58 protein-coding genes and 1 other RNA gene (1 of these 59 cut by a window edge) are annotated in these 55,282 nt (G+C 72.0%); 25 read left to right on the forward strand and 34 right to left on the reverse strand.

Features of this window, described 5'->3' with window-relative positions:
* Nucleotides 1-393: 393 nt before the first annotated feature.
* From QCD68_RS00915 to QCD68_RS00940, 6 genes are all read right to left on the reverse strand, one after another.
* Nucleotides 394-1,812, reverse strand: coding sequence for a UDP-glucose dehydrogenase family protein (locus QCD68_RS00915; RefSeq protein ID WP_301221682.1), 1,419 nt, complete (start codon nt 1,810-1,812; stop codon nt 394-396).
* The gene (locus QCD68_RS00920) at nt 1,809-3,380 is read right to left on the reverse strand and encodes a glycoside hydrolase family 26 protein (RefSeq protein WP_301221683.1); all 1,572 of its coding nucleotides are present in this window, start codon (nt 3,378-3,380) and stop codon (nt 1,809-1,811) included. The genes QCD68_RS00915 and QCD68_RS00920 overlap by 4 nt, the downstream gene beginning before the upstream one ends.
* Nucleotides 3,373-4,956, reverse strand: coding sequence for a glycosyltransferase family 2 protein (locus tag QCD68_RS00925; RefSeq protein ID WP_301221684.1), 1,584 nt, complete (start codon nt 4,954-4,956; stop codon nt 3,373-3,375). The genes QCD68_RS00920 and QCD68_RS00925 overlap by 8 nt, the downstream gene beginning before the upstream one ends.
* 525 nt (nt 4,957-5,481) lie before the next feature.
* Nucleotides 5,482-8,457: a bifunctional [glutamine synthetase] adenylyltransferase/[glutamine synthetase]-adenylyl-L-tyrosine phosphorylase gene (locus QCD68_RS00930; protein WP_301221685.1), complete on the reverse strand. Its 2,976-nt coding sequence runs from the start codon at nt 8,455-8,457 to the stop codon at nt 5,482-5,484.
* 36 nt (nt 8,458-8,493) lie between these two features.
* Complete coding sequence (gene glnA / locus QCD68_RS00935) at nt 8,494-9,831, reverse strand: type I glutamate--ammonia ligase (protein ID WP_111073267.1); 1,338 nt, start codon at nt 9,829-9,831, stop codon at nt 8,494-8,496.
* 57 nt (nt 9,832-9,888) lie between these two features.
* Nucleotides 9,889-10,074, reverse strand: a complete 186-nt coding sequence (locus QCD68_RS00940) for an SPOR domain-containing protein (protein WP_111073266.1) — start codon at nt 10,072-10,074, stop codon at nt 9,889-9,891.
* Between the two features lie 132 nt (nt 10,075-10,206).
* Between QCD68_RS00940 and map the strand changes: the two genes are divergently transcribed.
* The 3 genes from map (at nt 10,207) to rnpB (ending at nt 12,472) form a co-directional block, all read left to right on the forward strand.
* Nucleotides 10,207-11,070: a type I methionyl aminopeptidase gene (gene map, locus QCD68_RS00945; protein WP_221850708.1), complete on the forward strand. Its 864-nt coding sequence runs from the start codon at nt 10,207-10,209 to the stop codon at nt 11,068-11,070.
* Between the two features lie 68 nt (nt 11,071-11,138).
* Entirely contained in the window at nt 11,139-11,891 is a 753-nt protein-coding gene (gene ppgK, locus QCD68_RS00950) for a polyphosphate--glucose phosphotransferase (protein ID WP_111073264.1), read from the forward strand.
* A 220-nt stretch (nt 11,892-12,111) separates the two neighbouring features.
* An RNA gene (gene rnpB, locus QCD68_RS00955) (RNase P RNA component class A) lies at nt 12,112-12,472 on the forward strand.
* Nucleotides 12,473-12,969: 497 nt separating this feature from the next.
* Here rnpB and QCD68_RS00960 read toward each other — a convergent pair.
* The 8 genes from QCD68_RS00960 to QCD68_RS00995 all read right to left on the reverse strand — a co-directional run bounded on the left by QCD68_RS00960 (nt 12,970) and on the right by QCD68_RS00995 (nt 21,215).
* Nucleotides 12,970-13,704: a zinc ribbon domain-containing protein gene (locus QCD68_RS00960; protein ID WP_111073263.1), complete on the reverse strand. Its 735-nt coding sequence runs from the start codon at nt 13,702-13,704 to the stop codon at nt 12,970-12,972.
* A gap of 2 nt (nt 13,705-13,706) precedes the next feature.
* Entirely contained in the window at nt 13,707-14,540 is an 834-nt protein-coding gene (locus QCD68_RS00965) for a Nif3-like dinuclear metal center hexameric protein (protein ID WP_301221686.1), read from the reverse strand.
* A gap of 38 nt (nt 14,541-14,578) precedes the next feature.
* Nucleotides 14,579-15,709, reverse strand: coding sequence for a hypothetical protein (locus QCD68_RS00970; protein ID WP_301221687.1), 1,131 nt, complete (start codon nt 15,707-15,709; stop codon nt 14,579-14,581).
* Between the two features lie 132 nt (nt 15,710-15,841).
* Entirely contained in the window at nt 15,842-16,801 is a 960-nt protein-coding gene (locus QCD68_RS00975) for a helix-turn-helix domain-containing protein (protein ID WP_301221688.1), read from the reverse strand.
* 66 nt (nt 16,802-16,867) lie between these two features.
* Nucleotides 16,868-17,296, reverse strand: coding sequence for an ATP-binding protein (locus QCD68_RS00980; RefSeq protein ID WP_111073259.1), 429 nt, complete (start codon nt 17,294-17,296; stop codon nt 16,868-16,870).
* Entirely contained in the window at nt 17,287-17,625 is a 339-nt protein-coding gene (locus QCD68_RS00985) for an STAS domain-containing protein (RefSeq protein ID WP_111073258.1), read from the reverse strand. Before QCD68_RS00985 ends, QCD68_RS00980 begins: the two co-directional genes overlap by 10 nt.
* A 108-nt stretch (nt 17,626-17,733) precedes the next feature.
* Nucleotides 17,734-20,391: a phosphoenolpyruvate carboxylase gene (locus tag QCD68_RS00990; RefSeq protein WP_301221689.1), complete on the reverse strand. Its 2,658-nt coding sequence runs from the start codon at nt 20,389-20,391 to the stop codon at nt 17,734-17,736.
* Nucleotides 20,392-20,546: 155 nt separating this feature from the next.
* On the reverse strand, nt 20,547-21,215 hold the full coding sequence (locus QCD68_RS00995) for a heme oxygenase (biliverdin-producing) (RefSeq protein WP_111073256.1): 669 nt from the start codon (nt 21,213-21,215) through the stop codon (nt 20,547-20,549).
* Between the two features lie 76 nt (nt 21,216-21,291).
* Between QCD68_RS00995 and QCD68_RS01000 the strand changes: the two genes are divergently transcribed.
* Nucleotides 21,292-22,137, forward strand: coding sequence for a siderophore-interacting protein (locus QCD68_RS01000; RefSeq protein WP_301221690.1), 846 nt, complete (start codon nt 21,292-21,294; stop codon nt 22,135-22,137).
* A 74-nt stretch (nt 22,138-22,211) separates the two neighbouring features.
* Nucleotides 22,212-22,787, forward strand: a complete 576-nt coding sequence (locus QCD68_RS01005) for a GIY-YIG nuclease family protein (RefSeq protein ID WP_301221691.1) — start codon at nt 22,212-22,214, stop codon at nt 22,785-22,787.
* A gap of 187 nt (nt 22,788-22,974) precedes the next feature.
* Here the strand turns inward: QCD68_RS01005 and QCD68_RS01010 are convergent, their stop codons facing one another.
* From QCD68_RS01010 to QCD68_RS01025, 4 genes are all read right to left on the reverse strand, one after another.
* On the reverse strand, nt 22,975-23,955 hold the full coding sequence (locus tag QCD68_RS01010; RefSeq protein WP_301221692.1) for a hypothetical protein: 981 nt from the start codon (nt 23,953-23,955) through the stop codon (nt 22,975-22,977).
* A 48-nt stretch (nt 23,956-24,003) separates the two neighbouring features.
* Nucleotides 24,004-24,684 carry an RES family NAD+ phosphorylase gene (locus QCD68_RS01015; RefSeq protein WP_301221693.1) on the reverse strand — a complete coding sequence of 227 codons (681 nt, stop codon included), beginning with the start codon at nt 24,682-24,684 and terminating at the stop codon, nt 24,004-24,006.
* Nucleotides 24,671-25,222: a hypothetical protein gene (locus QCD68_RS01020; RefSeq protein ID WP_221850736.1), complete on the reverse strand. Its 552-nt coding sequence runs from the start codon at nt 25,220-25,222 to the stop codon at nt 24,671-24,673. The genes QCD68_RS01015 and QCD68_RS01020 overlap by 14 nt, the downstream gene beginning before the upstream one ends.
* Before the next feature lie 172 nt (nt 25,223-25,394).
* Nucleotides 25,395-25,580, reverse strand: a complete 186-nt coding sequence (locus QCD68_RS01025; protein ID WP_301221694.1) for a zinc transporter permease — start codon at nt 25,578-25,580, stop codon at nt 25,395-25,397.
* A gap of 174 nt (nt 25,581-25,754) precedes the next feature.
* Between QCD68_RS01025 and QCD68_RS01030 the strand changes: the two genes are divergently transcribed.
* The gene (locus tag QCD68_RS01030; RefSeq protein ID WP_301221695.1) at nt 25,755-26,723 is read left to right on the forward strand and encodes an acetylxylan esterase; all 969 of its coding nucleotides are present in this window, start codon (nt 25,755-25,757) and stop codon (nt 26,721-26,723) included.
* A gap of 12 nt (nt 26,724-26,735) precedes the next feature.
* Here the strand turns inward: QCD68_RS01030 and QCD68_RS01035 are convergent, their stop codons facing one another.
* Nucleotides 26,736-28,220: a reverse transcriptase family protein gene (locus tag QCD68_RS01035; protein ID WP_301221696.1), complete on the reverse strand. Its 1,485-nt coding sequence runs from the start codon at nt 28,218-28,220 to the stop codon at nt 26,736-26,738.
* Nucleotides 28,221-28,284: 64 nt separating this feature from the next.
* Here QCD68_RS01035 and QCD68_RS01040 point away from each other — a divergent pair, with 64 nt between their 5' ends.
* The 4 genes from QCD68_RS01040 to QCD68_RS01055 all read left to right on the forward strand — a co-directional run bounded on the left by QCD68_RS01040 (nt 28,285) and on the right by QCD68_RS01055 (nt 30,408).
* Nucleotides 28,285-28,797, forward strand: coding sequence for a heme-degrading domain-containing protein (locus QCD68_RS01040; protein ID WP_301221697.1), 513 nt, complete (start codon nt 28,285-28,287; stop codon nt 28,795-28,797).
* Entirely contained in the window at nt 28,794-29,231 is a 438-nt protein-coding gene (locus tag QCD68_RS01045; RefSeq protein WP_111073247.1) for an HIT family protein, read from the forward strand. The genes QCD68_RS01040 and QCD68_RS01045 overlap by 4 nt, the downstream gene beginning before the upstream one ends.
* Nucleotides 29,228-29,653: a RidA family protein gene (locus QCD68_RS01050; protein ID WP_301221698.1), complete on the forward strand. Its 426-nt coding sequence runs from the start codon at nt 29,228-29,230 to the stop codon at nt 29,651-29,653. The genes QCD68_RS01045 and QCD68_RS01050 overlap by 4 nt, the downstream gene beginning before the upstream one ends.
* A 98-nt stretch (nt 29,654-29,751) precedes the next feature.
* The gene (locus tag QCD68_RS01055) at nt 29,752-30,408 is read left to right on the forward strand and encodes a hypothetical protein (protein ID WP_301221699.1); all 657 of its coding nucleotides are present in this window, start codon (nt 29,752-29,754) and stop codon (nt 30,406-30,408) included.
* A gap of 4 nt (nt 30,409-30,412) precedes the next feature.
* Here the strand turns inward: QCD68_RS01055 and QCD68_RS01060 are convergent, their stop codons facing one another.
* A complete protein-coding gene (locus QCD68_RS01060; protein WP_301221700.1) occupies nt 30,413-31,060 on the reverse strand; it encodes a copper resistance CopC family protein in 648 nt (215 codons plus the stop codon).
* 56 nt (nt 31,061-31,116) lie between these two features.
* Here QCD68_RS01060 and QCD68_RS01065 point away from each other — a divergent pair, with 56 nt between their 5' ends.
* A complete protein-coding gene (locus QCD68_RS01065) occupies nt 31,117-31,836 on the forward strand; it encodes a hypothetical protein (RefSeq protein ID WP_301221701.1) in 720 nt (239 codons plus the stop codon).
* Here QCD68_RS01065 and QCD68_RS01070 read toward each other — a convergent pair.
* The 3 genes from QCD68_RS01070 to QCD68_RS01080 form a co-directional block, all read right to left on the reverse strand.
* Nucleotides 31,833-32,834: a DUF1963 domain-containing protein gene (locus QCD68_RS01070; RefSeq protein WP_301221702.1), complete on the reverse strand. Its 1,002-nt coding sequence runs from the start codon at nt 32,832-32,834 to the stop codon at nt 31,833-31,835. The genes QCD68_RS01065 and QCD68_RS01070 overlap by 4 nt on opposite strands.
* Before the next feature lie 56 nt (nt 32,835-32,890).
* Nucleotides 32,891-33,850 (reverse strand): SDR family NAD(P)-dependent oxidoreductase, encoded by a 960-nt coding sequence (locus QCD68_RS01075; protein WP_301221703.1) that lies wholly within the window; start codon nt 33,848-33,850, stop codon nt 32,891-32,893.
* A 61-nt stretch (nt 33,851-33,911) separates the two neighbouring features.
* Nucleotides 33,912-35,969, reverse strand: a complete 2,058-nt coding sequence (locus QCD68_RS01080; RefSeq protein WP_301221704.1) for an acyltransferase family protein — start codon at nt 35,967-35,969, stop codon at nt 33,912-33,914.
* Between the two features lie 272 nt (nt 35,970-36,241).
* On the opposite strand from QCD68_RS01080, the gene QCD68_RS01085 reads away from it, so the two are divergent.
* From QCD68_RS01085 to QCD68_RS01095, 3 genes are all read left to right on the forward strand, one after another.
* Nucleotides 36,242-37,270: an AI-2E family transporter gene (locus QCD68_RS01085; protein WP_301221705.1), complete on the forward strand. Its 1,029-nt coding sequence runs from the start codon at nt 36,242-36,244 to the stop codon at nt 37,268-37,270.
* 135 nt (nt 37,271-37,405) lie between these two features.
* Nucleotides 37,406-37,867 carry a BLUF domain-containing protein gene (locus QCD68_RS01090; RefSeq protein WP_301221706.1) on the forward strand — a complete coding sequence of 154 codons (462 nt, stop codon included), beginning with the start codon at nt 37,406-37,408 and terminating at the stop codon, nt 37,865-37,867.
* Nucleotides 37,868-37,958: 91 nt separating this feature from the next.
* Nucleotides 37,959-39,176, forward strand: coding sequence for an APC family permease (locus QCD68_RS01095; protein WP_111073678.1), 1,218 nt, complete (start codon nt 37,959-37,961; stop codon nt 39,174-39,176).
* Nucleotides 39,177-39,204: 28 nt separating this feature from the next.
* Here the strand turns inward: QCD68_RS01095 and QCD68_RS01100 are convergent, their stop codons facing one another.
* Together QCD68_RS01100 and QCD68_RS01105 are read right to left on the reverse strand one after the other, a co-directional pair.
* A complete protein-coding gene (locus QCD68_RS01100) occupies nt 39,205-40,374 on the reverse strand; it encodes a low temperature requirement protein A (protein WP_301221707.1) in 1,170 nt (389 codons plus the stop codon).
* A complete protein-coding gene (locus QCD68_RS01105) occupies nt 40,371-41,132 on the reverse strand; it encodes an SDR family NAD(P)-dependent oxidoreductase (protein WP_301221708.1) in 762 nt (253 codons plus the stop codon). The genes QCD68_RS01100 and QCD68_RS01105 overlap by 4 nt, the downstream gene beginning before the upstream one ends.
* A gap of 115 nt (nt 41,133-41,247) precedes the next feature.
* Between QCD68_RS01105 and QCD68_RS01110 the strand changes: the two genes are divergently transcribed.
* Nucleotides 41,248-42,351, forward strand: a complete 1,104-nt coding sequence (locus QCD68_RS01110; RefSeq protein ID WP_301221709.1) for a hypothetical protein — start codon at nt 41,248-41,250, stop codon at nt 42,349-42,351.
* 30 nt (nt 42,352-42,381) lie between these two features.
* On the opposite strand, the gene QCD68_RS01115 is transcribed toward QCD68_RS01110, so the two are convergent.
* From QCD68_RS01115 to QCD68_RS01125, 3 genes are read right to left on the reverse strand one after another with little or no spacing between them, the layout of a single operon-like run.
* A complete protein-coding gene (locus QCD68_RS01115) occupies nt 42,382-42,537 on the reverse strand; it encodes a hypothetical protein (RefSeq protein WP_290156675.1) in 156 nt (51 codons plus the stop codon).
* Between the two features lie 34 nt (nt 42,538-42,571).
* Complete coding sequence (locus tag QCD68_RS01120; protein ID WP_301221710.1) at nt 42,572-43,054, reverse strand: GNAT family N-acetyltransferase; 483 nt, start codon at nt 43,052-43,054, stop codon at nt 42,572-42,574.
* Nucleotides 43,055-43,098: 44 nt separating this feature from the next.
* Nucleotides 43,099-44,205, reverse strand: a complete 1,107-nt coding sequence (locus QCD68_RS01125) for a fatty acid desaturase family protein (RefSeq protein WP_301221711.1) — start codon at nt 44,203-44,205, stop codon at nt 43,099-43,101.
* 163 nt (nt 44,206-44,368) lie between these two features.
* On the opposite strand from QCD68_RS01125, the gene QCD68_RS01130 reads away from it, so the two are divergent.
* The 5 genes from QCD68_RS01130 to QCD68_RS01150 all read left to right on the forward strand — a co-directional run bounded on the left by QCD68_RS01130 (nt 44,369) and on the right by QCD68_RS01150 (nt 48,073).
* Nucleotides 44,369-45,085 carry an alpha/beta hydrolase gene (locus QCD68_RS01130; RefSeq protein WP_301221712.1) on the forward strand — a complete coding sequence of 239 codons (717 nt, stop codon included), beginning with the start codon at nt 44,369-44,371 and terminating at the stop codon, nt 45,083-45,085.
* A gap of 49 nt (nt 45,086-45,134) precedes the next feature.
* A complete protein-coding gene (locus QCD68_RS01135; protein WP_301221713.1) occupies nt 45,135-46,160 on the forward strand; it encodes an LLM class flavin-dependent oxidoreductase in 1,026 nt (341 codons plus the stop codon).
* 41 nt (nt 46,161-46,201) lie between these two features.
* Nucleotides 46,202-46,753, forward strand: coding sequence for a GNAT family N-acetyltransferase (locus QCD68_RS01140; RefSeq protein ID WP_301221714.1), 552 nt, complete (start codon nt 46,202-46,204; stop codon nt 46,751-46,753).
* Between the two features lie 49 nt (nt 46,754-46,802).
* A complete protein-coding gene (locus QCD68_RS01145) occupies nt 46,803-47,084 on the forward strand; it encodes a hypothetical protein (protein ID WP_290156668.1) in 282 nt (93 codons plus the stop codon).
* Between the two features lie 113 nt (nt 47,085-47,197).
* A complete protein-coding gene (locus tag QCD68_RS01150) occupies nt 47,198-48,073 on the forward strand; it encodes a hypothetical protein (protein ID WP_301221715.1) in 876 nt (291 codons plus the stop codon).
* Nucleotides 48,074-48,101: 28 nt separating this feature from the next.
* Here QCD68_RS01150 and QCD68_RS01155 read toward each other — a convergent pair whose 3' ends face one another.
* The 3 genes from QCD68_RS01155 to QCD68_RS01165 are packed head-to-tail and all read right to left on the reverse strand — an operon-like array spanning nt 48,102 to nt 49,555.
* Entirely contained in the window at nt 48,102-48,770 is a 669-nt protein-coding gene (locus QCD68_RS01155) for an NUDIX domain-containing protein (RefSeq protein ID WP_221850797.1), read from the reverse strand.
* Nucleotides 48,771-48,815: 45 nt separating this feature from the next.
* Nucleotides 48,816-49,151 carry an ASCH domain-containing protein gene (locus tag QCD68_RS01160; RefSeq protein ID WP_301221716.1) on the reverse strand — a complete coding sequence of 112 codons (336 nt, stop codon included), beginning with the start codon at nt 49,149-49,151 and terminating at the stop codon, nt 48,816-48,818.
* 29 nt (nt 49,152-49,180) lie between these two features.
* The gene (locus tag QCD68_RS01165; RefSeq protein ID WP_301221717.1) at nt 49,181-49,555 is read right to left on the reverse strand and encodes a Fur family transcriptional regulator; all 375 of its coding nucleotides are present in this window, start codon (nt 49,553-49,555) and stop codon (nt 49,181-49,183) included.
* Between the two features lie 132 nt (nt 49,556-49,687).
* On the opposite strand from QCD68_RS01165, the gene QCD68_RS01170 reads away from it, so the two are divergent.
* The 5 genes from QCD68_RS01170 to QCD68_RS01190 all read left to right on the forward strand — a co-directional run bounded on the left by QCD68_RS01170 (nt 49,688) and on the right by QCD68_RS01190 (nt 53,905).
* Nucleotides 49,688-50,611, forward strand: a complete 924-nt coding sequence (locus tag QCD68_RS01170; protein WP_301221718.1) for a metal ABC transporter solute-binding protein, Zn/Mn family — start codon at nt 49,688-49,690, stop codon at nt 50,609-50,611.
* Nucleotides 50,608-51,423, forward strand: coding sequence for a metal ABC transporter ATP-binding protein (locus tag QCD68_RS01175; protein WP_301221719.1), 816 nt, complete (start codon nt 50,608-50,610; stop codon nt 51,421-51,423). Before QCD68_RS01170 ends, QCD68_RS01175 begins: the two co-directional genes overlap by 4 nt.
* Nucleotides 51,420-52,349: a metal ABC transporter permease gene (locus QCD68_RS01180; protein ID WP_301221720.1), complete on the forward strand. Its 930-nt coding sequence runs from the start codon at nt 51,420-51,422 to the stop codon at nt 52,347-52,349. The genes QCD68_RS01175 and QCD68_RS01180 overlap by 4 nt, the downstream gene beginning before the upstream one ends.
* Nucleotides 52,349-53,167 (forward strand): metal ABC transporter permease, encoded by an 819-nt coding sequence (locus QCD68_RS01185; RefSeq protein WP_301221721.1) that lies wholly within the window; start codon nt 52,349-52,351, stop codon nt 53,165-53,167. The genes QCD68_RS01180 and QCD68_RS01185 overlap by 1 nt, the downstream gene beginning before the upstream one ends.
* A 249-nt stretch (nt 53,168-53,416) precedes the next feature.
* Nucleotides 53,417-53,905, forward strand: a complete 489-nt coding sequence (locus QCD68_RS01190) for a hypothetical protein (RefSeq protein ID WP_301221722.1) — start codon at nt 53,417-53,419, stop codon at nt 53,903-53,905.
* Between the two features lie 44 nt (nt 53,906-53,949).
* Here QCD68_RS01190 and QCD68_RS01195 read toward each other — a convergent pair whose 3' ends face one another.
* The 3 genes from QCD68_RS01195 to QCD68_RS01205 all read right to left on the reverse strand — a co-directional run.
* A complete protein-coding gene (locus QCD68_RS01195; RefSeq protein WP_111073220.1) occupies nt 53,950-54,306 on the reverse strand; it encodes a hypothetical protein in 357 nt (118 codons plus the stop codon).
* Between the two features lie 249 nt (nt 54,307-54,555).
* Complete coding sequence (locus QCD68_RS01200) at nt 54,556-54,813, reverse strand: hypothetical protein (RefSeq protein WP_301221723.1); 258 nt, start codon at nt 54,811-54,813, stop codon at nt 54,556-54,558.
* A gap of 218 nt (nt 54,814-55,031) precedes the next feature.
* Nucleotides 55,032-55,282, reverse strand: partial view of a DUF3885 domain-containing protein gene (locus tag QCD68_RS01205; protein ID WP_301221724.1) — the 3' portion only. The gene runs 223 nt beyond the window's last position; the window shows 251 of its 474 coding nt (coding positions 224-474); its start codon lies off the right edge, out of view; the stop codon is at nt 55,032-55,034.

Raw genomic sequence — 55,282 nt, forward strand, 5'->3', positions numbered from 1 at the left:
ACCCCCCCCCCCCCCATCACACAACACATTCGGGCGGCCGCCCCGGCCCATTTTTAAAAACCCCCCCCCCCCCCCCCGGGGGGGGGGGGGGCCCTTCCGCGTACCCGCGCGCCCGCGCTCGCCGGACGGGCGCGGTCCGGCTACGGCGGACCGGCGACGGCCTGGAGGCCCGGTGCCAGCCCGTCGGACCGGCACCGGGCCTCCAGGCCGTCACCTCCACCGCAGCGCCGAGCCTCGGCTGGGCGGACAGATCGCGGCACGCGGACGGCGCAGAGTGTCCGCCAGGCCGAGCCTCGGCCACGCGCGCGGCCGGCGGCCCGCACACGACGCCGGCGCGCACGAGAACGGGGCCCGCGCCGCCCCCGGCACGGGCCCCGCTCCACCTCGGGACGGTCAGCGGCTGGTGGCCAGCGCGTCGATCGTGCCCGCGGCGACGCTCACGGGAGCACCCGCGACCGGGGTGGGCCGGCCCAGGGAACGGACGGTCCACCCCGCCCCGACCCAGCGTCCGGTCGGGAGGCAGTTGCGCGCGTCGATCACGACACGCTGGCCGACGACGGCCGCGAGGGCGACCGGATCGGCCTCGACGACCTCGTCCCACTCGGTGAGCACGAGGACGAGGTCGGCGCCCTCGATCGCCTCCGTTATCGACCCGGCGTAGGTGAGGGTCGGGAACGAGCGGCGCGCGGTCTCCATCGCCTCCGGGTCCCACAGCGTCACCTGCGCTCCTCGGAGGTGCAGCGCGGCGGCGACGTTGAGCGCCGGGGAGTCGCGGACGTCGTCGGTGAGGGGCTTGAACGCGGCCCCGACGACGGCGATGCGCCGGTTCAGCACCGATCCCCCGGCGGACTCGATCGCCATGTCGATGACCCGCTGGCGCTGGCCCATGTTGATCTCGTCCACCTGCTGCATGAGCCCGACGACCCGGCCCGCGCCGATCTCGTTGGCGCGGTGCATGAGGGCTCGGATGTCCTTCGGCAGGCAGCCACCGCCGAACCCGAGGCCGGCGTTGAGGAACTTCCGACCGATGCGGGCGTCGTGGCCCAGGGCGTCGGCGAGCGTCGTGACGTCGGCCCCGGCGATCGCGCACATCTCGGAGATCGCGTTGATGAACGAGATCTTCGTGGCGAGGAACGCGTTCGCGCTGACCTTGACGAGCTCGGCGGTGGCGAGGTCGGTCGTGATGACCGGCGTGCCCTCGCTGATCGGGGCGGCGTAGACCTCGCGGATCACGGCGTCGGCGGCCTCGGAGGCACCGCCCCAGACCAGGCGGTCCGGGTGCAGCGTGTCCTCGACGGCCTTGCCCTCGCGGAGGAACTCGGGGTTCCAGACGAGCTCGGCGTCGATGCCGGCGGGCGTGAACTCGCTGACGATGCCGCGCAGTCGGGCGGCGGTGCCGACGGGCACGGTCGACTTGCCGACGATGAGGCCCGGGTGGGTGAGGTTCTCCGCCACACCGCGCGTGGCGCTCTCGACGTAGGCGAGGTTCGCGGCGTGCGACCCGGCCTTCTGCGGGGTGCCGACGCAGACGAAGTGGACGTCCGCCGCGGCCACGGCCGACGCGATGTCGGCGGTGAAGCGGAGCAGGCCGCTGGCGACGTGCTTCGTGATGAGCTCGGGCAGTCCGGGCTCGTAGAACGGCACCTGGCCGGCGGAGAGCGCGGCGAGCTTGGCCGGGTCGACGTCCACGCCGATGGTCTCGAAGCCCATCTCGGCCATGGCGGCGGCGTGCGTGGCGCCGAGGTACCCGGTGCCGATGACGCTGATCACGGGTGCGGGGCGGGTGTCGGCGGACTTCTTCGATGCGGTCACTTCTTGACCTCCTGCAGGTCGTAGTCGGTGTCGGTGCGGGCGATGCCGGCGACGAACGTCGCCAGGCTGTCGGCACGGGAGTTCAGCCGCCAGTCGTTGGTGGTGCGGACGCCGTCGACGATGGTCGTCGCGGTCTCGCTGAAGTACGCGAAGCCGATGACGTCCGCGTTGGCGGGGTCGGCGAGGGCGTCGAAGAGCGAGTCGATCCACTGCGACTTCTGCCCGTTCGACACCGCGGAACCCGTCTCGGTCGCACCGATCTCGCTGAGCAGGATCCGCTTGTCCGGCGCGATCTGCCGGATCTGCTCGAGCGTGCGGCCGAAGGTGGTGGCGAAGGTCGGCGCTTCCTCGGCCTTGCGGTAGTAGCCGCTCATGCCGACCCAGTCGACGTAGTCGGCACCCGGGTAGTACGCCTGCATGTAGTCGAGGGTCTGGTAGGCCGGGTTGCCCAGGGCGTCGATGCGGGTCGGGGACCAGTTCCAGATGACGTAGTCGTTCGCGCCCTCGCGCTGGAACACGTCGTGCACGTGCTTCCACATGGCGACGAACGAGCCCGGGGCGTTCTGCTGCGCGGTGCCGTCCGACCAGTTGTACCAACTGCCGTTCATCTCGTGGTCGAGACGGATGACGACGGGCTGCCCGTTCGCCTTGAGCGCGTCGGCGTACTTCGTCAGGTAGGAGTCGAAGGCGCCGCCGGTGATGTCGGCGTTCGTGTACCCGGCGACGTACTTCTGGTCGTTGCCGGTCGACGCGGGCCGGGTCTCCCAGGTCATCATCGGCACGCGGCCGTTGCTCCACGACCGCTGGACCGCCTTGGTGTTGAAGTCCTGGTCGAAGCCCTGGAAGAAGCCCACCATGTTGGTCGCCTTGCCGACCTGCTGCGAGACGTCGTCGTACTCGGCCCAGTTGAAGGGCGACTGCGCCGTGTAGAGGCCGTACCAGCGTGCTTGCTGGGCGAGGACCTCGGCCTTCGTCGGGACGACCACCGGGGTGGCCGGGTCCGGGTCGGTCGAGGGGCCGCCGGTGCCGGGGACGACGGTCGGGCCGCCGCCGTGACCGCCTGCGCCGCCGGAGTGCGACCCACCGGACGCAGATCCACCGGACGTGGCGCCGCCGGAGCCGGCCCCCTTGCCCGCCATGATGGTCGTGCCGGAGGAGGACGAGCCTCCCGAACCGTGGCCCGCCCCGTGGCCGGAGGCCGCAGAACGGGCGTGCCCGAGCTGCGACCGCAGGTCCGCGATCTGCGCCTTGAGCTGGGTGACCTGGTCACTGCGGGAGCCGGACTGAGCGGAGGTGCTCTGCAGCTTCCCCTCGAGCTTCCAGATCTGCTGCTGCGCGGCGGCGAGCTTGGCCTGCATCGCCTTGACGTCGGTCGACGGCTCCTGCTTGGTCGGGACGCCGAGCGCTCGGCTGACCGCGGTGGAGACCGGGCCGGAGGGCGAGATCCAGACGGACCAGGTGATGAGGGCGAGGACGGCGACGATCGCCGCCATGCCGAGCGCGGTGCGCTTGGCGTGCTTGGTGGACGGTGCCCACCAGGTGCCGGTGGTGCGGTCGAGATCAGACAATGAGGAACGCCTCCAGAGCGAAGACCGCGATCCCGATGACGTACGGGATCGATGCGTAGGGGTTGAGTCGGCGACGGGCGGGCTTGGCCGCACGCTGCGGCGCACGGTCGGTCGCGGTGGCGACGTCGCGTCGGGTGGCGAGCACGGTCGAGGTGGAGGCCGTGGTCGCGTCCGGTCCGAACAGCTCGTCGAACGCGCGGTCGACGTCGGCCTGGTCGGCCGGTCGGTCGGCCGGTCGGTCGGAACCGGCCGTGAGCCCGCGGTCCACCGGGCTCATCGGCACGGTGCTGCCGTCGAGCTGCGGCTGCGCCGGGTCCTCCTCCATCGGTCCGCCGGCGTAGGCCCCGGCTCGGGTCCCCCAACCGCTGGCGTGGGCCAGGCGGAAGAACCCGATCAGACGGATCGGCATGAGGAAGAACGTCGAGACGATGATGAACATCGGCAGGCGGAAGAAGTCCGAGGGCTTCTCGGCCAGGTGTCGCATCTGGCGGATCGCCATGCTCAGCACGCTCGAGACCACCATGAGTCCGGCCACGTAGACGAAGCCGGTGGAGAAGCCGTACTGGTGCAGGATCCCCTGGTAGAGGTTCTGCCCCTGCCCGGTGAGCGCCCGGTAGATCCAGCCCGCGATCACGCCGAAGAGCATGAACGGCAGGATGATGTCGGTCAGGAAGAACACGGCCAGGATCGGCGCGTGGCCGAGCATCCAGGGCAGCATCCGCAGCGTGTTGTACTGCGAGCCGCGGGCCCAGCGGAGCTGCTGCTTGAACAGCTTCTTCACCTGCAGCGGAGCGTCCGTGTACACGAGCGAGGTGTACTGGTAGACGGTCCGGTAGCCCTCCTTGAGCGTCAGGTTCGTGAGCGTCCGGTCGTCGGACACCTCGAGGAAGACCCCCATGAACTCCTCGTGCATGAACCGGTCCATGACGCGCACCAGGATGTTCCGGCGGAACGCGATCGTGCGGCCGGGCAGGCAGCCGATCTGCCCGAGGACACTCTGCGCGGGCATCGAGTACAGCGCGCGGGAGTTCTCGAGCCAGTCGGCCCAGCGGGTGATCCAGGAGCGCGTCGGCTCGAGGATGCGCTGGCGGGTCGTGACGCCGCCGACGGACTCGTCGGCGAACGGCTTGAGCAGTTCCACGAGCGTGCCGGGCGTCCACACCGTGTCCGAGTCGACGAGCACGGTGATGTCACCGTTCGACATCTCGGTGCCGACCTTGACGGCGTTGCGCTTGCCGGGGATCGGCGTGTGGGTCCAGCGGACGAGAGGGGCGAACTCGTCGCAGACGGCTTCGAGCGCCTCGTTCCGGGCGCCGTTGATGACGACGATGATCTCGCCGGGACGCTGTTCGACCATGCGGCCGATCACGTCACGGAACAGGTCGAGCGGCTCGTCCACCACGGGGACGACGACGCTCGTCGTGCCGGTGTACGTGCCGGTGAAGGGGCGGTACCGGGCGGAGAGGACGACTTTGAGCAGCCAGAGCAACCAGATCACCAGTGAGTACACGGTGAACAGGTAGAACTCGGGGTGGCCGTCGACCATCTGCCGGATCTGGAGGATGAAGGTGAACATCGATCCCTGCTTCAACGTTCGGGGGGAGATTCCACGCCATCGGGAAATCGGGGTCGGTTCGGGTGTCCTCATTCAGACAGACCGCAGACGACCCCTGCAACGTGTCCCTCGGGCGGGGGTGAGCGCGGTGTCGATTGGGGGACAGAGTGGTCCGCTGCACGTCGGACAGACCCGTGTCCCCACTGGTGCTGACAGCAGTTGGGTGGACCGGTCCCATCGTGATCGGCCGCCGATCGGGTGCCGGACACGACCGGGAGGCGCGTCATCGGTCCGGCAGGAACCCCCGGTCACGGGCTGGTTGCGTCACACCGTTCCGAACACGGACGAGCTCGGAGCGCCCGTGTTCCGAAAACCTGGTCGCGGGCTGGCAGCGGTTCCGACCCGGTACCGACCGGGGTACGGGGTCCGAGGCGACGGGGTACGGATCACGACCGGCAGAAATTGTCTTTGACAACTCGTCACCTTGGCCTGGTTCGCAGCGGTCCGGGCGTGTCGCTACCCCGGGGAACTCGCTCGACCCGACGCTCAGGCGCCGTAGAACTCGCGCTCGAAGACCTGACGGGCACGACGCGTGACGGCGAGGTAGTCCTCTTCGAGCTGCGACGCCGACCCCGGCGGGTACTCGAGCAGCCGCGCGATGCCCTCGAGCTGCGTCCGCTCGACGGGCAGCACGTCCGTCGTCTTGCCCGACCACAGCACCAGCGCGCTGCGGGTCCGGGAGGCGAACCGCCACGCGGCCGCCAGCCGTTCGGCGTCCTCCGGGGCGACCCAGCCGGCCTCCGTGGCTGCCTGGAGGGCCTCGAGCGTCGAGGTGGTCCGGAGCGCGGGCTGCTCGCGCCCGTGCTGGAGCTGCAGGAGCTGGACGAACCACTCGACGTCGCTCAACGACCCCCGGCCGAGCTTGAGGTGACGAGCGGGATCGGCGCCGCGGGGCAGCCTTTCGGACTCGACGCGGGCCTTGATGCGCCGGACCTCACGGACCTCGCGGTCCTCGATCGCCACCGGGTACCGGGTCCGGTCCGCCAGGTGCTCGAAGTCGCGGAGGAGCTGCTCGTCCCCTACGGCACCGCGGGCACGGAGGAGCGCCTGGGCCTCCCACGTCAGCGACCAGCGGGCGTAGTAGGCCGCGTACGAGTCGAACGAGCGCACCACGGGGCCGTTCTTCCCCTCGGGCCGCAGGTCGATGTCCAGGTCGAAGGGGTGCAGTGCGTCCTCGGTCAGCCGGTTCAGCTCGCGCACCACGACCTGTGACGCCCGCGAGGCCACGTCGTTCGGCACCGTCGACGACCGGTAGACGAACAGGACGTCGGCGTCCGACCCGAAGCCGAGTTCGCGTCCGCCGTAGCGTCCCATCGCGATCACGCCGAACTCCAGGCCGTCCGGAGCGTCCCGACGGGCCAGGTCGAGGGCGCCGCTCAGCGTGGCCTCGGTGACGTCACTGAGTGCCGGGCCGAGGCCGTCGACGTCCAGGTGCCCGAGCACCGCGGCCATACCGAGTCGGAGCGTCTCCCGCCGCCGGACCCCGCGCAGCAGCGAGGCCGCGGTGTCCACGGCGTCCCCGTGCCGGGCCGTCGTCGCCCCGGTCTCGGCGAGCAACGCCGGCAGCGGGCGGGGCTTGAGCAGGGTGTCCGGTTCGTCCAACCACGCCACGGCCTCCGGGAAACGCTCGAGCAGACCCGAGAGGAACGCGGACTCGGACAGCACGGTCGTCAGGCTGTGCGCGGCGCCGGACGAGTCGCGGAGCATCCGGAGGAACCAGCTCGACTCCCCCAGGACGTCGCTGAGCCGCCGGAAGGCCAGCAGTGCCCGGTCCGGTGCCGGTCCCTCCGCCATCCACCGCAGGAGCACCGGCAGGAGGTTCCGCTGGATCGCCGCCCGCCGGGTCGTCCCCTGCGTCAGGGCGCGGATGTGGGTGACGGCGCCGTCCGGGTCGAGGAACCCGATCGCGGTGAGCCGGTCACGGACCTGGCTGCTCGTCAGGACGATCTCGCCCTCGGTCGAGGCCACCGCGGCGAGCATCGGCCGGTAGAACAGCCGCTCGTGGAGGCCCCGGACCTCGAGCTTCACCGACCGCCAGCGGTCCTGCAGTGCCGACGCCGAGGACGCCAGCCGGGTCGAGCGTGCGAGGACCCGGAGTTCGTCCTCGTCGGAGGGCATCAGGTGCGTGCGCTGCAGCCGCCGGAGCTGGATGTGGTGCTCGAGCACCCGGAGCAGGGCGTAGTCCGGCCCGAACCGTGCGGCCTCTGGTCGTCCGACGTACCCGGCGGTCGCCAGCGCGTCCATCGCCTCGAGGGTGGAGCGCACCCGCACGGACTCGTCGTCCCGCCCGTGCACGAGCTGCAGCAGCTGCACCGTGAACTCCACGTCGCGCAAGCCACCGGGGCCGAGCTTCAGCTGCCGGTCGACCTGGGCGTCCGGGATGTGCGCCGTGACCCGCTCCCGCATCCGCTGCACCGACTCCACGAACCCCGGGCGTTTCGACGACTCCCACACGAACGGGGCCACCGCGGCGACGTAGCGTTCGCCGAGGTCCGTCGAGCCGGCGATCGCCCGTGCCTTGAGCAGCGCCTGGAACTCCCACCCCTTCGCCCAGCGCTCGTAGTACGCCACGTGCGACTCGAGCGTCCGGACGAGTGCCCCGTCCTTGCCTTCGGGCCGGAGGTTCGCGTCGACCTCCCACAGTGCGGGTTCGGCGGCGAGGTCCGTGATGACGTGGGTCGCGGCGATCGCCAGGCGCGTCGCGATGAGCACGGCGCGGTCGGTGCTGATCGCGGGTGCGTCGTCCCCGTCGGCCGGCTCGGTGGGTTCCGTCACGAAGATGACGTCGACGTCGCTGACGTAGTTGAGTTCCCGCGCTCCGGCCTTGCCCATCGCGATCACGGCCAGCGGCGTGGCGGCCACGTCCGCGGCGGGGAACGGGACCTCGCGACGCGCGACCGTCACGGCGGCGTCGAGCGCGGCACCGGCCAGGTCGGCGAGGCCCGCAGCGACGTCCGGGAACGCCTCGGTCGGCGACGGGTGCAGGACGTCGAACAGGGCGATCTGTGCCAGGTGTCGGCGGTAGCGGACGCGCAGTCGACGGCGGGCGGTCTCCCCCGAGCTACCGTCGACGGCCTCGTCGAGCGACGCCGTGTACCGCTCCTGCGACCACGGCGGGGCCACGGGTTCGAGCAGCAGGGCGAGTTCGTCCGGCCGGCGCTGCAGGAACTCGGCCAGCCCGATCGAGGCACCGAGCAACCGGACCAGGCGCTCGGTCGCCCCGGCGTCGGCCAGGACCGGTCGCAGCTGCTCCGGTGCGGACTCGATGAGGCGCTCGAGCGCCAGCAGCGCGCCGTCCGGGTCCGCCGTGGCGGCCCAGACCGACTCGGCGTCCGCGATCGGGACCCGCAGGTCGGACGCGGGACGGGCCTCCAGGGCGGCGATCCGTTCGAGCGTGCCGGACAGGTCGGCGAACCCGAGCCGCGCCAACTGCGACCGCGAGGTCGCCGTCCTGCTGGTCATCGCGTGCGCTCCCGTGGTGTGTCCTGACCGGAGGGGTCAGAGCATGCCGAGGTTGGTGTCCAGCTCGAAGGGGGTGACCTGGTCGCGGTACCGCTTCCACTCCTGGCGCTTGTTGAGGAGCACGAAGTTGAAGACCTGCTCACCCAGGGTCTCGGCGACGAGCTCCGAGTCCTCCATCAGCGACAGGGCGTGGTCGAGGCTCGCCGGCAGCTGGCTGTAGCCGAGTGCCTTGCGCTCGGAGTCGGACAGGCTCCAGACGTTGTCCTCGGCCTCGGCGGGGAGCTCGTAGCCCTCCTCGATGCCCTTGAGGCCGGCGGCGAGCAGGAGCGAGTACGCCAGGTACGGGTTCGCGGCCGAGTCGATGCCGCGGTACTCGATGCGGGCGGACTGGCCCTTGTTTGGCTTGTACAGCGGCACGCGCACCAGCGCGGACCGGTTGTTGTGGCCCCAGGTGACGAAGGACGGGGCCTCGTCGCCACCCCAGAGACGCTTGTACGAGTTGACGAACTGGTTCGTCACCGCGGTGATCTCCGGCGCGTGCTTGAGGACACCGGCGATGAACTGCTTCGCGGTGGGCGAGAGCTGGTACTCGCCGCCGGGCTCGTAGAACGCGTTCTGGTCGCCCTCGAAGAGCGAGACGTGCGTGTGCATGCCGGAGCCGGGCTGCCCGGAGAGCGGCTTCGGCATGAAGGTCGCGTAGACGCCCTGCTCGATCGCCACCTCCTTCACGACCGTGCGGAACGTCATGATGTTGTCCGCCATGGTCAGCGCGTCGGCGTAGCGGAGGTCGATCTCGTTCTGCCCCGGGCCGGCCTCGTGGTGGCTGAACTCCACCGAGATGCCGAGGTCCTCGAGCATCCGGACGGAGCGGCGACGGAAGTCGTGCGCGCTGCCGCCGGGGACGTTGTCGAAGTAGCCGGCCTGGTCGACGGGCTTCGGGCCGCCGTCCTTCCAGTCGCGGTCCTTGAGCAGGTAGAACTCGATCTCGGGGTGCGTGTAGAACGTGAACCCGCGGTCGCTCGCCCGGGCCAGGGTCCGCTTCAGGACGTTGCGGGGGTCGGCCACGGCGGGCTGCCCGTCCGGCGTCGTGATGTCGCAGAACATCCGCGCGGTCGGGTCGATCTCCCCGCGCCACGGCAGGATCTGGAACGTCGAGGGGTCCGGGTGCGCCAGCACGTCGGCCTCGTACGAGCGGGTCAGGCCCTCGATCGCGGAGCCGTCGAAGCCGATGCCCTCGGCGAACGCGCCCTCCACCTCAGCCGGCGCGATGGCGACCGACTTGAGGGTGCCGATCACGTCGGTGAACCAGAGTCGGATGAACTTGATCCCGCGCTCCTCGATGGTGCGGAGCACGAAGTCCGTCTGCTTGTCCATGCACGACCTTTCCGAGTTCAGCTGGTCCGGTCCACGACCGTTGTCACAGGCTAGTGGTCAACCTTCCGTGTCCGCGGCGTCGGCGCGCTCGTTGTTCGACTGGATGCGGTCCAGGGCGTGCGCGGCCTCGTCACGGGTGGCGAAGGGGCCGATGTGGTGACGGTTGGTCGACTTGAGGCCCTGCTCGACCTCGCCGGTCTTGTCGTTGTACCACCACTGGGATTCGATGCGCTCGTCGGTCATGGGGCCGACCGTACCCGGGCCGGCCCGGGTCGTCCGGGAAGCCGCGGTCGTCCGGCAGGCCCCGGTCGTCCGTGCCCGGCTCCACAGCCGGGAGGCGGCGGTCGGCTCCGACACGCCGCTAGAGTGGAGCGCATGCCCCGGGACGAACACGGACACCTGACCGCTGGCCGCATCTCCCCGCAGCGGCCGGTCCCACGGGACATCGAGCGCCCCGAGTACGTCGGCAAGGTCGAACCGCACGAGCACGGCCTCGGCGACACGTACACCCCGGACGAGGTCGAGCGCATCCGCACCGCGGGCCGCATCGCCTCGCAGGCCATCGACGCCGTCGGCGCGGCGATCCGCCCCGGCGTCACGACCGACGAACTCGACCGGATCGGCCACGAGTTCATCGTCGGCCACGGTGCCTACCCCTCCACGCTCGGCTACCGCGGGTACCCGAAGTCGCTCTGCTCCTCGTTGAACGAGGTGATCTGCCACGGCATCCCCGACGACACCGTGCTGCAGGACGGCGACATCGTGAACATCGACATCACCGCGTACAAGGACGGCATGCACGGCGACACCAACCGGACCTTCGTGGTCGGGCAGGCGGCGCCCGAGGTCCAGGACCTCGTCACCCGTACGGAAGAGGCGATGCACCGTGGCATCCGCGCCGTCGCACCGGGTCGGCAGGTCAACGTCATCGGCCGCGCCATCGAGTCCTACGCCAAGCGCTTCGGGTACGGGGTCGTCCGCGACTACACCGGGCACGGGGTCGGCCGGGCGTTCCACTCCGGGCTCGTCATCCCGCACGTCGACGACGTCCGCTACGACACCGTGATCGAGCCGGGCATGGTCTTCACGATCGAGCCGATGCTGACCCTGGGCGGGATCGACGCCGACATCTGGGCCGACGACTGGACCGTCACCACGCGCGACCGCTCCTGGACCGCGCAGTTCGAGCACACGCTCCTGGTGACCGAACGCGGCACCGAACTCCTCACCGTCTCCTGACCACCCGCGGCGCACCCGATCCCGGGACCGTGCCGGACACGAGCCACCTACGGAAGGCACCGCTCCCCATGACCTCACTCGCAGTCGGCGTCGACATCGGCGGAACAGGCATCAAGGGCGCGATCGTCGACACGGCGACCGGCGAACTCACCACCGACCGGATCAAGAAGGCGACGCCCGAGGGCGGCAAGCCGCACGACATCGTCGAGGTCGCCAAGTCGATCCTGGACGACCTCTCCCCCGCGTCGGACGTCGCGGTCGGTGTCTGCTTCCCGGCGATCGTGCGCGACGGCAAGACCATGTCGGCCGCGAACGTGTCGAAGAAGTGGATCGGCTTCGAGGCCGAGGCGCTCTTCGAGAAGGAGCTCGGTCGCTCCATCCACTTCGTCAACGACGCCGACGCCGCCGGGTTCGCCGAGCAGCAGTTCGGTGCCGCGAAGGGCCGCGACGGACTCGTCATCATGACGACGCTCGGCACCGGGATCGGCACGGCGCTCATCAACGACGGTGTGCTCATCGTGAATGCGGAGCTCGGCCACCTGGAGATCGAGGGCGTCGACTACGAGACGAAGGCGTCCTTCGCGGCCAAGGAGCGGGACGACCTGACCTGGAAGCACTGGGCGAAGCGGCTGCAGAAGTACTACTCCCGGCTCGAGGCGCTGCTGTCCCCGGAGCTCTTCGTCGTCGGCGGTGGCGTGTCGAAGCAGTACGAGGAGTTCCTGCCGCTGCTCGACCTGCAGGCGGAGATCATCCCCGCGACACTCCGGAACAACGCGGGCATCATCGGCGCGGCGACCCTGGCGGCACGCAGCTCCCGCTGACCTGCCGGTTCGTCCGGCGCCCGTCTGCTGCGCACCGACCGGTCACGACACCCCGTGTGCTCCGCGCCGAGCGGTCACGAAACGTCGTTCTCCGCGTGCGGGACCGACGCTTCGTGACCGCTCGGCGGATGGTGAGCGGGGTGTCGGGACCGGCCGACGGGACGAACCCCGAGGTCGGAGCCCGGCGGCGCGGGCGGGCCGGTACACTCTTCGGAGCGAACGGGTCGGTGAGACGGTCGCGTCACTCCCCCGGGAGTGCCGAGGAACGTCCGGGCTCCACAGAGCAGGGCGGTGGGTAACACCCACCCGGAGCAATCCGCGAGACAGTGCCACAGAGAACAGACCGCCGGCGGTGACGTCGGTAAGGGTGAAACGGTGGTGTAAGAGACCACCAGGGATCCGGGTGACCGGATCTGCTCGGTAAACCTCGCCCGGAGCAAGGTCAGACAGAGGACGCTGAGGCTGCTCGCCGAGTCCTCGGGTAGACCGCTGGAGGCCGACGGCAACGTCGGTCCGAGAGAGATGGCCGTCACCGCGGTGCAAGCCGCGGGACAGAACCCGGCGTACGGCCGGCCCGTTCGCCCCAGTCCGTACGACCACCACAGCCCGGTACCGCGAGGTGCCGGGCTGCCGTGCTCACGCCGCCGAAACCGCGAGACACCGCGGAACGCGCGAGACACCGCGAAGCGTACGGAACACCCCCGGATTCGGCGGCGTCTCACGCACGCAGCGGCGTTTCGCGTCGGCAGCGGCGTCTCGACCCGCCGACGGCGCATGCAGACGGGCGCGTCTCGGCGACCGGGAGGCACGCGGCCAGCCCGCACCACGCCTCCCGCCCGGCACGTCCCAGGACACCGGCCGGCGCCCGCCGCCGCGAGACACCGCGCAACGCACGAGACGCCGCCGGATTCCGCGGCGTCTCGCGGGAGCGGCGGCGTTCTGCGGAAGCGGGGGGGGGCGGCGCCCCCCCGCCCCCCGCCCCCCCCCCCCCCCCCCGCGCGCGCCGCGGGTGGGGGGGGGGGGGGGGGGGGGGGGGGGGTGTCGGGGGCGGGGGCGGCCCGGCCGCCGCCGCGGCCGCCTACAGGCCCGACTCGGCCGTCCGCACCAGGATCGCGTCGCTGTCCGGGCAGAGCAGGACGTCGTCCGGCGCCGCGGCCCGGATCGTGGCCAGGTCGGAGTTGTTCAGCGCCACGCCGGACGCCGTCGACACGCCGCCCTGCAGCAGCGACGCCCCGAAGCCGTACCGGGCACGCTGGCGCTCGTACAGGGCGAGGAGGTCGGCCGGCACCTTCGCGGCGACGTCGGCGCGGGACTGCTCGGCGGCGACGCGGTCCTTCTCGAACCGGGCGATGCCGTCGTCGCGGACGCCCATCAGCCGGCCGCGCTCGGCGTCGATGTCGGCGAGCTGCTTCTCGATGTCGCCGACCCGGGCGCGGAGACGGTCGAGCGTCTCCATCACCTCGAGCTCCTGCGTCTCGAGGTCGTTCGTCCGGCGGTTCAGCGAGTCGAGCTCGTTCTGCAGCCCTGCGGCGTCCTTGGCGTTGCCGACGTTCTGCAGCAGCGTGGTGTCGCGTTCGATGCGTGCCTGGGCGGTGGCGGTGTCCGACTCGAGGCGGGCGAGGTCGCGCTCGGCGTCCTCGACGTCCCCGGTGGCGGCTGCGAGCTGGCTGCGGAGGCCGGCGGCACGGGTGCCGAGTTCGGTGAGGTGCTCGCCCTTCTGCAGGGAGCTGATCCGGTGGGCCAGCCGGGTGATGTCGTTGTCGAGTCGCTGGACGTCGAGCAGGATGGCCTGGTCCTCGGGTGCTGCCTTCATGGTCAGGCTCCTTCGTTGGGTGCGGATGGCAGGACGGCGAAGTCCCACGGGTCGGTTCGGAGGTCGCTCACGGTGACGCGGACCCCGGTGGCGGCGCGGAGCTGCTCGGCGGCGACGTCGAGCCACAGCCACTCGGTCGCCCAGTGCGAGGTGTCGATCAGCGCGGGGCCGTCGGCCACCATCGCCTGCTCACGGAACTCCGAGGCGGGGTGGTGCCGGAGGTCGCTCGTGACGTAGACGTCGGCGGCCCGGACCTCGGCGTTGCCGAGGTACGCGTCGCCCGCGCCGGCGCACAGGGCGACAGTGCGGACGGGTCGGTCGTACTCCCCCGACACGCGGACCCCGGTCGCGGTGGCGGGCAGGACGTCGACGATCCGTCGGGCGAGCACGCCGAGGGGCACCGGTTCGGCGAGCACACCGACCCGGCCGATCCCGCTCACGCCGTCGGACGCGGGTTCGAGGGGACGCTGGTCCTGCAGTCCGATCCGGTCGGCGAGGACGGCGGAGGTGCCGGTGGTCACGACGTCGGCGTTGGTGTGCGCGGCGAGGAGTGCACATCCGCCACGGACGAGGGTGGCGAGGACGGAGCCCTTGTAGGTGGACTCGTCGATCGTGGTCACACCCCGGAGCAGCAGCGGGTGGTGCGTCAGGAGCAGGTCCGCCCCGGCTGCCACGGCTTCGCGGGCGGTGTCCGGCACGGCGTCGACGGCCAGGTGGACGTGCTCGACCAGGGCGTCCGGGTCGCCGGAGACGAGGCCGACGGAGTCCCAGGACTCCGCGCCGGCCGCCGGCCACAGGGACTCGACGGCGGACTGCAGTTCTCGGAGCGTCGGCATCCCGTCAGTGTACCGAGACGGCGGGGTCGGCCCGGGTGTCAGCGACGGCCGACGAGGTGCAGCAGGCGGGCGACGAGACGCGACCACCAGCCGGTCGGTGCGGTCGACGCGGTGTCGGCACGGGCCTCCCGGTCGGATGCCTCCACGACGTCCGTCGCGTCGGTGTCGTCGGCGGACTGCGGCGCGCCGACCGGTGCGGCCACCGGGACCTCGACGGAGACGACGGGCTGCTCGCCCGTGTGGGCGCGGAGCACGGCGGCGAAGGCCTCGCGGTCGATGACCGTCGGGCCGGTCACGGGCTGCACCAGCGGGGTCGGGCGACCGGACGCGGGGACCGGCGGCGACGAGGGCGACACGGTCTGGAGGCTCGACACCGGTCGGACGGCGGCCTGCGGTCCGACGGGCGGTGCGACCAGGTCGGCGTCGTCGGCCGGGACATCGACCGACACCGGCTCGGCGACCGCGCGGTGCGGGGCCGGCAGGAGCGGACGCACGGCACCGACGCGGACCGGTGCGGTGGCGGCGCGGCGGAGCGCGGCACGCTCGCGGCGGTCGGCCTCGAGTGCGGCGTCGGCCAGGAGGTCGGCGAAGACCTCGCGAGCGAACGCCCGCGCGCCCTCGACCTCGGCGTCGGTGCTGTCGGCGACCACGGCCTCCCAGGCGGCCAGGCGGGCGAGGTCCTCGTCACGGACGCGGACCTCGTCCTCGAGCAGGTCGATGCGCTCGATGGTCGTGCGGCCGCTCGAGGCATCGAGTGCGACGGCGAGGTCGTCGAACCGGAGGGCCAGGCGCTCGGGCGGCTCGGGGAAGGAGGGGGCGCAGACGGCGACGTGGCGCGCGCGGTCGCGGCGGAAGGCGCGGTCGTCGCCGGAGACGACGCGGGCCGACTCGGGTGCGGTCTCGGCGAGTTCGACGACCGGCTCGTCCGCGACCGGCTGCTCGACGGCCGGCTCGTCCGCGACCGGCTGCTCGACGGCCGGTGCGTCCGCGACCGGCTCCTCGACGTCCACCGGCGGCAGCACGGGGCGTCGAACCGGACCGGTGACCGGCGGGACGACGAGGTCTGCGAGGTACGGCGACCGCGTGGCCGGGGCGTCGCGCAACCACTCCTCGAGTTCGCGACCGAAGGGGTCCACGAGGGGCGTGCGTGCTCCGGACTGCGTCTCCATGTGAGGAGTATGAATATCGCACGCTCCATCAGCGCGGACATCCGCGGAGTGTCGCGGGATCAGGTGGCATGTCGCCCGGAGTCGAGCGGCGTGTCGCGGCTCAGGCGCCCGCGGTCGGTCCCGCCGTGCTCGTCAGCTGTGCAGGGTGTCGCGGGGGTACTCGTCGAACCGTCGTGCGTACGCCGCCGAGAACCGACCGAGGTGCGCGAAGCCCCACTGCACGGCGACGCTCGCCACCGTGGTGTCGGCCGGCGTGCCCTCGCGGAGCTCGTCGCGGACCCGGTCCAGCCGGATGCCCCGCAGCATGGCGTTCGGCGCGATGCCGACCTGCCGCTGGAACGCCTGCTGCAGGCCGCGGATGCTCAGGCCGACGTGCTCGGCGACGTCGGTCGTGGTGATCGGGGTGTGCGCGGCGGCGTGCATGTACTCGATCGCCGAGCGCACACGGCCGGTGGCGCCCGCGGGCAGCGGGACCTGGCGGGCGGCGAGGCGGTGCGGGAATGTGCTGAGGAGCGCCAGGGCCGTCCGACGAGCGGTGTCGGCGAAGGCCAGCACGGACATCGGGGTGTTGCCGAGCACGACGCGGGAGGCCTCCTGCACCTGGTGGTTCCAGGCGCGCACGGCCTCGGCACCGGGGACCACCGTGTGGTCGAACACCAGGGTGCCGGGCTCGGTGCCGTACGCCTCGGCGGCGACCCGTTCGAGGAAGGTGCGGTCGAACTGCACGACGCTCTGCCGGACGTCGGCCAGGTCGAAGCGGTACGGACGTCCGACGGGGAACACCACCGGCCGGCCGGGCGTCAGGGCGACCTCGTCACGACCGACGTCGAGCACGCCACCGCCGTCCGTCACCCAGGCGACGCTGATCTGGTCGCCGGAGTCGACATCGCCCACCATGCGGGCATCGAACCGCGTCGACCGCAGGGACATCGCCTGGTCGCCGACGGTCCGGAAGCGGTACCCGAAGGCCCGCTCGGTCCGCTCGGACAGGAACCCGGACGCCTCGTAGGTCTGCTCGAACATCGACCGAGCGGCGTCGAGATCGGCTCCGGATGTCTCGAAGACGGTCCGGGGGTCCATGGTGGCGGTCATCCGGGGAATCGTGACACGCGCCGCGCGAACTTCATGCATCTGGATGGACCCGACGCGGGAAGCGGCTCACACCGCGCGGGTGGCCTTCCGGACCGTCCAGCGGTTCTCGTCACCCAGACGGTCGTAGCGCAGCTCGTCGACGACCATCTGCACGAGGGCGAGTCCACGCCCGCCCTCCGCCATGTCGTCCGGCAGGGTGGCGCCGGCCACGTCGACGGACGCAGGCTGGCCGTCGTCGGTGATCCGGGCCTCCAGAGCGTCGCTGGCGACCGCGAGCGTCAGTGAACACGTGACCTGCCCGCCCGCGGCCGCGTGCTCGATCACGTTGGAGGCGAGCTCGATGATCGCGAGTTCGAGGGCCATCCGGTCCTCGACACTGACGGCGGGCTCGGCCGTCCAGACGTCACTGAGGAAGTCGTGCACCGAGGAGACGTCGTCGGGCGGCGACGCGAAGTCCAGCCGGTGCTCGCCCACGACGGCCCCGGTCAGACCCATTCGCGGACGGCTTCGTCACCGTCGGCGTAGCTGCGGAGGATCTTGTCGATGTTCGACAGCTTCAGCACCATCGCGACCTGCTCGGACGGTGCGGCGATCCGGAGGTCACCACCCGCCTGCCGAGCGGTCTTCAACGCACCGACGAGCGCACCGAGACCCGAGGAGTCGAGGAACTCGACGCGCGACAGCTCGACGGCGACACGGGGACGGCCGCCCTCGATCACCGTGGCGACGGTCTCGCGGAAGGCTGGTGCCGACACCATGTTCAGGCGGCCGGAACACTCCAACACCGCCGCTTCGGTGCCGGCTTCGTGTACGACGATGTCCATTGTGTGTGGGGCCCCCTCGAGAGTCTGCGCGTGCCTCATCGGAGGCTAACGGGTCATGGCGACCGGGGGAACAGGACGCGCTGGCGTCCGTGCCCCCGGTCCGGGGGATCACCCCGTGTTCTGCAGGCCGGCGGCGATGCCGTTCACCGTCAGCAGGAGCAGCCGGTGGTCGCCGTCGGTGGTGTCGGAACTGCCGGACGACCGGATCGCCCGGAGCGCGCGCAGCTGCAGGTGCGACAGGGCGTCGACGTACGGGGAGCGCAGTCGGACGGCGCGCGCGAGCACCGGTCGGTCCTCGAGCACGTCCTCGGCGCCGCTGATCCGGAGGACCCACGAGCGGGTCCGGTCCATCTCGTCCAGGACCTTGCGACCGAGGTCGTCGCGGTCCGCGAGTTCGAGGTACCGACGGGCGATCTGGACGTCGGTCTTCGCGAGCGACATCTCGACGTTCTTGATCAGGGCCGCGAAGAGGGGCCACTCGGCGGCCGCGGTGCGGAGCAGGTCGAGGTCACCGACCGCTTCGAGCGCCGAGCCCAGGCCGTACCAGCCGGCCAGGTTGATCCGTGCCTGCGTCCACGAGAACACCCACGGGATCGCCCGGAGGTCCTCGAGCGACTCGACGCTGAGACCTCGGCGGGCCGGACGGGACCCGAGCGGCAGCAGCCCGAGCTCCTCCATCGGGGTGACGCGGGCGAACCACGGGGCGAAGCCGTCGGCCTTGACCAGGTCGTAGAACGCCGCGCGGGACACGTCGTCGAGCTGCTGCGCCAGGTCGGCGAAGCGCTCGGCCGCGACGGCGGTGCGTGCCTCGTTCGACGGCGACGACGCGAACAGCGTCGCCGAGGCCATCTGCTCCAGGTGTCGGGCCGCGATGTCCTGGTCGCCGTACTGGGCGAAGATGACCTCACCCTGCTCGGTGAGCTTCAGGCGGCCGTCGATGGACCCCGGCGGCTGCGCGAGCACGGCTTCGTTCGCCGGACCGCCACCGCGGCCGAGGGAGCCGCCGCGGCCGTGGAAGAGCGTCAACTCGACGTCCTGCGCCGCCGCCCAGGACGCGATCCGGGCCTGGGCGTCGTAGAGCGCCAGGTTCGCCGACACCGGGCCGACGTCCTTCGAGGAGTCCGAGTAGCCGAGCATGACCTCGAGCCGGCGCCCGGTCGCCCCGAGGCGACGCTGGAACGGCTCGGTGCGGACGGCCTCGTCGAGGATGTCGACGCTGGCGTGCAGGTCGGCGAAGGTCTCGAACAGCGGGATGACGTCGAGCACCGGGGCGGCCTCGACCGACCCGAGTGCGGCGACGGCGAGTTCGTGCACGTTCGCCAGGTCCTCGGCGGACTGGGTGAACGACACGATGTACCGGCTGGCCGACCGGACGCCGTAGCGGCGCTGCAGGTCGGCGATGGTGCGGAAGACGGCGAGGACCTCCTCGGTCATCTCGCTCAGTGCATCACCCGCACGGATCTCGGCGAGGGCGGTGCGGTGCACCTGGGAGTGCTGGCGGATCTCGAGCTCGGCCAGGTGGAACCCGAACGTCTCGACCTGCCACACGAGGTTCTGCAGCTCGCCGTTCGCGGCACGGAGCGCCCCGGCGGCCGTCAGTGACGCCTGCACCACGTGCAGGTCGGCGAGGAGCTCGTCCGGGCCGCGGTACGCCAGCGGTCGGTCGTCGCGACGGGTGGCGTCGATGCGGGCGGCGATGAACAGCAGCGCGCGGCGGTGGGTCTCGGTGGGCGCACGGATGCCGATGCGCTCGGCGACGTCCGGGTCCAAGGACTCCTGCGCGGCGACCAGCGCGGTGAGGCCGGCGTCGCCCGGGGTGTGGTCGGCGTCGAGGGTCAGGGCGCTGCCGATGCGGGTCGCGGCCCGGGTCAGCCCGAGCAGGATGTGCTCCGCGGCGATCTCGGCGGCCTGGCGCGTGACGTCGGCGGTGACGTGCGGGTTGCCGTCACGGTCGCCGCCGATCCACGTGCCGAAGCGCACGAACGCCGGAGCCTGCACCGGGGCACGGCCGGCGTCGTCGCCCTGCAGCCGGTCGTCGAGCAGCCGGTACACCTGCGGCACGATCTCGAACAGGGTCTGGTCGAACACGCTCATCGCGGTGCGGACCTCGTCGAGCGGGGTCGGTCGGGTGGTGCGGAGCGGCGAGGTGCGCAGGAGCGTCGCGATCTCCTCGAGCAGTCGGCGCTCGTTCTCGGCGCGGGCGGTCGCGTTCTTCGTGCGGTCGCGCTCGTCGATGAGGTCGGTGATGCGGCGGACGCCGGTGGTCACCGCACGACGGCGGGCCTCGGTCGGGTGCGCGGTGAGGACCGGGTGGAACCGCAGGCCCTCGAGCCGGGCCGCGGCCTCGTCGGCGCCGACCTGCTCGACGAGCTCGACGAACGTGGCGGGGAACGAGTCACCCGGCTGGCCGCCGTCGTCCCCGCGAGCACGGAGGACCCGGACGCGGTGGTGCTCCTCGGCCAGGTTGACCAGGTGGAAGTACGAGGTGAACGCCCGGGCGACCTCTTCGGCACGCTCGGCGGAGAACGTGGCCACCACCGCTTCGGCGCGGGTGGCGCCGTCTTCGTCGGTGCCCTCGTACGCGTCGATGACCGCCTGGCGCAGCGACTCGACGTCGCGCAGCAGGTCGTCACCGCCGGTCTCGCGGAGCACCCGTCCGAGCAGGTTGCCGAGGTACCGCACGTCAGCACGCAGGTCGCTGTCGACCGCTCCGCTGACGTCGTCACGCGCGCGTCCGAAGCGCGTCGAACCGTCGATCGCCGTCATCTCGTCCTTCCCGGGTCGGTCCGGGCTGTCCCGGCGTGGCAGCAGCGTACCGGGCGCCGACGTCACGTGACGACGACCGTCCGGACGGCCTGGTGCGGCTGGCTCGGACCGCGGCGCGACCCGGATCCGCCCGGGTCAGGCCGGATCAGCCCGGCTCAGGCCGGGTCGGCGAGGGCGGACGGCAGACGCATCCCGTCCACCGCGGCGAGCAGCCCGGCGTCGAGCCGGTAGGCCAGCTCCACCTCCGCGATCACGCGCTCCCGCTCGTCGTCGCTCCACGGCGCCGCGTCGAGCTCGGCGCGGTACGTGTCGGAGAACGCAGCGGGGTCGGCGACCTGGTCGAAGATCCAGAGCAGGACGCCGTTGGTCTCGAACCCGAACTGGTCGGCGAGCAGGCGTCCGATGGCGTGACCTCCGGTCAGGTCGCCGAGGTAGCGCGTGTAGTGGTGGGCGACGAACCCGCCGGGCCACGTCGCCGCGACCTCGTTCAGTCGGCGGACGTACGCCGTCGTCGCGGGCAGCGGGGTGAGCAGCTCGTCCCAGTCCGGACCGACCAGGAACTCCAGGTCCGCGCGGATGCCCGGCATGCGCGTCAGTCGGCTGGTCACGAACGGGGCGGCGACCGGGTGGTCGGCCATCCGGTCGGCTGCGCACTCGAGCGCGTCGTAGACGAAGGCGTACTGCCCGAGGAGCGTCGCGTAGTCGGCGACGTCACACCGGCCCTCCGCCAGGTCGTGCATGAAGCCGTGGCCGGCCGTGACCCCGTGCGAGCGCCGTGTCCGGACCCGCAGGGCCTCGGAGAACGGGACGACGTTCGTGCTCATGAGGTGAGGCTAACCTCACAAGGTGTCCGTCGTCACCCTCCGGCGGGAAGACCCAGGAAAGGAGGCTCGTCCGCCGATGAGCCCGAAGCCGAACCGCCCACAGCACGTCCTGGTCGTCGACCGCACCGAGCGCCTCAGCCCGCACATGGTCCGCGTCCACCTCGGCGGCCCCGGGTACGACGCGTTCATCGAGCACGCCGACCCCGAACGCCTGGCGACCACCGACAAGTACGTCAAGCTCATGCTGCCGAAGCCGGGTACCGGCCTGCAGCCGCCCTACGACCTCGACGCCCTCCGCGCCACGATGCCGAAGTCGGACCTGCCCGCTCGCCGCACCTACACCGTCCGCGCCGTCGACCCCGTCACCCGGACCATCGCGATCGACTTCGTCGTGCACGGCACCGACGGCCTCGCCGGACCCTGGGCCGCGGCGGCCCGCCCCGGCGACCGCATCGCGCTGTCCGGTCCGGGCGGCGGCTGGGCACCCTCCACGGACCCCGAGGTCACCCACGTGCTGCTCGGTGACGACAGCGCCCTGCCCGCGATCGGCGCCGCCCTGGAGGCCATGCTCCCGTCCGCCACGGGCGTCGCCCTGGTCGAGGTGGCCGGCCCCGCCGACGAACAGCCGCTCGTGCACCCGACCGGCGTCGAGCTGCGCTGGCTGCACCGCGACGCGGCGGGTGCCGAGCCGGGCACGCTGCTGCTGGCGGCGACCCGGGAGCTGCACCGCGCCTCCCACCCGGTGAGCGTCTTCGCACACGGCGAGCGGGCCGCGGTGAAGGCGATCCGTCGGGTGTTGCAGGACGACTGGGGGCTCGAGAAGGCCGACCTGTCGCTGTCGGCGTACTGGGCGCTCGGACGCGCCGAGGACCGGTTCCAGGAGGAGAAGCGCGAACCGATCGGCGTGGTCTTCGAGGACTGAGCCCGGCAGTGCCCACCGACCCGGCGGCGTCGGTCGCGTCGGTGGCGTCAGTGGCCGTCGGTAGCGTGCCGCGCATGGTCCGGTCGGAGAGTCCCGCGTGCTGCTGCGTCCCCGGCTGCACAGCTGTGGTCTCCCCCGAGGCCCCGGTGCCGCTGTGCACCGGACACGTCACCCTGGTCGCCGAGTTCGCGGCCGAGCACGTCGGGGTCGAGGACGTCCTGCCCGGGCCGTGCTTGGTCTGCGGCGGTCGCATCGGGGTGCGGTTCCCGTCCGGCTCGGTCTGCGCCGTCTGCGAGTGGCGCTTCGGGGACGTGCCGGACGGTGAGCTCGGCGCACCGCGGGTCGACGTCGTGTACTACCTGCGGATGCGCGACGACACCGGCGACCGGGTCAAGATCGGCACGACCGCGAACCCGCGGCAGCGCCTCGGTCGGATCGCCCACCAGGACCTGCTCGGGTTCGAGCGCGGTGACCGTTCCCTCGAGCGGCAGCGGCACGAGGAGTTCGCCGCCTCGCGGTACCCGGGCACCGAGTGGTTCCGGGTGACGCCGGAGCTGCTGGCGCACGTCGACGTCGTGGCCGCCGGTGTGCCGGACCCGTGGGCGCTGCACACGCGGTGGATGAGCGAGGCGCTGGCGCTGCGGGGCTGAGCCGGCGGCCCGGGCCGGCCCGGCTCGCGCTGCGTCGGCCCGGCTCGCGCCGGCCCGGCTCGCGCTGCGTCGGTTCGGCGTGGACACGCACCACCCGAACCGGTTCGCACCGCGGGAAGCCCTGGCGTGGACAGTTTCTTGTTGTGCGGCGACCCAGCCGGCTGAGCCGAGCCCGGACGGACGACCGTCAGCGCGCGTAGGCGTCGACGAACAGCGGGCCGCGGATCTCGCGCAGGACGTCGACGAGCCGGTCGATCGTGCGGCCGGACACCCCGGACTCCTGCAGGTCCCACGGGCCGAGGACGGGCAACCGCCCCGTGCGGATCCGGACGACCTCCCACCCGACGGCCCGGGTGGCGCGGTCCTTCCGGCGGTCGGACTCCTCGCGCGAACCCACGTGCTCGAGCCCGTGCCGGCCGGTGGAGTCGTACTCGATCGCGACGCGCAGCTCCGGCAGGATGATGTCCGGCCAGACCTCGACGTGCTCGTGGAACGGCCGGTCCAGGCGGATCGCGGTGTGCTCGAACGTCAGGTCCAGGCGGGCGCGCAGCCCGGCGCGGAGCTCGGCTTCGACCGCGGAGGCCGGCGCCGGCGCGCACTGGCTGACGAACGACTCCCCCGACGGCAGCCGCGGGGTCTTCGGGCAGATCGTCCGGGGCGCGCCCGTCCGGGTACTGCGCCCGCGGCCGGCCGTGCTACCGGTGCGCGTGCGGGCGGGTGTACGGCGTGACGAGGCGACCGCGCCTCCCGGCAGTCCCCGAGCGGGCGCGGCGGGCAGGGTCGCCCGCCCGCTCGACCGCACGGCGCGCTGCGGGACCGGGACAGCGGACGGCCAGTCCTCGGGCAGCACCGGCCACCGCTGCGGCTGGGCGAGGACGGCGCACTCCGGGCACCACACGGACCGCCGGCGCTCACGACCGGGACGCGATCGCTGCTCGCTCGGCGTGGCGACGAAGACGTGGCCGACGTCGCACTCCCACGTCAGCAGCACGTCGGCGGCCGGCGGGATCTGGGTCAGGACGACGCCCGCGTTCCAGTCCGGGTGGTACTGCCGCACCAGGACAGGCCACGACGCCCACTCAGCGCGGAACTCGCCGACGGCGTACGGCACCGGGACACCGCGCGACCACTGTCGGCGGCGCCACCACGCATCCACTGGTTCGGCCACGACCCGCACGGTAGGACGAGCCACCGACAGCAGCGGGAGCGGTGTCCCTCAGCGCGGCGGCGTGACGAACGTGAACCGCTCCGGTCCGGCCTGTGAGCCGTCCTCGAGCACCCGGATGCCGGACTCCCGACACGCGGCGATGCCGTCCCGGTGGACCCGCTCCGGCCGGGGCTTCCTGGGCATGCCGGCGTCGCCGAACACCGCCCACGCATTGGCTGCGGCGGCGCTGGTGAACCGGGTGCTGTAGCGGACGCCGGCGAACCCGGACGCATCGAACGCCCGGGCCCAGGCCTGTGGGACGCGGTAGTCCCCCATCGTCTGCAGTTCCGCGCCGACCCCCGACCGCACGGCGGCCGGGTCCGTGACGTCGGCGAAGCGTCGCCCCCGGGAGGCCCGGGCCGCCACGACGACCATCTCGCGCGCCCGGGCGGCGAACACGGTGTTCGTGGTGAGCGTGTGGTGGGCGAGCCGTTCGCGCACCGCGACCTCGACCGAGTCCGCCCAGTAGCAGGTGCCCCGTGGGTCGGCGAGGTCGAACCGGCCGCCGTCCACGCCGTCGGCGTCGGCGGGGGTCGACGCGAACCACCACGCCCCGCGGTCGTGCCGCTTGGCCCGGTAGAACGTCGTCCCGCGCGACTCGGCAGCCGGGAAGCCGGTCAGGTCGAGGTCGTCGCCCGGTGGCTGCTGCGCGACGTCGGTCCGCGCCGGTTCCCGCTCAGGCGTCGGCATGCCAGGCGTGGGCGGCTCGGCGAGCGGCCGTCAGGACCGGTTCGACCCGCCCGTCGCGGAGCGCCTGCGCGGCGGTCGTCCCGCCGAACTCGTCGGCGACCGTGTTGAGCCACAGCGCACTGCCCCAGGGGTCGATGGCATCGCGGTCGATCAGGTCGAGCACGTCGCGCAGGTGCGGCAGCGGCGTCCCGGTCCGACCGAACTGGAACGCGGGGAACACCCTGGTGCCGTCGCCGATCTTCAGCCCGATCAGGTCGCGCTTCTGGGTCGCCTTGTGGATCGCCTGCCGGGTGACCCCCCGCCAGTTCGCCAACGAGGCGGTGTCGTAGAACGGCCCGATCAGCGCGTCGGTCTCGTGCTTGACGGTCGGCAGCGCGGCGAGCATCCGCTCGGCCAACGCATCGACGTCCGCGGTGTCGGTGAGGGCGGCGTCCGCCTCGCCCAGGCGGATCCGCTCGGTCAGCGCCTGCAGCAGCGCGGACTCGGCCGGGCTCAGCTCCTCGGCCGCGGATCGCGTGCGGTGCAGTGTCGATTCCATCAGGCCCCTCTCGTCAACCGTGTCAACCCAAAGGTACTCTCCCGTCGACAACCGCGTCAACCACGCCGGACGGCACCCACAGCGGACGGGAGGCGCGACACCGGTCCGGCACCGCGCCTCCCGTCCGGCAGGCGCCCGCGCCACGATCAGCGCCGGGCGTCACCCGCGAGGATCAGTGCTCGTCGTAGTGGTCCTCGTGACGCGCGTGACGGTGGCCGTCGTGCACGAAGTCGACGTGGTCGCCGTGCTCGACCTGCGCGTGCTCGCCACCGTCCTGCTCGTGGTCGTGCTCGGCCACGCCGTGTTCGGCGACGCGGTGCTCGTCGGCCTGGGGCGCCTCGGGAGTGGTGTCGGTCATGGTTGCCGTCCTTTCGTGAGATCGGTTCTCAGGTGCAGCGTAGGGGACGTCGGGCGGAACCGGCAGTGGCCCGTGTGGACGCTCAGCCGACGCTCGCGGTCTGATCCCATCCGATCCGGTCCGATCCGCCACAGTCGCCTTCCGCCGAGCGGGACGCCGTGCCAGGGTCGGAACGTGTACACCGACATCACCGGACCCGACCTCACCTCGTACCGCGGCAGCGTCGCCGAACCGGACGACTTCGACGACTTCTGGCGACGCACCCTCACCGCCGCGCGCGAACACCCGATCGCCGTGCAGGCCGACCGGGTCGACACGGGCCTGACCACCGTCGACACCTACGACGTCTCCTTCGCCGGCTGGGACGGGCAGCGTATCGCCGCGTGGCTCACCGTCCCCGCCGGCAGCGGCGCCGACGCACCGCTCCCCGCCGTCGTCGAGTACATCGGCTACGGCGGCGGTCGCGGCCTGCCCACCGAGCGGCTGCTCTGGGCCTCCGCCGGCGTCGCGCACCTGCTCATGGACACCCGCGGCCAGGGCTCGGGCTGGGCGACCGGCGACACTCCCGACCCGGACGGCACCGGGCCCGCGATCCCCGGGGTCATGACGCGCGGCATCGAGTCACCCGACACCTACTACTACCGACGCCTCACCACCGACGCCGTCCGTGCCGTCGATGCCGCGCGGGACCTCGACCTGATCGACAGCGACCGGATCGCGGTCCTCGGCGGCAGCCAGGGCGGTGGACTCGCGATCGCCGTCGCCGGGCTGGTCGAGGGGCTGGCCGGGGTCTTCCCCCGCGTGCCGTTCCTCTGCGACCACCGGCACGCGACGCAGATCACCGACGCGTACCCGTACCACGAGCTGGTCGACTACCTGGCGACCCACCGCACCGCGACGGACCGGGTCTTCGGGACGCTGGCCTACTTCGACGGGGTGCTGCACGCGGCCCGCGCGACCGCCCCGGCGTGGTTCTCGGTCGCGCTGATGGACCCGATCTGCCCACCGTCGACCGTGTACGCCGCGTACAACGCGTGGGCGGGGCCGAAGGAGATCACCGTCTGGGAGTACAACGGCCACGAGGGCGGCGGTCCGCACGAGGACGCCGACACGCTCCCCCGGCTGCGCGAGCTGTTCGGCTGACGCGTCCCCTCGTCACCAGGCGATGCGGTCGAACTCCTCGCGCAGCCGGAGGGCCCGCGCCGGGTGCACCTGTGCGACCCAGCCGATCCGGCCGAGCAGGTGCGCCCGGAAGTCCGCGTGCCCGCCGCGGTCCTGCGACGCCGGACCGTGCACGACGCAGTTGTGCAGGACCGCGTGCAGCCGGTCGACCTCGCGGCGGCCGGGAGCGGTCCGCTCGTTGACGACGACGCCGGTCACCGACTGACGGACAGCGGCACGGCGGACCCGGGTCTTCCGGGCGTTGAGCCGGTACCCCTGGTCGGAGACGATCCGCTCGACACCACGGAGGAACGCGTCCGGTCGTCGTGCCAGGTCGCCACCGCCGCTGAACGTCAGGTCGTCGGCGTACCGCGTGTACGCGGCACCGACCGATGCAGCCCAGCCCGCCAGCCGCGCGTCGAGGTGTCGCAGCACGGTGTTCGCCAACGCCGGTGAGGTCGGTGCCCCCTGCGGCAGGTGCGGCTCGGCGAGCACCCGACGGAGCGCGCCCCGCTCGTCCGCGTCGCCACCGGGCGGCATCGCGGTGAGGACGTGCACCGGCACCCGGTGCGTGCAGAGGCCGGTGAGGACGTGTGCGAGCGGTTCGGCGAACCCGGCGCTCCGGAACACCCCGTACACCGACTGCGCCCGGACGCTCGCGAAGAACGTGGTGAGGTCCGCCGACACCACGACCGGCTGACCGACGTGCACTGCGGCGCCGGTCACGACGCTGCGACCGGGGACGAACCCGTGCGCCGCGTCGTGCACGGGCAGGACCGCGAGCAACTCGTCGAGGACGGTGCGCTGCGTCCGACGGAGCAGGTCCATCGGCTTCTCGAGCAGCCGCGGGGACCGTCCGGGCCGTCGCACCCACCCGTGACGGTAGTGGTGCAGCGGGCTCGACGGGCCCGGTCGCCGGTTCCAGCCGCGGGTGTCGGCGAGCCAGAGCAGCCGCCCGACGGTCACGCCGAGTTCCCGCGCGAGCTCGGGCAGCGTGTCGACGAGCAGGCGGCTCGATACGGTCGGGACCGCCTGCACCGCGACCGCGCGGCGGAGCAGCACCCGCACCGGTCGGCGGTCGCGCCGCGCGTCGTGCAACCGCACCAGCGGCGGGGACCCGGCCAGCACCGCGGCCAGCTGACGCGGCGCACCGACGGGAGGCCGTGGGTACGTCTCGAGCGCCGCCCGGACCGCCAGTCCCACGTACGCACGCTCCAGGCCGAGGACGTCGTACCCGGCGGCGGTCAGGTGGTCGGCGTCCCACCCGCCCGAGGCGAGGAACGCGTCGGCCAGCGCGGTGGCGACGACGTCGAGGGGCGTGGGGTTCCCGGGGGACCTGTCGGTGCCTCCGTGAGGGCGAGCGCGCGGAGCGCGCTGAGCCTCTCGGGGCGTGTGGTCCTGCTGGTACTGCGTGCCCCGGGGTGACCCCGGAGAGGTCGACGCGTCACGCGCGCCGTCCGCCTCCCCCGGGAACTCCACGTGCCCACCATAGGAGGAAGCCGCTACCGTGACGAGCGACACCGCCGTCCCTGTGAGGAGCACCATGCCCGACACCACCGGAGCCCGCTACCGCGACCTGCCGACCGACGAGAAGCTCGCCGTGCTGCTGGCCGAGGAGCGCGAACTCGACCACGACGCGTTCGACCTCGACGACGCCTGGGCGGTGGGTTCGTGGTTGCGGTCGACGGCCCTCGAACGCGGTCTCGGCGTGGGCTTCGCGGTGTCCTTCGGGGAGCAGCGGGTCTTCCACGCCGCGACGCCCGGGTCCGCCGCGGTCAACGACGCCTGGCTCGACCGGAAGTTCCGCGTCGTCCGTCACTTCGCGCACAGCACCCTGGCGGTGCGGACGCAGTACGAGCTCGGCGGGTCCTCGTTCGACGAGGCCGCGGCGCTCGACCCCCGGCAGTACCAGGCGGCCGGCGGTGGATTCCCGCTGATCATCCGCGGCGCCCTCGTCGGAGCGGTCGGCGTCAGCGGCCTCGAGATGCACGACGACCACGCCCTCGTGGTCGAGGCCCTGCGCGCACACCGCGCTCGACGGGACGAGCGCGCATGACGGGGGTGGGCCTCCCGGACGACTGCGTCTTCTGCCACCTCATCGAGCACGACGACCAGGGCACGGCCTGGGTCGAGCGCGAGCCGGACGCCGTCGCGTTCCGGCCGCTGCCCGAGTCGGAGCTGGCCCCGGGACACACGCTGGTGGTCCCGCGCGAGCACGCCACGGGCCTGCTCGACGTCTCCCCCGACGCGCTGCGGGCGACGACCCTGCTCGCGCAACGGGTCGGGCGGGCGATGCGTGCGGCGCTCGGGGCGACCGGGGTCGTCGTGCTGAGCGCGACCGGGGCGGACGCAGGGCAGAGCGTGCCGCACCTGCACCTGCACGTGGTGCCGTGCTGGCCGGACGACGGGGTCCTGCGCTGGCCGGAGGCGCGGTCCGCCCATGTGGTGGACGGGGACGCGACGGCGATGCTCGCGGAGATGTTCGAGTGACGGACGGCCGACGGCCCAGCGCCGTCGAGCTGATCCGCTCCAACGTGCTCAGCCCGGCGGAGTACGCGCACGCTGCGACGACGCCGGCCGACGCCCGACTCGTCTTCCTGGCCGGATCGTGCCCGCTCGACGAGGACGGCAAGACCGTCGCCCCGGGCGACCACGCGGCGCAGGCCGCGCAGTGCATCGCGAACCTCCGGCAGGCACTGGCGGACGCCGGCGCGCGCCTGACGGACGTGATCAGCACCCGCGTGCTCGTGGCGTCATCACGGCAGGCGGACCTGGTCGCCGCCTGGCGAGTCGTGCGTGATGCATTCGGCGAGCACGACGTCCCGAGCACGCTGCTCGGCGTCACCGTCCTCGGGTACGACGACCAGCTGGTCGAGGTGGAGGCGGTGGCCGCGGTCCTCGACGCACACTGACACGGCCTGCGACACTGGTCGCACCAGTCGGTCCGCAGTCGCGTGGCCGACACCGGTGACGGCGGCGCCGAGAGCGCCACGGGCGGAGGCGGGGGCCGATGGGGAACGACGGGTGGCGCGATCGCCGACGGGAACGGCGTGTGCGCAAGGGCAACCGGGAGCCGCTGCCGCCGCTGCGCTGGTGGCAGGTGGCGACCCGGTCGCTGTTTGAGATCGACCTGACCGACCCCGGCACCACGCTGACGGCGAGCTACACGGTCGACGTGAACCACCTGGGCGACCGTGACGACGGCGCCGTCCGCGCCCGGCTGTACCGCGACGGCCGACTGCTGTTCGTCTCGTCGCTCCCGACCCGCTTCTCGGTCCCCGGCGGTCACATCGAGGTCGCCGTCGGCACATTCGGGCTGCGTCGGTGCCACTTCGTCGCCGCCACGGGCGAGGCGCGCCAACTGACACCGCTCCCCGAGAGCGCCGAGGGCCGCCGAGCCCGGCTGGCGGCCGAGCGCCCCGGGTTGAGTCGGACGATCGGCACCACGTCGACCCTGGTCGTGCTGGCGGGTGTGGGGCTCGCCGTGCCCCAGTTGCTCGAGGGCATCACGGCGATCCCGCCGGTGGAACAGGCCGTGGGCGCGTTCGAACTGGCGATCGAGATCCCGCTCGTCGTCAACATCGCGGCCGGGTTCGCGACGGTCGCGGGGAGCATCGAGCGGGCGCTCCGGCTGCGGTCGAACTGGTTGGACGACCTGGCGAACTGACCGGTCAGTCCTCGGCCGGCGCAGCGCGGCGGCGGCTCGCCACGACCGCGACGACGCCGAGGACGACGACGAGGGCCAACCCGCCGACCACCCACGGCAGTGCGCTCGGCGACGCGTCGGCGGCGGTCCCGTCGACGACGTCCGCGACCGGGGTGGGCGTCGACGTGACCGACGTGTCGGACGACCCACGGGCCTCCCGGCTCGGTGTCGCGGTCGGTGAGGCCGTCGGGGTCTCCGCCGCCTGCACCGTGAACGCGACCTGCCCGTCGATCGGGTGGCCGTCCGGCGAGACGTACCGCCAGAGCACCGTGTGCGGTCCGGCGGACAGGTCAACCCGCTTCGACATCGTCGTGCCAGTGATCGTGACGTCCCCGGTCGACTCGTCCTGGCCGGCCTGGTCGCGGACCTCGATGCGGAGGCCCGCGTCGAGTCCGGCGAGGGGCGCCTCGGTGAACGTCAGGTCCACCTGGCGCAGGTCGCTCGTCACGACGGCACCCTCGGCGGGCGTGCTGCCGGTGAGGCCGGAGTGAGCCGATGCCGGTGCCGCGGTCGCGAGTCCGGCGAGGACGGTGGCGAGACCGACCAGTGAGCCGAGAGCGCGGCGAAGGGTCGGCGTGGTCCGGGTACGGCTGCTGCTGGCGGTCGATGACACGACTCGACCCTACGGGTGGGCGGATGAGCGCCCGGGCCGCCGGTAGTGTCCGACGGGTGGGGAACCAGCTGACACTGCTCATCCGTCCGGGCTCGGCCGACGAGGCACGGGCGGTGACCGCGGCCGCGACGGAGGACCTGACGGCGACCACCGGCACGTGGGACGTGCAGAACGTCCTGCCGTTCCTCTGGGTCGGCCTCGTCCCCACGGCGACATGGGACGCCCACCTCGCGCGGCTCCGGACCGCGGTCGAGCACGGCGACGAGCCGGACGCGTCGGTCACCGACGTCGTCGTCGACTGGCGGGAGGCCCGTGGTGCGTTCGAACGTCGGCTGCCGGCCGTCGCCGCGGCCTGGCCCGAGGTCGACGAGCCCGCCCGTGCCTTCCTGGCAGACGTGGCCTCGGTCGCCGCGCGGACCGAGCACGCCGTCGTGCACCTGGCACTGGACCAACTCGTCACCATGTCGTGGGGTGATGCCGAGGACGTCGAACAGTACGGCGACGAGGTCCGCCGCGAGGCGTCGAACTGGGACGAGCCGTCCGAGGGGGCACCGGTCTCGCCGCTCACGGACCTGGCACAGGCACTGGCCCTCGCGGAACCGGACCGGTCGTTCCTGCTCGGTGGCGAGTGGACCTTCGGTGGTTCCCCCGCGCCCCGCAGCCGTCCGCCGCTGCTGCCGGCCGCATCCGTCCTGACGGTGGACGCCGACGCTGCGCTGGAGCGGGCCGGGGACGAGGCCCGGGCCCTGGACGAGGAAGGCCGGCGGAAGGCCTAGGAGCACTGCCAGAGGACGGCGGCCCGCTGCCCGTCCGAGAACACGTAGGCGCACCCCCCGTCACCGAAGTCGAACTCCAGCGGACCGGACTCGATCGAGGCGACGAAGCGCAGGCCGTCCGGGGTCTCGTCGTCCTGGATCCAGTCGGGGTCGCCGCCGTACTGCCCGGCGAACCAGACGTCGTCGGGGACGCCGAGCTGCTCGTCCTCGTCCGACGGGGTGGTCGCCGCGGCGAGGCCGAGCAGGTACTCGTCGTCCGTGACCGGCGGCCAGGCCGGCTCCGGGTCGTCGGGGTCCCCGTGCGGCGACGCCGGGTACTCGGCGAGCCGGAGGTCCCGACCGCGGAACACGAAGGCCGCGTTGGCCCCGGAGTCCGCCTCCCACGAGGCACACGTACCGGGGTCGAACTGGCAGACGAAGACGCTGACGAGGGTGCCCTCGTGTTCGATCTGCGCGGTGAACTGCATCGGTTCGCCGTGGTGCCGGCACTCGGGCCACTCGAAGTCCTCGGGCACCGCGGGCAGGCCGCCGATCCGGGTCGCTGCGATCGGCGCGGGGACGGTGGAGCGGTAGGCGCCGAGGACCGCGATCGCGCCGGCCTCGAGGGCCGCGGCCGTCGCACGAGCGTCGCCGGCAGCAGGTGGGCGGTCAGTGGGGATCGGCGTCGTCGACGAGCCCGACGCTGCTGCGGGCCGCGACGTCGGCGGACCCGCGACGGTCGGGACGGCAGCGGGGACCGCGTCGGCCGCACGACGGGCGGCCCGACGCCGGACGGCCCAGTGCACCACGTGCAGAACGACCAGGGGCGGCAGCGCGACGAGCGCGGCACGGCCGAACGACGGTCCGACGTCCACGAGCTCGAAGGCGTTCCACCAGATCGCGAGCGCCAGGAAGCCCAGCCCGAACACCGTCCATGCGAGGACCAGGACCGCCGTCCAGGCCGACCCGCCCGGATCGCGTCCGTGGAACTCGCCCGCCTGCGCCTCGTGACCGTCCATCAGTGCCCCTCCCGCCCGACCTCAGGAGAGTACCGGGATCGGGAGGGACAGCGACGTCAGCGCCGGCCGCGCCGCAGGACGAGCGTCACGAGGCCGGCCAGACCGAGCCACACGAGCGGCCGGGTGACCCGACGGCGCTTCGCGACCCAGCCGCCGTCGGTGGCGTTGCCGGCATCGTTCGGGGCGTAGAGGTTGCCGTCCGTCGGTGCCTGGTGTCCGCGGAGCGCGAAGACCTCCACCGCGGGCGTCGTGATCCGGTGGAACAGCCACGGCACGACGAACTCGGCGATCACGAACGTGGCCTGCAGACGACCCACGTACCGGTTCCGCTTCGGGTGCACGGCCTGCGCGACGACGGCCTTCGCGGCACGCTGCACCGAGACGGTGGGCGGCAGCGGGTGCGAGGCCTTGTCGGTGTAGTTCGCGCCGTTCTGGTAGATCGGGGTGTCGATCGTCGACGGCAGGACGGCGCCGAACCGGATGCCGGTGCCCTGGTGCTCGTCGGCCAGGACGTCGATCAGCCCGAGGGCGGCGTGCTTGCTCGTGACGTACGCCGACTGGTACGGCGCCGAGAGCAGCGACTGGATCGACCCGACCAGGACGTAGGTGCCCTTGCCACGCTGCTTCCAGTGCGGCAGCAGCGCCTTCACGGCGTGGACGTGGCCGTGCAGGTTCGTGTCGACGACCCGCTTGAACGCCTCGGTCGGCGTCTGCTCGAACAGGCCGTACACGAAGAGCGCCGCGTTGCCGACGAACACGTCGATGCGGCCGAAGCGGGCGGTGACGGTCGCGACGAGGTCGTTGACCTGCCGCTCCTCGGCGACGTCGGTGGGGATCGCGACGGCTTCGGCGCCGAGCGCACGGCACTCGGCGGCGGCGGCCTCCAGGCTCTCCTTCCCGCGTGCGGCGAGGACGAGCGTGGCGCCCTGCTTGGCGAACTCGTGCGCAGCGGCTCGGCCGATGCCGCTCGATGCTCCGGTGATGACGACGACCTTGCCGCGGAAACGATGACCCATGCGTCCTGACTACCCGGCCGCTCTGTCCGCGGGCACAGCCCCGTCCCCAGGCCGCAGCGCGTCAGGGCCCGGGCGGGTCGCGGAGCGCCGCGTCCGTCCGCCGGCCGAGCGCCCCGACGAGCGTGGTCACGTAGGTGCGGGTGAGGTGTTGCGAGTCCCGGTAGACCAGCACGTTCCCGATCACCGCCGGGCAGGTCCCGTCGGCACAGAACGACGGCGTCATCTCCGCCACGACCGCGCCCGGCGTCGCCCGGGCTGCCGCGACCAGCCGGTCCCCCGCGGCGAAGGCCCGTCGGGTGCTGATCTGGCAGGCTCCGGGGTCGTCCGGGTGCGTGTCGACGCAGTGCTGCACGCCGCTGCCGGCAGCCGGGGTGTCCGGGATGGCGACGATCCTCGCCCCGCGGTCGATGAGCGGCTGCCAGGAGGCCCGGTACCCGTCGAGCGCGCTCCGCACCGGGTCCGTCCCCACGGGTGCACCCCGGAGGTCGGCGCGGGAGGACGTGAACACCAGCGAGTAGGGCGCGGAGGCGGCGAGTGACCGGTCGACGGCCCGGTTCCAGGCGCCGCAGCGTCGGTCGTCGGCGGCGGAGACGTCGCTCCAGCGGACGTGGGAGAACTCGCACCCGCCCTTCACCATGAGGTGCAGCTCCCACCCCCGCTGCTCGGCGAGGGCGATGAGGGCGGAGGACCACTGGTGGGCGTGCGAGTCCCCGATGAGCGCGACGCGGGTGCCGCCGCGGACGCCGACGACACAGCTGCGGGCGTCGGTCGCCTCGGCCTGGCAGTCGTCCCACGTGGGGTCGACGTCGTAGGCGGCGGTCATCGTCGACGGGGTCGTGCCGCGCCGGGGGTCCCCGACGACGGCGCACCCGCTGCCGGGGGCGATGGCGGCGGCTCCCCAGCACCGGTCCCCGTCGGTGCTGAGTTCGGCGGCGAGGGCGCGGTCCGTCCGGAGCTGTGCGGTGAGGGCGCCCCACCCGACGGCGGGGACGACGAGGACGAGGGCGGTGGCCGCGGCCACGACGGCCAGGGTGACGCGCGGGCGGAGGTGGGCGAGCCTCCCGGTCGTGACGGGACGTTCTACGAGGACGGTGGTGAGGTGCGCGAGTGCGGCGGCGAGGGCGACCGTGACGGCGACGCGCGCCGGGGTGGGCAGGTCGAGGACCCGTGGGAGCAGGAGGACGACCGGCCAGTGCCAGAGGTAGAGCGGGTAGGAGACGCGGCCGAGCCAGCGGACGGGCGGGAGGCCCGTGGCGCGGCCGAGGACGCCGGTCTCGGTCCGTCCCGCGATGACGAGGGCGGTGGCCGCGACGGGCAGGACAGCGGCGGTCCCCGGGTACGGGACGGCGGGGGTGAGCAGGAGTCCGCAGGCGACGAGACCGAGCCAGCCGGTGGTGGCGAGCGCGGCCCGGACCCGGGGCGATCCGGGCAGGACGCCCGGGGCGAGGGCGAGGAGCGCACCGACGCCGAACTCCCACGCCCGGGTGTGCGGCCAGAAGTAGGCGGGTGCGGGGTCGGTGGAGGTGAGCACGACCGAGCAGGTGAGTGAGGCGGCGATGACGACCAGGACGGTGACGAGGACGGCGCGTTCGCGGACCCCTCGGGTCATGCCGCGACGTCGTCGGGCGGCCCACCACACGGTGAGGAGCAGCAGGGGCCACAGGAGGTAGAACTGCTCCTCGACCCCGAGGGACCAGAAGTGCTCGAACGGGGTGGACGGGTCCCCGGCGGCCAGGTAGTCGGTGCTGGACGCGGCGAGTGCCCAGTTCTCGACGGCGAGGGCGCTGGCGGCGAGCTGGGTGCCGAGGGTGGGCCAGTCCTCACGCGGGGTGAGCAGCACGGCGGAGGTCGTGGTGGCGGCGAGGACGAGGAGTGCGGCGGGGGCGAGTCGGCGTGCTCGGCGAGCCCAGAAGGCGGGGAGGTCGATGTGACCGGTGTCGCGGAGCTGGCGGACGAGTCGGCCGGTGATGAGGAACCCGGAGACGACGAAGAACGCGTCGACCCCGACGAAACCGCCACGCAGCCAACCGAGGTCGAGGTGGTACCCGAGCACGAGCACGACGGCCACGGCGCGGACGGCGTGGACGTCGGTGCGGAAGGGGGTGTGCTGCGGCGGCATCAGGGGTGACGGTAGGCAGGCCGGGTGAACGGCAGGGGACGTGGTCGCGGCGCCGTCCGGGTCCGGTACGGTCGGGGCGGGTCGTCGCTGCCGTCGCCCGTCCACCTGCAGCGGCACGGCTCCGTCGTCGTGCCGCGCTGATCGTCCGGAGCGCCATGTCCTTCCTCCGCCACGCCTCGTCGTCGACGACCCCGGACGCAGTCCCCGGACGTCGGTCACCCTGATCGGACGGCTTCGGCCGTCTGGCGGTCCGGTGTTTCCAGCTCATCGGGGTGCTGATCGTCCTGGGCGTCCTGGTGACCGCGCTGTCGCAGGTCGGTGTGGTGACGATCCCGGTGCTGTTGGCGCTGATCATCGCGTCGGCCATGTACCCGATGGCGGGGTGGTTGCGTCGACACGGGGTGCCGTCGCTGGTCGCGACCCTGGTGTGCTTCGTGTCGGTCCTGGCGGTCCTGACCGCGATCGGGTGGTTGCTCGTGGCGGCGGTGTCGCAGCAGATGCCGGCGTTGCGCGAGTCCGCGGTGGACGGGTTGCAGCAGCTGCACGACCGGGTGCAGCACCTGCCGGTGACGATCACGGACCGGCAGATCGACCAGTTCGTGGACACGGCCGTCGGCTTCGTGACGAGTTCCCGCTTCGGTGCGGGGGCACTGGCGGGCCTGTCCGCGCTGACGACCTTCGTGACCGGCTCGGTGTTGACCGCGGTCATCCTGTTCTTCTTCGTCAAGGACGGTCCGGCGCTGTGGGAGTTCCTGCTCCGCCCGTTCACGGGGGCGTCGTACGAGCGGGCGCGGCGTATCGGGGACCGGGTGGTGTCGACCCTGGGTGGCTACGTGCGGGGGAAGGCGGCGATCGCCACGTTCGACGGGATCGCGATCGGGTCCGCGCTGCTCCTGCTCGGGGTGCCGTTGGCCGTCCCGCTCGCGGTGGTGGCCTTCGTGACGTCGTTCATCCCGATGATCGGTGCGCCGATCATCGGGCTCCTGGCAGCGCTGGTGACGCTCGTCACCCTGGGGCCGTGGCAGGCCCTGGCGGTCGTCGTCATCGTCGTGGTGGTGAACCAGGTCGAAGGCAACTTCCTGCAGCCGGTGCTCATGGGCCGGTCGCTGCAGTTGCACGGACTCGTGGTCCTGGTCGCGCTGACGGCCGGCACCGTGGTCGCGGGTGTGACCGGGGCGATCGTCGCCGTGCCGCTCGTCGCAGCGGTGTGGGGTGTGGTGCAGGTGTGGGACGGTGAGGACCGTCCGGCGGAGCCGTGGCGGCAGAAGCGTCGGGAGACGGTGGCGGTCGGGACCGACTGACGGACGGGAGGCACGGGGCGGCGCCGACCCGCGCCTCCCGTCCGGCTCCGGGTCGGGACCGCCAGGAGTGCGGTATCCGGATCCGCGTGGCGGCCACGGTTGACCGTCGCACCGGACGCGAGGGATCGTGGATCGATGCTCTCCCTCGTCTACATGTCCGTCGCCGTCGACGACCTCACCGACGCCCAGCTCGTCGACCTGCTGCGGGACGCCCGCCTGAAGAACGACGCCCTCGGTGTCTCCGGACTGCTCGTGGCCAAGGACGGCCGCTTCATGCAGGTCCTCGAGGGTCCGGCGTGGAGCGTCGAGGACCGGTTCGCCGCGATCCAGCACGACCCCCGGCACCGGGACGTCCGCTCACTGAGCCGCGAGGAGATCGACACCCGTCGGTTCGACGGCTGGTCGATGGCGTTCGGCAACCCGTCCGACGCCGAGCTGCGTGACGAGCCAGGGTCCAGTGACTTCCTGCAGCGACGCGGTGGTCTGCCGGCGGGGCTGTCCGGCTCACCGGCGGACTGGTTGCTGCGCTGGTTCCGCGGCCGACAGCTGCTGGACACGCCGCTCGAGTCGGTGTCGCTCGGCCGGCACGCGGCCTGAGTAGACCGGCGGCTCCGCGCTGTTCACCTGATCCGGTCAGGATGCCGGGGTGAGCTCTTCCGCGACCGGTGCCCTCGCCCGACGTCTGCGCATGCACGACGCCGTCCTCATCGGGCTCGGCTCGATGATCGGTGCCGGCGTGTTCGCGGCGTTCGCGCCCGCGGCAGCCGTCGCCGGCCGTGCGATGCTCGTCGCGCTGCTGCTCGCGGGCGTCATCGCCTTCTGCAACGCCACGTCCTCTGCGCAGCTCGCGGCGCAGTACCCGACATCCGGTGGGGCGTACGTCTCCGGACGCGAACGCCTCGGTCCCTGGGCCGGTTTCACCGCCGGGTGGGGGTTCGTCATCGGCAAGACCGCCAGCTCGGCTGCGATGGCGATGACCGTCGCCGCGTACCTGGTCCCCGAGCCGTGGCAGAGGCCCGTCGCGATCGTCGCGGTCCTCGCCCTCACGGTCGTCAACACGTCGGGCATCACCCGGACGGCGTTCCTCACCCGCGTCCTCGTCACGGTCGCGCTCGTCGCCCTGACGGTCGTGGTCGTCATCGGGCTCACCCACACCGGACCGACCGTGGACGACCCCGCCCCGGCGCCGACGCCCGTCGGGGTCCTGCAAGCCGCCGGGTTCCTGTTCTTCGCCTTCGCCGGGTACGCCCGCATCGCGACCCTCGGCGAAGAGGTCATCGACCCTGTCCGCACCATCCCCCGCGCGATCACCACCGCCCTCGGCATCACCCTCGTCGTCTACGCACTGGTCGCGGTCGCCACGCTGCACGCACTCGGGCCGGGAGGCACGGCCGCGTCCGGTGCGCCGCTCCGGGCCGTCGTCGCCACGGCCGGGCAGCCGTGGGCCGGAGTGGTCGTGCAGATCGGAGCGGCTGCCGCAGCGCTCGGCGCACTGCTGGCGATGATCGCCGGCATCGGAAGGACGAGCCTGGCGATGGCGCGGAACCGCGACCTGCCGGGGTGGTTCGCCGCCGTGGACCCGCGGACGTCCGTCCCCGCTCGTGCCGAGGTCGTCCTCGGCCTGGTCGTGTGTTTCGTCGTCGCCGTGACCGACCTGCGCGGGGCGATCGGGTTCTCGTCCTTCGGGGTGCTGCTGTACTACTTCGTCGCGAACACGGCCGCCCTGACGCAGGAGCGACGTGACCGGCGGTACCCGCGCCTCCTGGCCGTCGGTGGAGCGGTCGGGTGTGTCGTCCTCGTGGCGGCGTTGCCGGTGCCCTCGATCGTCGGTGGGGTCGTGGTGACCGTGATCGGGTTGGCGTACCGGGGCGTCCGGATCGCCCTGGCGTCCGACACCCGTGCCTGACGGGCTGACGGGCTGACGACGTCGAGGGTCAGGCCTCCGGGCGGTCGCGATGGCCGCCGAACGACGACGCGACCTCGAGCGTCACGACCACCGCGACGACGAGCACCGCGGTCAGCGGGAGCGACACCGCCGGCACCGCGACGGACGCGACGACGGCCAGGGTCAGGGCGACCACCAGCACGTTCACGCGCAGTGGCAGGGACGGGCGGATCGCCAACCACCAGATCGACAGCACGAACAGGGCGACCGGGACGGCGACGGTCGCGGCGACCGCCGCGTCGGTCAGCCCGCCGTGTCCCGCATCGGCCTGCACGGCGACCTCGATGCCAGCCGGCAGGGCACCGGCGGCGGCGAAGACGACGTAGTGGCCGTACCCGAACAGCAGTGCCGTCGGCAGCGAGCGGATGTGGTCGTGCTGCTCCCGCGAGAAGTAGATCCACCACATGCCGACCGTGATCACGAGCCCGCAGGCGGCGAGGGTCAGCAGGGAGCCGAGGTGCTCGGTGTGCGCCAGGGCGTCGATCACCGCGTTCGCCGAGGCGACCAGCCCCTCACCGAGGACGATCAGCGTGAACAGCGAGTACCGCTCCGCCAGGTGGTGCGTGTGCCACTGGGTGGTCTCGGCGCCGGTCTCCGCCCACACCGGCACCAGGACCTCGGCGAGGATGAGGAACGGCGTCGCGACCGGGCGGAACTCGAGCGGCAGCGCGAGGGAGGCCACCCACAGGACCTGCACGAGGACGACCCCGACCGCGTAGCGCAGCGCGGTCCGCCGGTACCGCGGCGACGAGACCGCGGCGCGGATCCACTGTCCGACGAGCGCCAGGCGCATCAGGACGTACCCGATGATGCCGATGGTGAAGTCACCGTCGACCATCGCGTCGTGCACTCCGGCGGCGAGCACCAGCACCCCGGCCATCTGCACGACCGTCATCACGCGGTAGAGCCAGTCGTCGGTGTCGAACGAGGTCGCGAACCAGGTGAAGTTCACCCAGGCCCACCAGATCGAGAAGAACACCAGGCAGTACGAGAACACGGCGGACGCCAGGTGTCCCCCGGCCTCGATCTCGTGCAGGTTCGTCGCCGCCAGACCGACCGCGACGACGAACACCAGGTCGAACAGCAGTTCCAGCGGGGTCGCGGCGCGATGTCGTTGCGCAGGGTCGCGCGGTGCCATCCGGCGCAGTCCGATCGTCATCGAGCGGTCCAGCCCCCGTCGATCGGCAGCGCCGTCCCGGTGACGAGCGATGCGCCCGGGCCTGCCAGGAACGTCACCGCAGCAGCGACCTCCTCGGGCCGGCCGATCCGGTGCAGCGCCGCGATCCGCTCGACCGTGTCGGCCCGGAACGCGTCGTCGGACAACGCCGGAGCGGTGCCGTCGGTCTCGATGAACGTCGGCGCGACGGCGTTCACGCGGATGCCGTACTGCCCCCACTCCACGGCCAGGCACTTGGTCAGGTGGATCACGGCGGCCTTGCTCAGGCAGTAGACGGACTCCCCGGGCAGCGCCACGAGCCCCGCCTGCGAGGCGATGTTCACGATCGACCCACCGCCCGCGGTCCGCATGTGCTCGGCCACGTACTGCGAGATGAAGAACGTCGACTTCGTGGTGAGCGCCCACACCGTGTCGAAGTGCTCCTCGGTCACGTCGAGGGCGTCCTCGACGATGCCGCCGCCGGCGTTGTTGACGAGCACGTCGATCCTCCCGAGCTCCGCGACGACGGCGTCCACCGCGGCCCGGCAGGAGGGCAGGTCCGTGACGTCCATCGGCACGACCACCACGCGTCGGCCCGCCCCGCGGATCTCGTCGGCCAGGCCCGCCGCTGCCTCCGGGTCGCGGACCCCGAGCGCGACGTCCGCCCCGTGGGCCGCCAGGTCGAGCGCGACGGCACGGCCGATGCCGCGGGACGCCGCGGTCACCAGGGCGACGGATCCGGTCAGGGAAGAGGGCTGCATGGGGTGTCCTTCGCGGGTCGGCCGGCGGTCGTCGTCGGCACGGACGGGAGGCGCGACCAGCGTCGTCGCCGCTGCCATCCTCCTGCAGACGGCCCGGGCGTGGAAGGATCCGGTGGTGCAGCAGACGACGCCCGACGAACTCCTCGATGGTCCCCGGTTCCGAACCCTCTGCCTCGCCGTGGCCGCCAGGCTCGACGCGGGCGTGGACCGGGCCGTCGGTGCGCTCCTCGACCCGCTCACCACGAGCTACGGGTTGCTCGCCGACCTCCGTCCGGAGCAGGACGACGCCGACGCCCTCGCCGCCGTCCTGTCGAGCGTGGACACGAGACAGCTGGCCGCCTGGACGCATCCGCTGCGGTTCCTCCCCGTACTGGAGCACACGGTCGAGTCGGCGATGCCGTGGCAGCCACCGTTCGTCGAGGACGCGATCACGGGCCTCCCGGCCGTGCGGAACGCACTCCGGACTGTGGCCGAGGCAGTCGTCGCCTCCCCGTCCGCCGCGTGGTGGGGCACGGACGTCGACCGGACGTCGCAGTGGGTGACGCAGCCGGTGCGGAACGGTGTGCCGGAGGTCGTCGCGTCCGCGCGGTCGGTGGCCGAGGTGCTCGACCGGTGGCGGCGCTACGTCGTCGCCGGTGAAGGACGATCCCGCGTCGACGGGCCCGTGGCGGACGCCACTGGTGGCGTTTGGTGGTCGACGCCCCACGAGTTCGGTGACGAGCCCGGCGGAGCAGCGATCCTGCCGTCGTCGACGCGGCGCATCGACGGCCTCGGCTCGTCCGGGTCGACCCTGGTCGAGGACTCCTTCGGCGACGACGAGGTCCTGCTCCGATCCCTGCAGCCGCCAGCCGGCGCCCGGGTGTTCGAGGTGCACGGCGCCGCGGACTGGGCGCGCCTGGTCGAGCGCTACCCGATGTCGGTGCGGTGGGCACGACGGCGGGAGTGGTGGGAGTCGACCGGGCGCGACGAGCACTGGTTCCTCCCCGACTACGCGGCCGTCGCGGCGGACCACGACGCCGTGCACGTGTCCGTGCAGGGCTACCTCGCCGCAGCCGGTCGGGCGATCGACGTCGACGGCGGTGCGACGGTGCTCGCCGGGTGGGCACCGGACGAGACGTTCTGGCTGACCGACGACATCGTGATCGAGCCGGATGCGGAGCGGTGGCAGCTGCGCTCCGCCGAGGACGAGGACGACGAGCCGAGGTGGGTCCGCACCTGATGCGGCGGCGACCGGCTGCTCGGGGCCTGCTCAGGAACGGGAACGAGCCCGCTTGCGGTCCGCGCGACGAGCGCGCCACTCCCGGTCCTGGCGTTCCTGGGTCGGGCTCTTCTGCGTCGATCCGCGCACCGCCAGCGCGAGCAGCACGATCGTCCCGACCACCCCGATCGGGAACAACAGCATCATCAACACGGTCCCTCCCCCACGTCTCGGGATCACGCTAGTGCTGCGCGGGTGCGCCCGGTAGTCCCCGGTCGAGCGGACGTGTCCACGCGACCTCCCGGTCCAGCTGGCCCGTCGTCAGGAACAGGCGCACCTGCTGCGTCTCTGGCAGGGCCGCGACGAGCGCCTGCCGGGCTGCCGACACGAACCCGAGGCCCTGCCAGAACGGGCCGGACCGACGGGAGAACAACCAGGCACGCTCCGCGCCGTCGTCTGCCGCCCGATCCAGCGCGAACCGTGCCAGGCGTGTCCCGGCACCGGCCGAACGCCGTCCTGCTGCGACCGCGACACTGCGGACGAGGACGTCCCGGCCGTCGGCGCTGCACTCGTACCCGGTGCTGCCGACGACCATGCCGTCGGCGTCACGCTCCACCCACAGCCGGACCGACTCGTCGTCCAGTCCGGCGAGGGTCAGGTCGCTGTCGCGGAGGAACGACCGCAGCTGCTCGACATCGGCGCCGGAGACCGGGGTGAGGACCATGCAGTGATCTTCCCTCGGCCGTCCGGCTCCTGCCCGGCTGCGGGTCAGTTGATGCGGAGCTGCGACACCATCGGGCAGGTGAAGGGATCGCGTGCTGCCAGACCGACGCGGTTCAGGTAGGCGACGACGATGCCGTAGGAGCGCAGCAGGGTGGTCTCGGTGTAGGGCACGTCGAGGCTGTCGCAGTGGTCGCGGACCAGCAGTCGTGCCTGCTTCAGCGCGGGGCGGGGCATCGAGGGGAACAGGTGGTGCTCGACCTGGTAGTTCAGGCCGCCCATCAGGAACGACACCCACCAGCCGCCACGGATGTTGCGCGAGGTGCGGACCTGGCGGGAGAAGAAGTCGACCTTCGCGTCGTGGGCGATCGTCGGCATGCCCTTGTGGTTCGGGGCGAACGAGGCGCCCATCATCACGCCGAACACGGCCAACTGCACCCCGAGGAACGCACACGCCATCCCGAACGGCAGGAACCAGAACACGGCCGTCAGGTAGATGCCGAAGCGGGCGACGAGCAAGGAGCCCTCGATGATCCGGTGTCGGCGGTCGGCCGTGGTGCCGGTGCCGCTGATGACCGCGCGGACGGCGGACCAGTGCAGGTTGATGCCCTCGAGGGTGAGCAGCGGGAAGAACAGCCAGCCCTGGAAGCGGGTGAAGACACGCTTCAGGCCGGACGCGGGCACGTCCTCGGGGATGAAGGCGATGACGCCGGGCGCGATGTCCGGATCCTTGCCGACGGTGTTCGGGTTGCCGTGGTGACGGGTGTGCTTGTTCATCCACCACGAGTAGCTGAGGCCCACCAGGAACGTGCCGACGTAGCGGCCCGCCCGGTCGTTCCACCGCTGCGACGCGAACACCTGGCGGTGCGCGGCCTCGTGCGACAGGAACGCGAACTGGGTGAACAGCACGCCGAGGACACCGGCGACGATCAGCTGGAACCAGGAGTCACCGAGGAACGAGAACGCCACCCAGGCCAGGGCGAGCGTGCCGATCAGGGAACCGAAAAGGGACCAGTAGAAACCGGTGCGGCGGCGGAGCAGGTCGTGCTCCTTCACCTGTGCCAGGACAGCCGAGTACGTCGATGTGCTCGAACCCCGTCCGCTCGTCGCGGGACGGGTCCGGGTGTAGCCCGACTGGACAGGAGTGGTGGTCAACGAAGGACCGACCTTCCGTCATCGTGGTCCTTCGACCAGCGCAGAGGAGTTCACGCAATCGCGCTTGCGATGACGATATGGGCCCAACATGCGAAACCACCTGCACCATGCGGAACTCACGGTGAATCACCGTTGAACGCATCGGCCGTGCTTCGATGTGGGGATGCTGCTGCACGCCGAGACCACCGGGGAGGGCTCCGAGACGGTCGTGCTCCTGCACGGGATGACGGGCTCGGCGGAGAGCTGGTGGCGCGTCACGGGCTTCCTGGCCGACCGCGGAGTCCGGGTCGTCGCACTCGACCTGCCGGGGCACGGACACTCGCCCCGCAGCCAGGCGATGACCGTCCCCGACGCCGCTGCGTCGGTCGCGGATACCCTCGATGCGATGGACATCCGGCCGACGGTGACCGTCGGACACTCGTTCGGCGGCCTGCTGCTCGCCGCGACCGCGACGACCGGGCGGCTCGACCCGGGCGTCGCGGTGTTCGTCGATGCCCCGTTCGCGACCCGCGGCGGACACGACCGGGTCGAGGTGCAGGCCGAGTACCAGGCGGAACGAGCGAGCCGGACCGTGGACCGCCTCCGAGCCGAGAAGCCGCACTACGGCGAGCGCGACTGTCAGGTGGAGGCACGGGCGGCCTCCCGGTTCGACCCGGCGACCGCGGCGGCCATCGCGGCGGGACTGGGTGGGACGTGGCTGCCGCGGCCGGGGTCGATCGTCGTCCGCGCGGACCCGAGCCACTACGTCGACGACGCGACTGCTGCGGCGCTGACCGCGTCGGGTGTGGACGTCCGGAGCATCCCCGGGGCGGCGCACTCCGTCTGGTACAGCCACTTCGACGCGTTCGTGGCGGCGCTGCCGGAGGTCTTCGACCGCTGACGCCGATCGCGGCATGGGCACGGGCCCCGATGTCTGGCACGATCGGCGCATGCCCCTCGACGGAACTCCCCCGGAACGTGTCGGCTTCCTCACCATCGGTTCGTTCGACCCCGCCGATCCTTCGCTCGGGATCGAGGACACCCTCCGGGTGATCGAGCGCGGCGAAGCCCTGGGCCTGGACAGCGCCTGGCTCCGCCACCGACACCTGCAGCACGGCATCTCGTCCCCGGTCGCGGTGATGGCTGCCGCGTCGCAGCGGACCTCGCGGATCGAGCTGGGCACGGCCGTCACCCCGATCGGTGCGGAGAACCCGTTCCGGCTCGCCGAGGACCTCAGCACGGTCGACGTGCTGCTCGGCGGCCGGCTGAACCCCGGGTTCTCCGCCGGTCCCCCGATGAACTACGACCTCTACCGCGATGCGATCTACCCCGACACCGCCGACCAGGAGGACCTCGGGAACGACCGCCTGCTGCGCTTCCGCGACCTCGTCGGCGGAGCTGCGGTCAGCGACACCGCCGAGCGACGCGGCATCGAGGAGTTCTCGCGCACGGTCCAGCCCCTCAGCGCCGGCCTGGTCGACCGACTCTGGTACGGGACGGGCAGTACACGGTCGGCCGTCTGGGCTGCCGAGAACGGGTTCCACCTGCTCACCTCGAGCGTCACCCGCAGCGAGGTCGGCACCGACTTCGCCACGAACCAGCGGGCCCAGATCGACGCCTACCTCGCCGCGCACCCGACCCCTGGGACCGCTCGCGTCTCCCAGGGGCTCGTGGTCATCCCGACGGACAGCGCGACGCCCGAACAGGAGGCGCGCTACCGCCACTACGTCGACTCCCGCTCCGGGCGGGTCGGGGTGCCGTTCGGGCCCGGCGGGCTGCTCTTCGCGGCGGACCTCGTGGGGACCTCGACGGAGATCGCCGACCGGCTGCGCGCCGACGCCGGCTACCAGGCGGTCACCGAGGTCGCGTTCGCGCTGCCCTTCGACCTCGAGCCCGACGACTACGCCCAGATCATCACGGACATCGCGGAGCGGCTCGGCCCGGAACTCGGGTGGCGCCCGGCGGACGCGGGGTGAACGGACGGGAGGCCCGCCCAGCGCAACCGGCGCGGCCTGCGGTGCCGTGCCTCCCGGACGCCGTCATCCCCGTGGACGCGGCGACGGCGTTGACCGCGTTCGACGTGGCGGACGCTCCGGCGCTCGTCGCGGCGGTCGCGGACGCGGACATCCGCCGGTGGTTGCCGCTGCCGCGCCCGTACCCGGTGGAGCTCGCCGAGCAGTGGGTGACCGTGGGTGGTGAGTCGATCCGGGTCAGTGGAGCCGGGCTGGCCCGCTGCATCCGGGTCGACGGGGCTCTGGGCGGCTGTATCGACGTGAAGCGCGTCGACTGGCGAGCCCGCACGGCGGAGCTCGGCTACTGGCTCGCGCCCGGGTTCCGCGGGCGCGGCCTGGCGGCCGCTGCGGTGCGCACACTGTCGTCGTGGATGCTCGACGTCCACTCCTTCGAACGAGTCGAACTCCGCGTCGCGACCGGGAACGCGGCGTCGGCGCGGGTCGCGTCCCGCGCCGGGTTCGTCCACGAAGGCGTCGCTCGGAACGCCGGGTTCACGGACGACGGTCGGGTGGACCTGGCGGTGTGGTCGCGCGTTCCGGGTGATGAGTCAGGCTGAATTCGAGTGCCGCTCGTGATTCCGCCCGGACGGCCGGTACGGTCGGGGCATGGACAACGGCTGGCGCGGAGCCCTCGCAGCGATCACGATCATCTTGTTCGCCGGAGCGATCGGGACGGCGGTCGGGGTGCTCGTCGTGTTCACGAAGGCTGACGGCGACCTCGAGACGATCGCCGCGAACACGCAGACGATCGTGTGGATGTCGAGCATCTCGGGGACCCTGCTCGTCGGCGCGTTCAGCACGCTGGTCACGTGGTTGGCCGTGAGTGCGGTCGTCCGCGAGCACCAGAAAGACCGCGAGCACGCTGCGCGCCTGGCTCACCACGGCTGACCGCGCGAGCTCGACCTCCGCCGTTTCGGTGGCGTGACGGGCCCGGAGCGCACCAGACTGGAACCCGACCACCCGTCGTGGGGACGGGTGGCACGGGGCGCGGGGGTCCGACGATGACGACGACGAGCGGGAACGACAAGCGAGGGTCCTGGTGGGCGCGGCACCGGCGGTGGGTCGTACCGGCCGCGCTCGCACCCATCGGCTACGTGGCGTTCGCCCTGGTCGGCGGGCAGCTGACCGCTGCCGACAACGGACAGGAGTCCATCGGGCTGTCGCTGCTCGGCCTGCTGTTCCTGCTCGCCGCGTTCGCCGCACCCATCGTGTTCGGCATCATCGCGATCCGACGCGGCCACGACGCCTACCGGGCGTGGCAGCGGTCTCTCGGTCACCTGACCAAGCGCGAGCAGTCGGTGCAGAGTCACCAGGACGCCTACGCGTACGGATGGCGCCACGCGGTGTCACTCCGTGCGTCGCTGATGCGGAAGGAACTGCCGCCGGAGATCCAGGTCTGGAACGTCGTCCCCCACCACGGGGAACGGTTCTTCCTCAGCGGCTTCCTCGGGTACGCCCGGTACTACGGCACGGACGTGACCTACGGGCAGACCGGCGTCGTCGCGTTCGGACGGCCGGCCTGGGTCGCGGGAGCGGTGATCGGCAACGCCATCGGCAACTCGATCGCACGCTCCCGGGCACAGGCGATGGCGGCCTCACAATGGCGGGAACAGCAGCAGGTCGACGTCGTGGTGAGCAACCAGCGGCTGGTCTGCAACGTCGGGGGCCGCGGATGGCTGAGCTTCGACTGGTCGGCGGTGACGGCGATCTACCCGGACCCCGAGCAGTACAACGTGGTCCTCGAGTTCGGTGGTCAGACGTCGCCGCTGTCACTCACCGGTGCGATGGCGCCGGCGCTGGCGACGATGGCCGTGATGCTCACGCACGGGCACGACGCCCTGGCCGGGCACCCGGCCTTGCAGGCACTCCGGGCCTGACACTGGGTTCAAGGGCTGCGGCAGGGACTCAACCGTCACTGGTCAGGACGCCGTGCAGCGCGGCCCACTGAAGCAGCAGGATGGTCTTGCCGTCGACGATCCTGCCGTCCCCGAGCATCGCCATCGCCTCGTCGACCGGCACCTCGAGCACCTCGATCTCCTCGCCCTCCTCGGCGACCCCGCCGCCGGCATCGACGAGGTCCTCCGGTCCGTAGGGGGCGGCGTAACAGTGCACCCGCTCGGTGACCGAGCCGGGGCTCATGAACGCGTCGACCACGTGGGTGAGCTGGCGGAGCCGGACGCCGAGCTCCTCACGCGCCTCCCGCCGGACGGCGGTCTCCGGGTCGTCGGCGTCGAGCAGACCCGCCGCCACCTCGACCAGCATCCCGTCCGGGTGGTCGTTGACGTACGCCGGCCAGCGGAACTGTCGGGTGAGCAGGACCGTGCCGCGCACCGGGTCGTACGGCAGGACAGCGGCGCCGTTGCCCCGGTCGTAGGTCTCACGCTGCTGGGTCGTCCACGAGCCGTCGCGGCCCCGGACGTCGAACGTGGTCCGACGCAGCACGTGCCAGCCGTCCGACGTCACCTCGACGTCCCGGACGACCACGTCGGGGTTGCGGTCGAGGCCACGACCGACCTGGTCGAGACCGGTGCGTCCCCTGCTGTCCGGCTCTGTGGTTCCTCGCGTCGTCGTCACGCTTCGACGCTAGCGGACCGCCCGGCCGAGATCAGTCGTCGGCCCTCATGACGGCGCGATGCTGAGTTCTGCGACCTCGACGACAGCGTCATCCGGCATGTCGGGGTAGTAGTCCTCGCGCAGCTGTCGCCCGAAGCGACGCATGTCGGTGCCCGGTGGCTGATGTGCTTGTTCTGCGGTGAGTGTGTCGAGCCGGTGCCGGTTGACGGCCGTGATCGTCCCGGGTAGTGGTCCAGCAGTGGGGTGGTCGTCGAAGACGAACGTCGCAGCGCCGACCTGCACCGACTCGTTCCACCGGACGGTGGTCACCTTCTCGCCGCTGACGACCGCTCGGTGGTGCTTCTGGTGGAAGTGCACGGTGCGCGGAGCTGTTTCGACCATGCACCCACCCTGCCCGACCGAGCCGACCGTCAGCGATCACAGTCGGCACACCGGCCGTGGACGGTGAGGGCCTCGGCCTGCGCGAAGAAGTCCGCGTCCTGGATCACCGAGAGGCGACGGAGCGGCACTTCCTCGATCCGTCCGCACTTGTCGCAGACGAACAGGTCGTCGCCCGGCAGTAGGTAGACGGCTTCGCCCGGAAGGACCACCTCACGGACCCGGCCGACCGCGACGAGGCGGTGCACCTCCCGGTAGACCGTGGACAGGCTGATCGGATCGCCTGCACCCCGCAGGGATCGGTACAACTCCTGCACGGTCGCGCGACGGACCTCCCGGAGTGCTGCGAGGACGCAGTCCGTGTGCCGGCGCTGTTCGCGGTGCACGACCGAGCCGTCGGTTGCCATGCCCTCATCCTCTCGCGAGAACGACGATCACTATCATTTGGGTTCGCAAAGGGGGTCCCTCGTCCCCTACGGTTTCGATCGAGAACGGTTCTCACAACGATCGGGCCACGTGCCCTGGACAGGACGGATGCCGTGCGCATCAACAGATTCATCGCCTCCGGTGTCGTCGCGGCAGTGGCCGCAGCAGCCCTCACGGGGTGCTCCTCCGGCGGAGGCAACGGCGACGGGAACGGGAAGATCACCGTCGTCGGTGCCGAGAACGAGTACTCGGACGTCGCCGCGCAGATCGGCGGGAAGTACGTCAGCGCGTCGGCGGTCATGAGCGACCCGAACACCGATCCGCACACGTTCGAAGCCAGTGCGAGCGTGGCGAGGGAACTCTCCTCAGCGCAGTTGGTGATCCAGAACGGCGTCGGGTACGACGACTTCATGGCCAAGCTCGAGAAGGCATCGCCGAACTCCGACCGGAAGGTCATCACCGCGCAGACCCTGCTCGGCCTCCCCGACAGCACCAGGAACCCGCACCTCTGGTACGACCCGAAGACGATGCCCGCCGTGGCAGCGGCGATCGCCACCGACCTGGAGAAGCTCGACCCGGCGCACAAGAGCACGTTCGCGCAGAACCTCACGACGTTCGACGACTCACTGCGCACGTGGACGTCCGCGCTGGCCTCGTTCAAGAGCGCACACGGTGGGACCCCCGTCGCCGTGACCGAACCGGTCGCGGACTACGCCCTCGAAGCCGCGGGTGTCGACATCAAGACGCCGTGGTCCCTGCAGGCAGCGATCATGAACGACACCGACCCGTCACCGCAGCAGTCGGCGGCGCAGGACTCCCTGTTCACGAGCAAGCAGGTGAAGGTCTTCCTCTACAACCAGCAGGTGACCGACTCGATCACGGCCCACTACCTGTCGCTGGCACACGCGAACGGCGTCCCGGTCGTCGGCGTGTACGAGACGATGCCGACCGGCTACACCTACCAGCGGTGGATGGAGGCTGAACTCGCGGCGCTCGCGAAGGCCGTCACCGACGGCACCTCGACGGAGAAGCTGTGACCACCACCACCGGAGCAGCCGACGACGGTCGCATCGTCACCGTCCGCGACCTCCACGTCGCCCTCGCCGGACGGACAGTCCTCGACGGCGTCGACCTCGACGTCGCGGCGGGTGACTTCGTCGGCCTCATCGGAGCGAACGGTGCCGGCAAGACCACGCTCCTCCGCACACTCCTCGGCGTCGTCGCGATCACCAGCGGCACCGTCCGCCGACCGGAGCGGGCCGCGGACGTCCACGGCATCGGCTACCTCCCCCAGAAGACGGTGCTCGACCCGGATGCGCCGTTGCGGGCCCGGGACGTCGTCGCGCTCGGTCTCGACGGCGGTCGGCTCGGCCTCCCGCTCCGACGGCGACGGACACACGCCCTCGTCGACGAGACGCTGGAGTGTGTCGGCGCGACGGCGTTCGCCGATCGACGGATCGGTGAACTCTCCGGTGGCCAGCAGCAGCGGGTCCTCCTCGCACACGCGCTGATCAGCCGACCGTCGTTGCTGCTCCTCGACGAACCCCTGGCGAACCTCGACCCCGCCAGCGCCGCCGACATCGTCGCGCTCCTGCACACGATCCGCCGTGACCACGGAGTCGGCATCGTCCTCACCGCGCACGACATCAACCTGCTCCTGCCGGTCCTCGACCGCGTGGTGTACCTCGCCGATGGTCGAGCCGTGACCGGTGTCCCGGCCGAGGTCATCCGCGAAGACGTGCTCTCCGCCCTCTACGGGCGACCGATCCGCGTCATCGATGCCGACGGACGTCTCGTCGTCCTCGCCGACGACCGTCCCGTCACGGCCCCGGCGGGTGTCCCGCGATGAGCGCCTCCGTCGCCGTCGCCCTGTCGGGCTTCGTCAACAGCCCGACGGTCCACTCCGCCCTCGTTGTGGGCGGCTTCGTCGCGGCGGTCACCGGTGTCGTCGGGGTCTTCACGGTGGTCCGCGGGCAGTCGTTCGCGGGACACGCGCTCGCGGACCTCGGAGCCGTCGGCGGAGCCGGTGCGTTCCTCGTCGGCATCAGCCAGCTGTGGGGGTTCGTCGGAGCGGGCGTCCTCGCTGCATTGCTCATGGAGGCCATCGGCACGCACCGACTGAAGGGGCGCGACGTCGCCACCGGGGTCGTCTTCGCCTTCGGACTCGGCCTGACCGCGCTGTTCCTCTACTGGGACACCACGATCGGCGGATCGAGCAACGCGGCCGTCTCGGTGCTGTTCGGTTCCCTGTTCGTCATCGACCCCTCGGTCGTGCCCCCGGTGGTGCTCCTCAGCGTGATCGCGCTGCTGCTCGTCGTCGCCGTCTACCGATGGCTGTTGCTCTCGTCCATCGACCGGGACCTGGCCGTCGCCCGCGGCGTCCCGGTCCGGCTCGCGGGGCTGGTGTTCCTCGTGGCACTCGCACTCGCCGTGGAGCTGTCGTCGCTGACCATCGGCGCGATCCTCTCGACCGCGCTGCTCATCGGCCCGGCCGCCACGGCCCTGCTGGTGACGCGTCGGTTCGGGGTCGCCGTGCTGCTGTCCGCCGGCATCGGCGTCATCGAGACGTGGGCCGGCTGCTTCATCGCGTACGAGAGCTACTACTGGGCGGGGAAGGACGGCAACTGGCCGGTCAGCTTCTGCGTGGTGGCACTCGTCCTCGTCGTCTACGTCGGCGCTCGCCTCGCCTCCTGGTCCGTCGCGCGGAGAGCGGCATCGCGACGACCGGCGGAGCGGGCCCTGCGGATCCCCGCCGAAGCCGGGAAGGTCGCCTGATGTTCTCCGACTTCATGGTGAACACGTGGATCGCCGCCACGATCGTCGGCGTCGTCGCAGGAGTCGTCGGGGTGTTCGTCGTCATCCGCGGCGACACCTTCCTGGCGCACGCGCTCCCCCACGGTGCCTTCGCCGGCGCCGCCGGTGCCGTCCTCGTCGGCATCGACTCGTTGCTCGGCATCGGGGTGTTCGCCGCCGTCGGCTCCCTGCTCGTGTCGGCCCTCGGACGCCGTGGGCGGGGTGACGTCGCCACTGCCCTGACGCTGGCGACGATGCTCGGTCTCGGAGCGTTCTTCCTCAGCCGCTCGAGTGAGTACTCCGCCGAGGTGTTCTCGTTGCTCTTCGGTCAGGTCCTCGGCGTCTCCACCGTGGAGATCGTGCCGATGCTCGTCCTCGGCATCGCCTGTCTCGCCGCCGTCGCCACGCTGTACCGGCCGCTGCTCCTCGCGTCGTTGCTGCCCGCGACCGCACCCGCTCGTGGTGTCCGGCCACACACCATGACCGTGGTGTTCGGACTGATCGTCGCCTGTGCCACGACGACGAGCGTCCCCGTCGTGGGCGCGCTGCTGATGTTCGCCCTGCTGGTCGGCCCGCCGGCGACTGCGCGGACCCTCGCACGACGACCGTCCACGGCGATCGCACTGTCGACCGCGTTCACGCTGATCGTGGTGTGGGCGTCGATCGTGCTCGCGTACGCGACGGACTGGCCGGTCGGCTTCTTCGTCACGGCGCTCAGCGCGCTGCTCTACCTGGGTGCACACGCCCCGCGGATCCGTCGGGCTGCAGCGCCGCGGAGCGTCGCGGCCCTCGCCGGCTGACCGACACGCTCAGCGCTCGTTCGGCGCGGTAGCCCGCCGCCGTCAGATGGCGACTGGCCACTCGGGAGGCTCGGCCCGGCCCGGCGACGGAGGCCTGGCTCCCAGGAGAACGCGTCAGGTGCGGCGCTTGCGGGTGGCCAGGATCCGGAAAGAACTGCGAGGATCGTGCAGTACCGAACGACGGGGAGGCAGAGCAGTGTCGCTGAGCGATCCGGACGGACACTCCGTCACGCATGCGTCGGAGGACCGATGAGAACACTCACCAGCCGGGTGACTGCGGCCTTGGCACTGCTCGTCGCCGTCCCGTTCCTCCTCACGAGCTGCCAGCGAGGACCGACCGTGCAACCGGACGGAGCGAAGAAGGAGGTCGTCGACGTCGTCGACCGAACGACGGAGACGCTGGGCGGGAAGTGGACGGTCCGACGAGGACCGGCACTCGGCAAGTGCCCGGCGTCCGTAGGGACGGGCGGCGTCACCTGGACCTACATCCTCGACCGTGACCAGGTCGGCGACCAGACGGCGGACCGGGCGGCTGTGCAGGAGCTCTGGGGCTCCTCCGGGATCACCGCCTCGGACTACGAGAGCGGCGGGGCGGACCCACTGCGGGGTGTCGTCGGCCACGGTGGACCGACGTGGTCGGTCGAGTTCCTCACCCGCTCCGACGGCTACACCGTACACGGGGTGTCCCGGTGCGCTGACGGGGACTACGAGGACATGCTGCGGCACGGCGAGGGCTGACTTCCGGCCTGCTCGCCGCCGCTGACGCTCGCGAGGAGCCTTCGTCACACCTCGGCGACGGCGCGCAGCGCGGACGCGATGTCGTTCAGGTCCGCGATGAGTCGGTCCCCCTCGTCGGCGTACGCCGGAGCCGATGCTCCAGCGTCACGCCCCCTGCTGCTCGGCCACGGAGCCGAGACCGGCACCGCGAGAGCGCGCAGGTCGTCGCGGGTCCATCGTCGCTCGAGCAGCCTGTGCGCCTCGTCGATCCGCTCCCGCAACTGCGCGGTGGAGGGATCATCCTGAGCAGTGAGGAACGCGACGAGCCGGTCGCCTCGGGCCACGTACTCCCGGAGCTGAGCACGTCGATCACGCACGTCGTACCGGCCACCGCGCAGGAGGTGTCGCCCCAGCCATCCCATGCCCCGATGATCGCACCGCGAGGCTCGGCTCGGTTTCTCCGTCGGTGTGCTCGGCGGAGGTTCCGATCCTCCGTCACCGCCCTCGCACAACCTGGTCACGGGCGGCGGCGTCACCAGCGGGCCGGACTTCGCGCTCACCGTTGCCGCTGAGGTGTACGACGATGCGACCGCGCGACGCGTGCAACTCGCTCTGGAGCACGACTCGCAACCGCCGTTTGATGCTCTCTTGGGCGGCCGATGGTCGATCCGCTACGGAGACTTGGTGATGCGGATCCGTCGCGCGCGCAGCAACAGCGCGATACCCACCGCGTCGAGCATGACGAGCAGGAGGATCGCAGCGTGAGCACTCAGCCACAGCGCCGCGTCGTGCGGGAGCAATTGGGACAGATCGAACGCCCGAATCGCTTCCGATCGTTCTGCGGCCCAGTCACTGGCTGCCGAGTACAAGGCGCAGAAGGCCACGAACACCGCGTTGAACAGAAGGGCGAGCACCCAGATCATCACCACGAGGGCACGTGGAAGGGGTACGGGCGATCTCACCTGACTCATCCCGGAACGATACGAGCGGACGGTTGTGTCCCGGTCACCGATCGCCCGCAGCGCGATGAACGTTTGCGAAAGGTCCCTGCACCAGTCACGAGAGTGACTCGTGCCATCCATCCAGGCATCTGCTACCGGACTCCGTCCGGTTGCACGCAGACTCTCTCCTAACGCGACGTTCAGGTTCAATTCCCGAACCCGCGGTGCCGTTCGCGCTGTGTCGCCGGCCGTCTCCGACCGGCGAGACCGGGCCAGCCTGACGGGGGCAGCCACTTCTGGAAGCGTCGGGCAAGCGCTGCCGCCTCCTCCTCGTTCCGCAAGACGGCGTCGATCCCTCCGTCGTAGACCCCCACGGCCCAGCTCAGGTCGTCGGGCAGCAGGAGGAAGTCGGTGCCGTCGTACTCGTGCACGAGCAGCACCAGGTCAGCGAGCAGAC

It is taken from the genome of Curtobacterium sp. PsM8 (assembly GCF_030433875.1).
Classification (GTDB): domain Bacteria; phylum Actinomycetota; class Actinomycetes; order Actinomycetales; family Microbacteriaceae; genus Curtobacterium.

Coding starts and splice junctions, on each gene's coding strand:
- QCD68_RS01115 (WP_290156675.1), bottom strand. CDS start 42,537: ATGATGCTGTTGTTCCCGATCGGGGTGGTCGGGACGATCGTGCTGCTC.
- QCD68_RS00980 (WP_111073259.1), bottom strand. CDS start 17,296: ATGGGTCTGACCGGGGCCGTCGTGGGCGAGCACCGGCTGGACTTCGCG.
- QCD68_RS01190 (WP_301221722.1), top strand. CDS start 53,417: ATGAGAACACTCACCAGCCGGGTGACTGCGGCCTTGGCACTGCTCGTC.
- QCD68_RS01080 (WP_301221704.1), bottom strand. CDS start 35,969: ATGCCGCCGCAGCACACCCCCTTCCGCACCGACGTCCACGCCGTCCGC.
- QCD68_RS01195 (WP_111073220.1), bottom strand. CDS start 54,306: ATGGGATGGCTGGGGCGACACCTCCTGCGCGGTGGCCGGTACGACGTG.
- QCD68_RS00990 (WP_301221689.1), bottom strand. CDS start 20,391: ATGACGGCGATCGACGGTTCGACGCGCTTCGGACGCGCGCGTGACGAC.
- QCD68_RS00985 (WP_111073258.1), bottom strand. CDS start 17,625: ATGGACATCGTCGTACACGAAGCCGGCACCGAAGCGGCGGTGTTGGAG.
- QCD68_RS01090 (WP_301221706.1), top strand. CDS start 37,406: ATGCTCTCCCTCGTCTACATGTCCGTCGCCGTCGACGACCTCACCGAC.
- QCD68_RS01005 (WP_301221691.1), top strand. CDS start 22,212: ATGGTCCGGTCGGAGAGTCCCGCGTGCTGCTGCGTCCCCGGCTGCACA.
- QCD68_RS01100 (WP_301221707.1), bottom strand. CDS start 40,374: ATGACGATCGGACTGCGCCGGATGGCACCGCGCGACCCTGCGCAACGA.
- QCD68_RS01180 (WP_301221720.1), top strand. CDS start 51,420: ATGAGCGCCTCCGTCGCCGTCGCCCTGTCGGGCTTCGTCAACAGCCCG.
- QCD68_RS01160 (WP_301221716.1), bottom strand. CDS start 49,151: ATGGTCGAAACAGCTCCGCGCACCGTGCACTTCCACCAGAAGCACCAC.
- QCD68_RS00975 (WP_301221688.1), bottom strand. CDS start 16,801: ATGACCGCCACCATGGACCCCCGGACCGTCTTCGAGACATCCGGAGCC.
- QCD68_RS01135 (WP_301221713.1), top strand. CDS start 45,135: ATGCCCCTCGACGGAACTCCCCCGGAACGTGTCGGCTTCCTCACCATC.
- QCD68_RS01150 (WP_301221715.1), top strand. CDS start 47,198: ATGACGACGACGAGCGGGAACGACAAGCGAGGGTCCTGGTGGGCGCGG.
- QCD68_RS01070 (WP_301221702.1), bottom strand. CDS start 32,834: ATGGACGGTCACGAGGCGCAGGCGGGCGAGTTCCACGGACGCGATCCG.
- QCD68_RS01185 (WP_301221721.1), top strand. CDS start 52,349: ATGTTCTCCGACTTCATGGTGAACACGTGGATCGCCGCCACGATCGTC.
- QCD68_RS01000 (WP_301221690.1), top strand. CDS start 21,292: ATGAGCCCGAAGCCGAACCGCCCACAGCACGTCCTGGTCGTCGACCGC.
- QCD68_RS01095 (WP_111073678.1), top strand. CDS start 37,959: ATGCACGACGCCGTCCTCATCGGGCTCGGCTCGATGATCGGTGCCGGC.
- QCD68_RS01025 (WP_301221694.1), bottom strand. CDS start 25,580: ATGACCGACACCACTCCCGAGGCGCCCCAGGCCGACGAGCACCGCGTC.
- QCD68_RS01145 (WP_290156668.1), top strand. CDS start 46,803: ATGGACAACGGCTGGCGCGGAGCCCTCGCAGCGATCACGATCATCTTG.
- QCD68_RS01165 (WP_301221717.1), bottom strand. CDS start 49,555: ATGGCAACCGACGGCTCGGTCGTGCACCGCGAACAGCGCCGGCACACG.
- QCD68_RS01045 (WP_111073247.1), top strand. CDS start 28,794: ATGACGGGGGTGGGCCTCCCGGACGACTGCGTCTTCTGCCACCTCATC.
- QCD68_RS01055 (WP_301221699.1), top strand. CDS start 29,752: ATGGGGAACGACGGGTGGCGCGATCGCCGACGGGAACGGCGTGTGCGC.
- map (WP_221850708.1), top strand. CDS start 10,207: ATGCCCCGGGACGAACACGGACACCTGACCGCTGGCCGCATCTCCCCG.
- glnA (WP_111073267.1), bottom strand. CDS start 9,831: ATGGACAAGCAGACGGACTTCGTGCTCCGCACCATCGAGGAGCGCGGG.
- QCD68_RS01105 (WP_301221708.1), bottom strand. CDS start 41,132: ATGCAGCCCTCTTCCCTGACCGGATCCGTCGCCCTGGTGACCGCGGCG.
- QCD68_RS00970 (WP_301221687.1), bottom strand. CDS start 15,709: ATGGAGACGCAGTCCGGAGCACGCACGCCCCTCGTGGACCCCTTCGGT.
- QCD68_RS00965 (WP_301221686.1), bottom strand. CDS start 14,540: ATGCCGACGCTCCGAGAACTGCAGTCCGCCGTCGAGTCCCTGTGGCCG.
- QCD68_RS01020 (WP_221850736.1), bottom strand. CDS start 25,222: ATGGAATCGACACTGCACCGCACGCGATCCGCGGCCGAGGAGCTGAGC.
- QCD68_RS00940 (WP_111073266.1), bottom strand. CDS start 10,074: ATGACCGACGAGCGCATCGAATCCCAGTGGTGGTACAACGACAAGACC.
- QCD68_RS00925 (WP_301221684.1), bottom strand. CDS start 4,956: ATGTTCACCTTCATCCTCCAGATCCGGCAGATGGTCGACGGCCACCCC.
- ppgK (WP_111073264.1), top strand. CDS start 11,139: ATGACCTCACTCGCAGTCGGCGTCGACATCGGCGGAACAGGCATCAAG.
- QCD68_RS01075 (WP_301221703.1), bottom strand. CDS start 33,850: ATGGGTCATCGTTTCCGCGGCAAGGTCGTCGTCATCACCGGAGCATCG.
- QCD68_RS00995 (WP_111073256.1), bottom strand. CDS start 21,215: ATGAGCACGAACGTCGTCCCGTTCTCCGAGGCCCTGCGGGTCCGGACA.
- QCD68_RS01015 (WP_301221693.1), bottom strand. CDS start 24,684: ATGCCGACGCCTGAGCGGGAACCGGCGCGGACCGACGTCGCGCAGCAG.
- QCD68_RS01130 (WP_301221712.1), top strand. CDS start 44,369: ATGCTGCTGCACGCCGAGACCACCGGGGAGGGCTCCGAGACGGTCGTG.
- QCD68_RS01040 (WP_301221697.1), top strand. CDS start 28,285: ATGCCCGACACCACCGGAGCCCGCTACCGCGACCTGCCGACCGACGAG.
- QCD68_RS00930 (WP_301221685.1), bottom strand. CDS start 8,457: ATGACCAGCAGGACGGCGACCTCGCGGTCGCAGTTGGCGCGGCTCGGG.
- QCD68_RS01120 (WP_301221710.1), bottom strand. CDS start 43,054: ATGGTCCTCACCCCGGTCTCCGGCGCCGATGTCGAGCAGCTGCGGTCG.
- QCD68_RS00960 (WP_111073263.1), bottom strand. CDS start 13,704: ATGAAGGCAGCACCCGAGGACCAGGCCATCCTGCTCGACGTCCAGCGA.